Origin of the sequence: Thalassovita mediterranea, from assembly GCF_001458435.1 — a bacterium.
Taxonomy (GTDB): Bacteria; Pseudomonadota; Alphaproteobacteria; order Rhodobacterales; family Rhodobacteraceae; genus Thalassobius; species Thalassobius mediterraneus.
On sequence record NZ_CYSF01000006.1, the window covers coordinates 688,507 to 730,297 of the forward strand.

Consider the following 41,791-nt stretch of genomic DNA (forward strand, 5'->3'; position numbering starts at 1 on the left):
ATACGACGCGCAACAGGCCGCCAAGAGGAAGCAGGCGTAACCAATTCACCCACACCGCGCGCCCAACGCCACCCACAGCCCCAGCGGCACCAATAGCGTAACAATCATCAACGTGGTCGACACCTTGTCGTGGGGTACCCTGTCGACGCCGACCATTGCCTTGAACACTTTCACAAGGCTGAGGCGGTGTTTGCGTTTTAGGTAGATCAGCACGCTCAACGCCCCCAGCACGAACAACAGCGACGGCAGCGGGAAGGCCGCGTCGACGCAGGCGGCCAGTTCTTGCGCCGCAAGTTCCTTAGCAGAGGCTGCCATTGTGGAGGCCTCAGTGACAACAGCCTCAGGCGTCGTTGCCTCAACCGCAATTGCTTGAGACATGATTTTCTCGGTGGTCATACGCGCACTCCTGAACGATGGGGCCAGATACGAGAAGACCGGCCACGATGGGCCGGCCTATGGTCTGTCGACGAAAGGAGCGATCAGCTCTCGGACAGCGCCACTTTCATGTCTTTCACCTGATAGATCACTTCGCCGTCCGCTTCGACGATACCGTCTGCAACGCCCATGGTCAGGCGGCGGGTTTGGATCGCTTTGGTGAAGTCAATTTTGTAGGTCAGCATCTTGCGGTCAGGGCGGACCATGCCGGTCAATTTGACTTCGCCCACGCCCAGCGCATAGCCGCGACCCTGCCAACCACGCCAGCCGAGGTTGAAGCCAGTCAGCTGCCACAAACCGTCCAGACCCAGACAGCCGGGCATGATCGGGTTGCCGGGGAAGTGGCAGTCAAAGAACCACAGGTCCGGGGTGATGTCGAATTCTGCCAGAACGTGACCTTTGCCGTGCGCGCCACCATCGCCCGAGATTTCGGTGATCCGGTCCATCATCAGCATCGGCGGGGCCGGCAGCTGGGCGTTGCCGGGGCCAAACAGCTCGCCACGGGCGCATTTCAGGAGGTCGTCTTTGTCAAAGCTGCTCGGGTATTGTGCCATGGGCGTGCCCTTCTGGGATATCTGTCAGTTAGCGTTCTGCCCCGTCTAGCACCCCCGCACTATAGCGTGCAAGCCTTGCCCTGTTGACGCCGACATGCTGCGATGCCGCATAGAAAAACACCCCCGATCACGTGGACAGTGCGTCGATCCGCCCGCCCGTCAGCTGCAGTTGAGAACTGTTTTCATTTGAACTTACCCCGTCCAAACCGCTATAAAGCAGCAGTTAGTGACAGGATAACGACTCGATGACAGTTTCGCCCGAGGCAACCCAGCGGGGTTCGCAATGGCTGGCAGGTGCCGGTCTGCGTCCCACACGGCAGCGTCTTTCCCTCGCCAGTTTGCTGGTCGGGGACGGTCAGGATCGCCATGTTACCGCCGAAAGCCTGTTTGCCGCCGTGCGTGAAAACGGCGAAAGCGTGTCCCTTGCCACCGTCTACAACACCCTGCGGGCCTTCTGCGATGCGGGTTTGATGCAAGAGGTGACTGTTGATGGCTCCAAAAGCTATTTCGACACCAACACCCACGATCACCCGCATTTCTTCTGGGAAGAGGACGGAATGCTGACAGATGCACCCGCCGATCAGCTTAAGATCGTGCAACTGCCCGACGCTCCTGAAGGGGCAGAAATCAGTGCAGTGGATGTGGTAATCAAGCTGCGCCGCAAGGCCTGATCGCACCGCATAATTCAATCATCGCAACCGACCGGACGCCTACGTATGGTCGCAGCTGCGCCGTAATGGTGCCGTTAGATGCGTTTCAAACGGCGCAACGCCCCCCGCCGCGTTAGCACGCCCCCGACATAAACCCGCCGACCGGAAGGCCGCGTCGCCAACGCGCGAAGCGCGCCCAGAATGCGATCACGGCTGATCCGCAACGCAACAGCACGATCCGGGTTCGGATGGTCGACACTGCGCCCCAATGTGGGGTTGGTGTTCACCTCATAGGCCTGCGGCCGGCCATCGACCACACCAAAATCCAGACGCCCATAGTCAACGTTGAGACAGGCAAAAACCTCTTTCACCCATGTCTCATAGGGATACTCATCCATTTGGCGCCGTTCCTGCGCGTATTGTTCCGGCGTCGCCAAGTTTGCCTCTCCAAACTTGGCCACCCAATTGCGTTCGTTGACGATATTTGATGGCACCACAGCGCCATCCACGAAAAACGCCGACTGTTTCTGGAAAAAGCCCGTTTCAGGATGAGGTTGCGCCGCATACTCGATAAACACCAGATCATGCAGCGGGTAGCCCTGTGACAAGGCATCCTGCAAAGCAGCGTCGCACGCATCCTGCGACTGCAACAGGTCGCTTAGGACACCACGGTGTCCGGTCACCGTGCGCAGGAATACGGGAAACCGCTGCGGCTTCTCACCCGCACGCGGGCTGTAGCAGGTAAAATCGCTGAGCCCCGCCTGATACAGCCGCCGGATCGTATCATCACGGCACAGCGCCAGCGCCGGATCGTTCATCACCTTGGCGCCAGCGGCAGCCAATTTGCGATAGACCGACGCGGCGGCTGTCAGTTCGGTAGAAGACAGCCGATCGAAGTCAGAGAAGATGTAGCTGGCAGGGGCAAGATATGATGCGCGAAACAACGCCTCATAGGAAAGCCGTTTGAACGTCACATTCTGGCGGCGCAACTGCTGCAATGGCAGCTTTACGGTGTAGCGGTGATCATAGGTGCATACAAAATACAACTTAGCGCGCGATGGGTTGATTGGCATCCTGACCTGACCTACGATCCCTTAAAAACAATACTATCACATCAATAACAGGGAACGATCCAATGCAAGACACTACCACCAAAATCAATCTCGATCTGGGCAAGATGCTGGGCTACCGCGTGGTTGCCAAACAGGCCGAATTTGAAGGCAACGCCGACCTGTCCAGCGCCGATCTGGGTGTATTGGGCGCAAAGGTGGGTGACAAAATCGGCCTGAAACCCGGCCGTAAACCGACAGCAGCGTCCTAATCCTGCGGGTCTGGACATCCTAAAAGACGACTGAATGTTTTCTTACGCATTTGCACCGAATGCTCAGCGGGCGCGTGATCTTGATCGCGTCCGCCACAGCGATTTGACGCATAGCCTCAAACATATTACCGATAGCTGTCACAGCGCCCTGCCGGCGGTCACGGCTGCACTGGCACCAGTTTTGGAACGCCTCGGCAACAATGGCCGTCTGGCGACAGAGGCTTTCGGCGAATACTACACCCTGACCGAAGCACTGCTGGCAGGTGACCACGCTGCCGCCATCCAATCCGCCCAGCGCCTGTCACGGGCAGAGGCCCGTAGTGACGATCTGATCATTCGCTATCGTGGTGCCGCAGACAATGTGACGTTGGACCACGCGCTGGACCGCCGCCTTGGCGAAGATTCGGAATTCGCGCCCTTGCCGCAGGAGGAGGCGCCTGATTTCCCAGAATTGCTGCACGCGGGATTTGATCTGCTGCGCGACGGCTTCGAGGAGCTGTATCACGAAACGCGCACCATTGTGCATCAGGTGGTTTTGGCGCAGGCGCCCGAGGGATCGAAACTGGAATTTGACGGCGCGTCCCATTTTCAGTTCTGGGGACTGCTGTTCCTGAACCCTAGGCATCACAAAACCCGACTGGCGGTCGCAGAAGTACTGGCGCATGAGGCAGGGCACAGCCTGTTGTTTGGCCTGATGCGCGATGAGCCTTTGGTGAAAAACCCCGAAAGCGAGCGCTACTCGTCCCCCCTGCGCATCGATCCCCGCCCAATGGAAGGCATCTACCACGCCACCTTTGTCTCGGCGCGAATGGCACTGGCGATGGAAACCCTCGCCAACAGTGGTGCATTGACCGCTGCGGAACGCGCGGAGGCACAACAGGCGGCGGAAAAAGACCGTGAAAACTTTGCCAAGGGGATCAGCACCGTCCATGAACATGGCGACATGACCGACAGCGGCAAGCAGATCATGGACAACGCAGAGGCCTGGATTAACCAAGGCTGACCCAAAAAACGCAAAAGGCGGGCCGAAGAGCCCGCCTGTGGTGTGTCGCATGAAACGCGCTTAGCCGATCGACACCAGTTCGATCGCAAAGGTCAGATCCTTGCCCGCCAGCGGATGGTTGGCGTCCAGCGTGATCTCTTCGTCAGTCACCTCAACGATGGTCACTGGCAGCACCTGGCCTTCGGGTGTCTGCATCTGCAGCTGCAGGCCAACCTCTGCCGGAATGTCGGCGGGGAAGTCTGCGCGTGGCAGTGCCTGACGGGCACCGGGCTGAATCGGGCCGTAGGCCTCTGCGGCGGGCACTTCGACGGTTTTCTTGTCGCCAATGCTCATCCCCGGCAGTGCTTTATCAAGGCCCGGAATGATCTGGCCGCTGCCCACCTCAAAGGACAGCGGATCGCGCCCCTCAGAACTGTCGAAAACCGAACCGTCTGTCAGCGTGCCGGTGTAGTGAATGCCAACGGTGTCGCCCGTTTTTACCTGGGTCATGTGTGATCCTGTCATGTCTGGAAATTGAAACTCCTTGGGCGTCCGACTGTTTTCTCCGCTCTGGCGCCCAAGCCTTGCGTGCAGCCTAACAGGCGACATCCTCCGGCGCAAACCCCGACACTTGGCATTACTGCACAGCCTCACTAGCGAAAATACCGTATTTTCTTACCCTGATAGAAGTGCCACGCTGTACCAAGCCGAGGGGAGGATGAAATGACAGACACACCTGCACCCAACACGGGACAGATCACCACCTGCGTCTTTGACGCCTATGGTACGCTCTTTGACGTCGCCGCGGCCGCCCGCATCGCGGCCGCAGAACCAGGCCGCGATGCGCTGGCCGCGGCATGGCCGCAACTGGCTGAACATTGGCGGCTGAAACAGCTGCAATACAGCTGGCTGCGTGGCCTCAGCGGGCATTACTGCGATTTCTGGCAGGTAACGCAGGACGGTTTGGATTGGGCGCTGGAGGCAACAGGCCTCGCGGGCGATGCAGAATTGCGCGAACGGCTGCTGGCGCTGTACTGGGAATTGCAAGCCTACGATGAGGTGCCGCAAATGCTGGCCACGCTGAAGGCGGCGGGGTTGAACACCGCGGTTCTGTCGAACGGGTCGCCCCGTATGCTGGACGGTGCGGTGCAATCCGCAGGCATCAGCGCGCTTCTGGATGATGTGCTGTCTGTGGAAAGCGTCGGCATCTTCAAACCCGCACCGCAGGTCTATGATCTGGTGGAACAACGCTTTGACTGCAGGCGGGGCGAGGTTCTGTTCGTCTCCTCCAACGGATGGGACGCGGGATCGGCGGCAGCCTATGGGTTAACCACCGCATGGGTCAACCGCGCCGGTGATCCGGTGGACCGGTTGGCGGGCACGCCTGATCACATCCTGACGGACCTGACAAACATTCCAGCCCTCGCTGGCCTTTAACGAAGAAGAGAAATCAATGCCCCATTTCACCAGTTCCGACGGATTGTCCCTGTATTATGAGGATGAGGGCGCAGGCCTGCCGATCCTCTGCCTGTCTGGCCTGACACGCAATGTACGGGATTTTGACCATGTGGCGCCGCAGATCCTACAAGGTCACCGGATGATCCGCATGGATTATCGTGGTCGCGGACAGTCGGACTATGCAGAGGATTTCGCCACCTACTCCCTGCCCCGCGAAGCGCAGGACGCGCTGGAGCTGTTAGATCATCTCGGGATCAAACAGGTCGGCCTGTTGGGCACCTCCCGTGGTGGGTTGATCGCGATGGGACTGGCCGCAACGGCGAAGGATCGCCTGCTGGGGGTGGCGATGAACGATATTGGTCCGGTGCTGGAACCCGCGGGCCTTGATATGATCATGACCTACCTTGGCCGCCGCCCTGCCGCGCCGGACATAGACAGCCTGATCCAACTGCGCGCCGCCCTCACCGCAGAGCAGTTTCCAAATGTCCCGCTGGAGAAGTGGCGCCATGAGATCAGCCACAACTACACCCAAGGTGACGGCCGCGTAGAGCTGAACTATGACGCCAAACTGCGCGACGCGGTTCTGGCGGGCGGGGCTGATGGTGCGGTGGACCTCTGGCCGTTTTTTGAGGCGATCGCGCCCCTGCCCTGCGCGCTGTTTCATGGGGTGAACTCTGACCTCCTCACCGCCGAAACCGTGACGGAAATGGCCCGCCGGATGCCCGCGCTGCGCGTCGCCTCGGTGGCGGATCGCGGGCACATTCCCTTCCTTGATGAGCCGGAATCTCAGGCCGTTCTGGCCGACTGGCTGGCCGATCTGGACGAGGCTGCGGCATGAGCATGGACACCGCATTTGAGCCCGTCACCATCGACACCATCCGCGCCGCAGCTGCCCGTCTGGACGGGCACGCACGGCGCACGCCGCTGTTGTCGTCGCCCTTTCTGGATGAGGTTGCGGGCCGTCGCCTGTTGGTAAAACCTGAATGCCTGCAGCACACTGGCAGCTTCAAGTTTCGCGGCGCGTGGTCTGCCCTATCGGCGCTTGATGAGGCGACGCGCAGCAAGGGCGTTCTGGCCTATTCCAGCGGCAACCATGCCCAAGGCGTGGCCTATGCGGCCTCCCTGCATGGCACCTCTGCCGTGATCATCATGCCCGCCGACGCACCAGCGCTGAAAATCGCCAACACCCGCGCCCTCGGCGCGGAGGTGGTGCTGTATGACCGTGACAGCGAAAGCCGCGAAGAAATCGGCGCGCGGTTGCAGGCGGACCGTGGCCTGCATCTGGTGAAACCCTATGACGATCCGCAGGTGATCGCCGGTCAGGCCAGTTGCGGGTTGGAGATCGCGGCGGACGCGCGGGCGATGGGGATTGAAGAGGCCGAGGTTCTGGTCTGCTGCGGTGGTGGCGGGTTGACCGGCGGTATTGCACTGGCGTTGGAGGCAGAGGCGCCGGGTTTCACCGCCCGTCCGGTGGAACCAGAAGGGTTCGACGATGTGACGCGGTCCTTGCGGTCCGGCACCCGCGAGGTGAACGCAGCGACCAGCGGCAATATCTGTGATGCGATCCTGACGCCCTCGCCGGGCGAGCTGACATTTCCGATCATGCAGCGCCTATGTGGTGCAGGTATCGCGGTCACCGAAGAGGAATGCCTGCGCGCGATGGCGCTGGCGTTTACCCGATTGAAACTGGTGGTGGAACCGGGCGGCGCGGCGGCGCTGGCGGCGGCGCTGTTTCATGGCGACGCGCTGCAATCGGACACTGTGATTGCCACACTTTCTGGCGGCAATGTCGATGCACCGATGTTCCAACGCGCGCTGGCCTATGCTTAAAGCTGCCTTTAACGGATAAGACAGGACCGCACCATGCCGCAGGCTCAGCTCAAGGACATCACGCTTAATTATCGCGAGGATGGCGATCCGAACGGGGCGCCTTTGGTGTTTATCAATTCGCTCGGCACCGACCTAAGCCTGTGGGACCAACTGCTGCCGCTGTTGCCTGCGGGCCTGCGAATTATCCGGTTTGACAAACGCGGTCATGGCGCCAGCGAGGTGACCGCGCCGCCCTATGGCATGGGCACCTTGGTGCGGGACTGCGAACAGCTGCTGGATCTGCTGAACGTGCGCGATGCCATGATCCTCGGCCTGTCCATCGGTGGCATGATCGCGCAGGGGCTGGCAGTGAAACGGCTGGATCAGGTGCGCGCGCTGGTGCTGTCAAACACTGCCGCCAAGATCGGCCAGCCGAGCATGTGGCACGACCGGATGGAGCTGGCGCGTCATCAGGGCATGGCACCTTTGGTAGAGCCGACGATGGAGCGCTGGTTCACCAAGAGCTTTCGCAACACACCCACAGTGGATCACTGGCGTCAAAAACTGCTCCATACGCCGGTGGATGGCTTTATCGGCTGCTGCGCGGCGATTGCGGGCACGGATTTCTACACCCCCACCAGCGGACTGCGCCTGCCGACGCTGGGGATCGCCGGATCGGATGACGGATCCACCCCCGCCGATCTGGTGCGGGAAACCACCGATCTGATCCCCGGCAGTCAGTTCAAGCTGATCCGCCGTGCTGGTCATATTCCCTGCGTCGAACAGCCCGAAGCTTATGCTGAAGTTTTAAATACCTTTATCACTGACACTGGTCATATCTGAACGAGGCGTAGAATGGCGCAGACCCTATTGATCCACGGCGCAGGCCACGGGGCGTGGTGCTGGCGCGATCTGATCCCTGAACTAAAGGCTGCCGGCCATCAGGGGCACACGATGGACCTGCCAGGGCACGGCGATGACCGGACCCCATTGGAAGAGGTAACGCTTGCCGCATATGGTGATGCGATTGCTGCAAAGCTGCGTCAAATCGGTGAACCCACCTTACTGATAGGCCATTCGATGGGCGGCTATCCAATCACCCTCGCCGCCGAAATTTGTCCTGAACTGGTTGCAGGGCTTGTGTATCTTTGCGCTTATGTGCCTGCCCCAGACCAGTCACTCAATGACCGCCGTAGAGAAGCGTCAGAGCAGCCATTGCTAGAGGCACTGTGCCTCTCACAGGATGGTCTGGGATGGACAGTCGCGGATAGCGCGCTGGACCATCTATTTTATCACGATTGCCCACCGGGAACGGTCGCATATGCCCGCCAGCACCTCTGTGTGCAGGCGCGCGAGCCATCCAGCCGCGCAATCAACCTAACCGCTGCCAGCCAGAGTTTGCCACGCTACTACATCCGTTGTCTGCGCGACCGCACCATCCCGCCCGATCATCAGCTGACCATGTCAGGCGGCATCCCCCAAAGGCCCTCACTCCAGCAAGTCGATACACCCGTGCATCGTGGCAGTGACTGGCCAAGCGGCAACATCTTTACTATGGACTGCGGACATTCGCCCTTCTTCGCCGACCCGCGGGGACTGGCCCGTCATATTCACACCATCGCGCATGACCTGCGCCTGACATAAGGGACCACACATGGCCGCCTCTGTTTTTGGATCCGAGCTGTATAATCGCCTGTTTCCCGTGGGTGAGGTGGGCAAGCTGTTCACCGATACCGCAGAGGTACGCGCGATGCTGCTGGTTGAGGGCGCCCTGGCCAAGGTGCAGGGTGATCTGGGTCTAATCCCCGCTGAGAGCGCCGCATTCATTCACCGATCCGCAATGGAATTGCAGGTTGATCCCGGTGGATTGGCGGCCAGCACAGCCGAGGTCGGCAATGCCGTGCCCGCAATGGTCGCGGCCTTTGCCAAACTGATGGAGGCACCAGAGCACGCAGAATATCTGCATTTCACTGCCGCCGCACAGGACATTTCCGACACTGCACAGATGCTGCGCCTGCGTCAGTTTTTGACCCATGCAGGCAAAGCGTTGGAGGCATTTGGCGCGGATCACACGGCACTAGCGACCCTGCGCGACGAACTGCCAGCGCTGCGGGCGCAAGTGCTGCGTGTTTCCTTCAGCGGAACGGATACCACAAAATCTGCGGAGGTGCGCGCGGCACTGGGCAAGGCGCTCAATCTGCCCGATCCGCAATGTGACTGGCAGGCAGATCGCAGCGGGCTGCATGCCCTAGGGGATTGGGTCGCACGGGTCGCACAAGCCTTGGCAAATTGGGCTTTGACGCAACCCGCTGGCGTTCATGCTGCGGCGATCACAGCGCTGACCGGGCAGATCAACGGGTTCAACGACACCCTGCGCCGCCCCGTCCCCACTTCGCAGATCGCCCTTTTTGTTGAGGCCTTGGTTTTGCCGCAGCTGTGCCTGTGCCTTGGCTCTGCGTTTGAACATGCGGCCGCGCTGCAGGCGGACTGACCCTTACGTCACCCTAAGGTAAACCCCCGTTGCTTTTCCACAAAAGCCGCCTAAGGTCTGGCTGAAACCAAACCTGTCAGGAACTCAAATGGCCGCCACCGACACGACCAGCCGCGCGCAGCGACTGCCGATCCTGTTTATCATGATCACCATGGTGATTGATGCGATGGGTATCGGTTTGATCATGCCGGTAATGCCAGAATTGATCCAAGAAGTATCCGCCGGCGCATTAGGTCAGGCGGCGATCTGGGGCGGTATTCTGGCATCATCGTTTGCGGTGATGCAGTTCCTGTTCGCACCTATGTTGGGGCGTTTGTCGGATGCCTACGGGCGGCGACCAATCTTGTTGGTCTCCCTGATTGTCATGGCGGCGGACTATGTGGTGATGGGGCTGGCTGGATCCGTCTGGATCCTACTGCTGGCACGCATCATCGGCGGCATAACTGCGGCGACACATTCGACCGCGCTGGCCTATATGGCAGACATCTCCGACGGATCGGAAAAAGCCAAACGGTTCGGACTGATTGGCGCGGCCTTCGGGTTGGGCTTTGTTCTGGGGCCCGGGCTAGGCGGATTGCTGGCCGAATTTGGCACCCGCGCGCCGTTTTACATGGCAGCTGCACTGGCCTTTGCCAACGCGATTTTTGGATGGGTGGTGTTGCCGGAAACCGTCACTGAAAAGACCCGCCGCGCCTTTCGCCTGCGGGGGGGAAACCCCTTGTCGGCCTTTGTCAGCCTGTCCCAGATGCCAATGATCCGCCCCCTGACAATGGTGTACTTCCTCTACCAATTGGCGACGATGGTCTACCCCGCAGTCTGGGCCTATTTCGCCACTGAACGTTTCGGCTGGTCGCCAGGAATGATCGGGGTTTCGCTGATGCTTTACGGGATTGGTGCAGCGGTTGTGCAGGGCGTTTTGGTGGGGCCTGTTATTGCCCGCCTTGGCCAAAGGGGCGCGGTGATGTTCGGGCTGACGATTGAGGTGGTGATTTTTGGTGTGCTTGGCTTCATCTCCTCTGGCACGATCACCCTAATCCTGACGCCGCTCATGGCACTGGGCAATGTCGGCCTGCCTGCGCTGCAGGGGATCATCGCCCAGAAAACACCAGATGACAGCCAAGGCGAAATGCAGGGCGTTCTATCGTCGATCAGTTCCATCGCAATGATCATGGGGCCATTGGTTCTGACACAGATTTTTGCCTGGGCGACCCGCGACGACGGCCCTATCTATCTGCCCGGCGCACCGTTCCTGTTGTCTGGTATTCTGATGACAGTCGCCGTTCTGCTATTTGTCAACCAAGCGCCTAAACGCAGTGCCGCCGTGTAAACGCCGAAAAAAGCGGCAATCCAGCCTCCTCTTCTGCACCTTGTATCCCAGCGCAGAAGCCCCACATTGAGTGATGCGAATATCTATTCGCCTTACTTCTCCAAACCGCTTATTGTCGGGCCCATCCCAACCGGACCAAGACACATGACCGATCAGATCGACCTTGCCGAACCGCAAACGCCCCCAGCCAGCGAAATGGCCCGCAGCGCGCAAGCTGCCGCCGCTTATCTAAAGACGCTCGCTCATGAGGGACGATTGATGATCCTGTGCCACCTTGGTTCAGGCGAGAAATCAGTGGGCGAGCTAGAGAGTCTGTTGGACATGCGGCAGGCCGCCGTCAGTCAGATGCTTGCCCGCCTGCGCGAAGAGGGTTTGGTCACGCCGCGCCGCGATGGCAAGACGATCTACTATTCTCTGGCCGACGCCAACACGAGTGAGGTGATTGCGCTGCTCTACCGTCTGTTCTGCGGACCGGACGCGGCCGAGGGGTAAGCGGGGCGTTGGGCGCATCTGTGCTGAAGGGAATCCGCAACGCCATCGTTGGTTTGCTGGCCTTGACCAGTGGCGGCGCCTTTGCCGAACAATCTCAAACCGTCACCGTTTTCGCCGCTGCCAGTCTGCGTGATGCGCTAAGTGAGGTGGGCGATGCGTGGCAACGCGATACCGGCCATTCCGTTCGCTATTCCTTCGCTGGATCCTCTGCCCTAGCCCGTCAGGTGGAGGCAGGCGCGCCTGCGGATCTGGTGATCCTCGCCAATGCGGCGTGGATGGATCATCTCGACACACGCGGGGTGGTTAAGCAGGAAAGCCGCCTGCCGCTGCTAAGCAACACGCTCGTTCTGATCGCCCCTGCGGGGGATGCGTCGCGCGACGCTGCGGTAGGACTTGGCGAAACTATACGTCAGCGTATGGCGGATGGGCGGCTGGCGATGGCGTTGGTCGATGCGGTACCTGCGGGGATCTATGGCAAGGCGGCGCTGCAATCATTGGGGATTTGGGCAGACGTTGCCCCGTCGGTGGCGCAGACCGATAACGTGCGCGCGGCACTGGCGCTGGTTGCGCTGGGTGAGGCGCCGTTGGGGATTGTCTATGCCTCTGACCTGCAGGCAGAGCCGCGGGTGCAGGCGCTGCATACATTTGAACCAGAGAGCCATCCGGCGATCCTCTATCCCGCCGCCCTCGTCACAGGCCATGACAGCCCAGCGGCGGTGGCGCTGTTGGACTATCTTAACAGCCCCATTGCCAAAGAGATTTTTCTGCGCCACGGTTTTGCCAACCCGCCGCAATAGATCAGGCCGCAGACGCGCAGTTTATGACCGCTTTCCTTGACCTTCCCCTTTCGCCCGCAGAATGGATGGCGATCAGCCTGTCGCTGAAGGTGGCGTTGTGGGCGACCGTGCTGTCGCTACCGTTGGCGGTTTTGTTGGCCTGGCTGCTGGCACGCCGGGAGTTTTGGGGCAAGCAACTGCTGAACGGTTTGGTGCATCTACCGCTGATCCTGCCGCCGGTGGTGACGGGGTATCTGCTCTTGCTGACCTTTGGCCGCCGTGCGCCTGTGGGGGCGTGGTTGGAGCAGACCTTTGGTTTGGTGCTGGCCTTTCGCTGGACCGGCGCGGCGCTGGCGGCGGGGATCATGGGTTTTCCGCTGATGGTGCGGGCAATCCGACTGGCGATAGAGGCGGTGGACCCTAAACTGGAACAGGCGGCCAGCACGCTGGGGGCCTCGCGCCTCTGGGTTTTTGCCACCGTTACCCTGCCGTTGATCTTGCCCGGTGTGATCGCCGGTGCGCTGTTGGGATTTGCCAAGGCAATGGGCGAATTTGGCGCGACGATCACCTTTGTGTCGAACATCCCCGGTGAAACGCAAACCCTGCCCTCGGCCATCTATGCCTTCCTACAGGTGCCCGGCGGTGAAGCGGCGGCGTGGCGGTTGGTGATCCTATCGGTGATCATCGCGATGACCGCGTTGTTGCTGTCGGAGGCACTGGCGCGGCGCGCGGCCAAACGGGTGTCTGGGCAATGAGCATTCAGGTTCAGCTAAAGCACCGGTTTGACGATCTGCACCTTGATGTGGGGTTTGACGCGCCCGCTGGGGTGACCGCGTTGTTTGGGGCGTCCGGTGCGGGCAAGACCACGGTTGTGAACGCGGTTGCGGGTCTGTTGCAGCCGGATCAGGGTCTGATCCGTGTGGGCGACACCACGCTCTTGGCCACCGCGCGCGGCCTGTCCCTGCCCGCGCACAAGCGCCAGATCGGCTATGTGTTTCAGGAGGGGCGGCTGTTCCCCCACCTGAGTGTGCAGCAAAACCTGCGCTATGGGCGCTGGTTTGCGCGGCGACGTGTGGCACGCGGTCAGGCGCATGAAGCGCGGCTGGTGGAGATGCTGGGCCTTGGCCCGTTGCTAGCCCGTCGACCGGGGGATCTGTCGGGCGGTGAAAAACAGCGTGTCGCCATTGGGCGGGCGCTGCTAAGCGCGCCACGGCTGTTGCTGATGGATGAGCCGCTAGCGGCGCTAGATGCCCCGCGCAAGGACGAGATCCTGCCCTATCTGGAACGCCTGCGCGATGAGGCGGAGGTGCCGATCCTGTATGTCAGCCATGCGATCAGTGAAATTGCCCGTCTGGCCACCACAGTGGCCGTGTTGGATCGTGGCCAGCTGCGCCGCGCGGGACCGGTTCAGGATCTGTTGTCAGATCCTGAACTGGCGCCGATCATCGGGCTGCGCGATACAGGGGCGTTGATTGCGGGGCGTGTGGTGGCCCATCACGACGATGGGCTCAGCGAGGTTGCCGCCGCCGGTGGCCGTCTGTTCCTGCCCAAGGTGCCGACGCCCGTGGGCGACAGCCTGCGCGTTCGGGTGAACGCCAAGGACGTGATGCTGTCGCTAGAACGACCCGAAGGAATTTCCGCCCTCAACCTGTTGGACTGCGTGGTGACATCGGTTCGGATGGGGCGTGGACCGGGCGCCTTTTTGCAGTTGCAGGCGGGGGATGCGCAGATCCTGGCCCGTGTGACCAAACGGTCGGTGGAGGCCCTGGGCCTGCGTGCAGGTCTACGCTGTCATGCGGTGATCAAGACTGTGTCTGTTGCCCGCGCAGATGTGGGCGGGCGGGGCTGACCCCCGCCGTGCCAGAATTCTGCCGCCGCGTTTATTCAGCATTCGCCGCCCGCACATGGCGTTGCAGCGAGGCCATGCCGCCCAGCCAGCGCTCATAATCCTGCGCCTTGTTCTGCATGTAGCCCAGCACCTGTTCGTGCGGCAGGATCATAAACTGATCCTTGGCCAGCCCGTCGCAGGTCACCTTGGCCACATAGTCTGGGCTCAGCACCCCGTCCTTGGACAGCGGGCCCATGTTCATCCCCGCAATCATATCGGTATCCACCCCCTGCGGACACAGGACAGAGACGCGAATGCCATCATCGCGGTGGGTGATCGCCAAATTCTCGGCAAAGCCCACGGCGGCGTGTTTGGTGGTGGAATAGGTCGCGCTGCCCAATTGGGTCAGCAGGCCCGCCGCCGACGCGGTGTTGAGGAAAGTGCCACCACCCCGTGCCTTCATCAGCGGCACTAGGGCGCGGGCGGCATGCACATGCGACATGACGTTGACCTGCCACGCCTTGTCCCAGACCGCATCCGACGCGCCGCCTGCATTGTCGAAGCTGAGGTCAAATCCGGTGGCGATACCCGCGTTGGAACAAAACAGCGCGATGGGGCCGATATCTGCCTCCACCTCTTCAATCAGGGCTTTGATTGCCGCGCCGTCGGCCACGTCCAGCGTGCGGCCGTGACCGCCAATCTCTGCCGCGACCGCGCGGGCGGTATCGTCGTTTAGATCGGTCACCACCACCTCTGCGCCGCGCGCGGCCAATTCGCGTGCCAGTGCCGCGCCAATGCCAGCGCCCGCACCGGTCACGACGGCAATCTGTCCTTTGAAATCCATAAACTGTTCTCCTCTTCCCACAGGTCCCTCCCGACCTGTCTGCCAGCACCTTGCAATGCAGGCGTGGCTTTGTCACAACATCCCCAACGTAACGGAGCACCGCAATGGCGAAACAGATCCTGATCCTCAACGGTCCGAACCTTAACCTGCTTGGCACCCGCCAGCCGGAGGTTTACGGCAGCACCACGCTGGCAGATGTGGAGCGCGACTGTGCCGCACTGGCAGAGGCGCTGGGGGTTGAGGTGCGCTTTGCCCAGTCAAACCACGAGGGTGAGCTGGTCGATCTGATTCAGGACGCGCGTCAGACCGCCAATGGCATCATCATCAACCCTGCCGCCTATTCGCACACATCGGTCGCTATTCTGGATGCGCTGAACATGTTCGATGGGCCGGTGCTGGAGGTGCATATTTCCAACATTCACAAGCGCGAGGAGTTCCGGCATCATTCGTTTGTCTCTGCCCGTGCGGATGGGGTGATCGCGGGCTGCGGGGTGGCGGGCTATCAGCTGGCGCTGCGCCATATGGCGAACCTGATCCCCTGAGTTTTTGAGCCGAGGTTGCCAATGGCCCGTATTGTGTTTGATCTGGACGGCACACTGATCCACAGCGCGCCGGAGATCCAGTTTGTCGCCAACAGCCTGCTGGCGGATCGCAGGCTGGAACCGCTCACGCTGGCTGAAACGATTAGCTTTATCGGCAATGGTGCGGCTGTGTTGATCGAGAAGATGAGCATCGCGCGGGGCATTCCCGCGGATCAGCATGCGGAACTGCTGGCGACGCTGGAAGAGCGGTACATGCATTCGTCGGACAAGTCCGAGGTGTTTGCAGGTGTGCTGCCCGCGTTAGAGGCATTGCAGGGGGCTGGCCATCGGTTGGGGGTGTGTACGAACAAACCCCTGGCGCCTGCGAAGGCGGTGCTGGATCATCTGGGATTGGCCAGGTTTTTCGACGTGGTTCTGGGCGGTGACAGTCTGGATGTGCGCAAGCCTGATCCGGCGCCGTTGCAGGCGACATTTGCCGCGCTGGGGGATGGGCCGCAGATCTATGTGGGTGACAGTGATGTGGATGCAGAAACTGCTGATCGCGCGGGGGTGCAGTTTTTGCTGTTCACCGAAGGCTATTGCAAAGTGCCCCATGCAGAGCTGCCGCATCATGCGTTGTTTGATGATTTTGCGCGACTGCCGGAATTGGTTGAGGGGCTGGTTTAAGCTTAAGGGAAACGCAAAGATCGCGCCCGACACCGAGGGCGGCCATCCGCGAACGCGACCGAAATATCCCTCACACCATCACCCCCAGCGTCAACGTCAGATAATCGCGCCCGCCCTGGGGGGCGGGGTCGGGCGCGATCGGGGCTGCGCCCCGAGGTGACACAAAAAAGGCGGACCAAATGGCCCGCCTTCCCTAACTCACAATCTCAAACCTCAGAAGCTGAGGCTGGCCAGTGCATCCGCGTAGATGTCAAACATTTCGACCATCTGCTCTTCGGTGATGATCAGCGGCGGGCACAGGGCAACGGTGTCGCCGAGGTTACGCACGATCAGACCACGCTCCATACACGCCGCAGCCATCGCGCCACCGGCCACGCCCACGGCGTCGCCCTGCTGTTTCAGCTCCAGCGCGCCGATGAGGCCGATGCCGCGCATTTCTTTGACCAACGGGTTGGCGGTCAGATCCTTCAGGCGCGACAGGAACAGCGGCGACAGGCGGGCGGCGTTGCCGACCAGATCACGCTCTTCGATGATCTTGATGTTTTCCAGCGCCACGGCGGCGGCAACGGGGTGGCCGGAGCCAGTGTAGCCATGCCCCAGCGTGCCGATGCGATCGCTTTCATCGGCAACCGGCTGATACACGCGATCATTCACCAACACGGCCGAGATGGGCATGTAGGACGAGGACAGCTGTTTCGACAGCACCATAACATCAGGCTCCATACCCATGGTCTGACTGCCGAACATCTGGCCGGTGCGACCGAAGCCACAGATTACCTCATCCGCGATCAACAGGATATCGTATTTCTTCAGCACCGCCTGAATGGCCGCCCAGTAGCCTTCGGGCGGTACGATCACGCCACCGGCGCCCATCACCGGTTCACCGATGAAGGCTGCGATAGTGTCGGGACCCTCGGCCAGGATCATATCCTCCAGCTCTTGGGCCAGACGGGCGACGAACTGTTCCTCGCTCTCACCTTCCTGCGCGAAACCACCATAGTGGGGGCAGCCGGCGTGCATGATGCCGGGCAGCGGCAGGTCAAAGGACATGTGGTTATAGGGCAGACCGGTCAGGCTGGCCGAGGCCACGGTCACACCGTGATAGCCTTTGATGCGGCTGATGATCTTCTTCTTCTGCGGCTGGCCCATGGCGTTGGCGCGATACCAGAGCAGTTTGACCACGGTATCGTTGCCCTCGGACCCTGAATTGGTGAAGAACACCTTGGACATCGGCACCGGCGCCATTTGCACCAGCTTTTCGGCCAGTTCCACTGCAGGGGTGTGCGATTTCTGCGCGAAGGCGTGATAGTAGGGCAGTTTCTGCATCTGCGCGTTGGCGGCATCAATCAGGCGCTGTTCGCCAAAGCCCACAGCGACCGACCACAGGCCCGACAGACCCTCAATGTAGCGTTTGCCGGTGTTGTCGGTCACATAGATGCCTTCACCTTCCTCGAGGATCAGCGAGCCTTCGGCTTCGGCCTTGCGGGCATTGCTGTAGGGGTGCAGGTGATAGGCCGCATCACGCGCCTCGATTGAGTTCGGCTGAACTGTCATGGACGATCCTCCAAAGGGGCGGGCGACAGCCCGACATTGCTCTACTGCGTCTTGATGCGCGGAATCGATATGCTACCGCAAGACTTTCTGCAGAATATGATCAAATTTTCCGACAAGCCAAGCGCAATCCGTCTTCTGGTCGTTCCGTTGCGACACAAGCTCTGACGCCCCTAGACAAGGCGCAGACCAGTCCAAGACACTGTGCGGAACAAAACCCAGGGGAGGGGGAAAAATGGAATTTGATTATGTGATCGTGGGCGGTGGGTCCGGTGGGGCGACTTTGGCGGCCCGCCTCAGCGAAGATCCAGACGTATCTGTTTGCCTGCTAGAGGCTGGCGGCGAAGGCAAAAGCATTTTTGTCCGCATGCCCATGGCGGTTGTGGCCGTCTTGCCTGGCTACATTGAACTCAACAACTGGCGTTTTGACAGCGTTCCACAGCCTGGCCTGAACGGGCGCGTGGCCTATCAACCACGCGGCAAGGCACTCGGCGGATCGTCGGCCATCAACGCAATGCTCTATGTGCGCGGCCACGCAGGCGACTACGATGAATGGGCCGACCTCGGCTGCGAGGGCTGGGCCTGGAAGGATGTGCTGCCTTACTTCCAAAAGTCTGAAAACAACGAACGCGGTGCCGATGAGGTCCACGGCAACAACGGCCCCCTGCAGGTGAGTGACCAAAAGGCCCCCCGCCCCATCACCCGCGCCTTTGTCGAGGCAGGAACCCGCCTGCAGCACCGCGAAACGCAGGACTTCAACCGCGGCGACAACGAAGGCATCGGCCTTTATCAGGTGACCCAGTTCCATGATCCCGCCAAAAACGGCGAGCGCTGTTCGGCCGCGGCGGCCTATCTGCATCCGGTCATGGATCGGCCGAACCTGACGGTTATCACCCGCGCACATGCCAGCCGCATTCTGTTTGATGGAAAACGCGCTACCGGCGTCGCCTACCGCCAGAAACGACAGAGTAAAGAGGTACGCGCGCGCCGAGAGGTGATCCTGTGCGGTGGCGCCTTCAACTCGCCTCAGCTGTTGCAACTGTCCGGCGTTGGCCGGCCAGAGGATATCACCCCTCATGGCATCGAGATGGTGCATGAATTGCCCGGTGTCGGTCAGAACCTGCAGGACCATTTGGACTTTACCCTTGGCTACAAAACCAAAGACACCGACAACGTCGGTATCGGCATTCGCGGCAGCCTCAAGGTGCTGAAAGAGGCGCTGCGCTGGCGCAAGGACGGCAACTCAATGGGCGCCACCTGTTTTGCCGAAGGTGCGGCTTTCCTCAAAACGTCACCGACAGAAGAACGTCCCGACATTCAAATGCATTTTACCATCGCGGTGGTTGATGATCATGCCCGTAAACTGCATCTGGGACATGGCTATTCCTGCCACGTCTGCGCCCTACGCCCCTATTCACGCGGAACCGTGACACTAAACAGCGCGGATGCGACGGCACCGCCAAGGATTGATCCCGGATACCTCAACGACAAGCGCGACCTAGAGGTACTGATCAAGGGTGCCAAAATGACCCGCGACATCATGAAAACCGAACCAATGAAAAGCTATGAACACAAAGAACTGTTCGGTGTGCATGACGACATGACGGATGCCGACTGGGAACAGCTGATCCGCGACCGTGCCGAAACGATTTATCACCCCGTCGGCACCTGCAAGATGGGTGTGGATGACATGGCAGTGGTGGACCCTGAATTGCGGGTCCATGGGATGGAGGGGCTGCGCGTTGTCGATGCATCGGTCATGCCGCGCCTGATTGGTGGCAACACCAATGCGCCCACCATCATGATCGCGGAAAAAGCCGCTGATCTGATCAAAGCTGCGCGTGGGTAAGGCGACGCTGAGTTGCTCATGAAAAAAGGCCGCTCCACAAAGGGGGCGGCCTTAAGTGTTGCAAACCGGGAGATTTGGTTGCAACGCAGTTTCTTATGACGTGCGGCGGATCAGGCGATCGCTTTCTGCGCCTGCCCGGCCACATAGGTTTGTGCAATCGCACGGTCATCGCCCAGCATTTGCAGGATAAACAACTCTTCAGACAGGCTCTCCGCACGGCCCATACGCAGGCGCATGGCGTCGGTGGCGCGGGCATCCAGCACCACAACGTCTGCTTCGGTTCCTGCGTCCAGCGTGCCGATCTGATCCTGCAGTCCCAGCGTCACCGCGTTGCCACGGGTGATCCAGTGGAAGGCCCGCAGCGGGTGCAGTTTCTGGCCCTGCAGTTGCAGCACCTTGTAGCCCTCATTCAGGGTTTGCAGCATCGAATAGCTGGTCCCCGCCCCAATATCGGTGGCGATGCCGTTCACAATCCCCCGCCCGCGCAGGCCTGCGTCATCAAACAGGCCGGAACCGAGGAACAGGTTTGAGGTGGGGCAAAACACCGGATGCGATCCGGTTTGGGCGAGCACGTCAATTTCGCGCGGTTCCAGATGGATCGCGTGGCCCAGCAGCGCACGGGGGCCGAGGAGGCCGTAGGTTTCATAGACACCAAGGTAATCGGGCGCGTCGGGATAGAGCGACTTGGTAAACGCGATCTCATCTCGGTTTTCGCTGAGGTGGGTCTGCATGTAGCAGTCAGGGTGTTCTGCCATCAACGCGCCCGCCGCCTCTAGCTGAGCGGGGGTGGAGGTGATGGCAAAGCGTGGCGACACCGCATAAAGGGCGCGGCCCTGCCCGTGCCAGCGGTCAATCAACGCTTTGGTCTGGTCATAGCCCGATTGCGCGGTGTCGCGCAGACCATCGGGCGCGTTGCGGTCCATCATCACCTTGCCACCGATCATCCGCATGTCGCGGCGCGCAGCCTCGGCAAAATAGGCATTGGCCGAGGTGTCATGCACCGAACAGAAGGCCACCGCCGTGGTGGTGCCATGGGCGGTGATCAGGTCATAAAACCGCGTCGCCATGTCTGCGCTATGGGCGGCATCAACGAAACGGGTTTCCTCGGGGAAGGTGTAATTGTTCAACCAATCCAGCAGCTGATCGCCCCAGGAGGCCACCACCTGCACCTGCGGGAAATGCAGGTGGGTGTCGATGAAGCCCGCCATCAACAGGTTGGGCCGGTGGTCAATTACCTGCGCCTGCCCTGCCTGTGGCGCGATCTGGGTGTAGTCACCGGATGCAATGATGCGACCGTCCTCAATCAGCAGCGCGCCATCCTCGATATAACGATAGGCGCTGGTGTCTGCCTCATCCTGTGGCTCGGCGGTGAAGGTGAGGATGCGGCCGCGTAAGAGTGTTTGTGTCTGACCTGTCATCGCCACACCGCCCAACGGGCGCACGCCGCCGCATAACGGCCCGCGGGCCGCGTCTGTTGTTTCAAATCCCGCATTGGGACCTCCATATTTTAACCATCAGTTAGGCGGCCATACGCAACGGTATGGTGCCCACGGATCACTGGGCCGCTAAGGACGGCTCAGTTGCCCCCAAGGGGGCGGTTGCGGCAGGTTCAGAGGTCAGCGCCGTGATCACTTCGGCCACCACAAGGGCGGCGATCACGGCTGGCCGCTTGTCGCGGCTACCGCCTGCCCCGATGGGGCAGTTCAATTGAGCGATGGGCAAAGTGCCGTCGCAATTCTGTTTACCCCAGCTGAGGAAGCTGGCGCGTTTTGTGGCGGACCCGATCATGCCCACATAGGCGGCATCGCCGCGTCCCAGCGCGGCGGAGGTCAGCAGGAAATCAAGGCCGTGGTCATGGGTCAGCACGATAAAGGCACTGCCCGGCGGGGCGGTGTGGATGTCATGTTCCGGCAGTACAGACAGACGACAGTCCACATCGGCGCGGACCTGCGCCAGTTCATCGGCGCGGGGATCAATGACGATGGTTTGCACCGGCATATGCTGAAACTGATCCGCCAAGGCGCGGCCCACATGACCGGCGCCAAGGATATAGACATGGGGCAGCAGCCGCTGTTCGGCGTTGGCGCGATCCAGTGCCGCCTGACGTCCGGCAGCAGCCAAGAGGGTCAGCGTGACCTCCACCCGACCGCCGCAACACTGGCCAATCTCTGGCCCCAAAGGCAGATCCAGCGTGACCGTTGTATCGCCCGCCGCCAGCAATTCACGGGCAGCGGCGATGGCGCGGTGTTCCAGCTGGCCGCCGCCAATGGTGCCGTGCAGCGCGTCGGCGCTGACGAACATCTCCGTCCCTTCGCCACGGGGCGAGGATCCGCGCACACGGGTCAGCTGCAGGGCCACCACGGGGGCGCCTGCGCTGAGGAAATCGTGCAATCTGCGCGGGGTGGTCATGGATCAGCCCCCAGCCCGTAAATCTTTGGCCCGCAGGCGTTCGCAGGCCATCAGCACCCGTTCCGGCGTTGCAGGCGCATCCAGACGCGGACATTCGCGGTAATCCGCGACCGAGGCGACGGCCATCGACAGCGCCTCAAACACCGAAATACCCAGCATGAAGGGCGGTTCGCCCACGGCCTTGGACCGTTTGATCGTGCGTTCCTTGTTCACCGACCATTCGGCCAGTTCCACGTTAAATTCACGCGGGCGATCGCTGGCCAGCGGGATCTTGTAAGTCGATGGCGCATGGGTGCGCAGGCGGCCCGCGTCGTCCCACCAAAGCTCTTCGGTGGTGAGCCAACCCATGCCTTGGATAAACGCACCCTCGACCTGTCCCTTATCAAGGATCGGGTTCAGCGAGCGACCGACGTCGTGCAGAATATCCGTGCGATCCACGGTGTATTCACCCGTTAGCGTGTCGATCGACACCTCTGAGCAGGACGCACCATAGGCGTAGTAGAAGAACGGCCGCCCCTTGCCTGCGTCGCGATCCCAGTGGATTTTGGGGGTTTTGTAGAACCCTGCGGCGGACAGGTGGACGCGGGCCATGTAGGCCTCTTTCACCAGTGTGTTGAACGGCACCAGTTCATCACCGATGCGGATGGTGTTGGGCAGGAACTGCACCTGGTCCTCTGCCACGCCGCGCGACTCGGCTGCGAATTTGACCAGCCGTGCCTTGATCTGTTCCGCCCCATCAAGGGCCGCCATCCCATTCAGGTCAGAGCCGGAAGAGGCCGCCGTGGCGGAGGTGTTGGGCACCTTTTCAGTGGTGGTTTTGGTGATCTTCACCCGGTCGAAATCAACCTGAAAGGCATCCGCCACAATCTGCGCGATCTTGGTGTTCAGGCCCTGCCCCATTTCTGTTCCGCCGTGGTTCAGGTGGATGGAGCCGTCGTTATAAACATGGATCAGCGATCCGGCCTGATTGTACCACGTCGCGGTGAAGGAGATGCCGAATTTCACCGGCGTCAGCGCGATGCCTTTGCGGATCACGCCGCCCTTTGCGTTATGGTCCAGAACCGCCTGACGGCGCGCTTGGTAATCAGCGTTTTCCTCCAGCTCAGCGACCACGCGGTCGATGATGTTATCCTCCACCTCTTGATGGTAAGGGGTGAGGGTGCGGCCATCGCTGCCGTCGTCGCCAAACTGACCGTAGAAGTTCGCTTTGCGCACCTCCAACGGGTCTTTGCCCAGTTTATAGGCGATCTCTTCGATCATCCGTTCGGCGGCGACCACGCCCTGCGGGCCACCGAAGCCACGAAAGGCGGTGTTGGACACGGTGTTGGTTTTCAGCGGCTCACTGCGCAGGCGGACATTGGGATAGAAATAGGCATTATCCGCGTGAAACAGCGCGCGGTCGGTGACAGGACCAGAGAGGTCCGCCGCATAACCGCAACGCGCGGCAAAGACGCTATCGACCGCCTGAATACGGCCCTGATCGTCAAAGGCAACGTCGTAGTCGACAACAAAATCGTGCCGCTTGCCGGTGGCGGTCATATCCTGATCGCGGTCGGGGCGGATTTTGCAGGGGCGGTTCCACTTCTTCGCGGCCATGGCGGCGACGACGCAGAACAGGTTCATCTGGCTTTCCTTGCCGCCAAAGCCGCCGCCCATCCGGCGCACGTTGATGGTCACCGCATTTGACGGCACGCCAAGGACGTGGGCGACCATATGCTGCGCCTCGCTGGGGTGCTGGGTGGAGCTGGTGACGGTCACATCGTCATCTTCCCCCGGCACGGCAAAAGCGATATGGCCCTCAAGGTACATGTGATCCTGACCGCCAATTTCCATACGGCCCTGAATGCGGTGCGGTGCGGCGTCAAACGCGGGCGCAATCTCACCGCGTTCCAGTTTCAGCGGGTCGGTGACCAATGTGCCGCCAGCCTCACGGGCGGCCAGCGGGTCAAGGGCGTGGGGCAGGACTTCATAGTCCACCTCGGCCAGTTCCGCCGCTCGCCGCGCCGCATCACGGCTGTCAGCGATCACTGCAAACAGCGGGTGGCCGTGAAATTCAACGCGGTCGGTGGGGAACACAGGTTCGTCATTCTTGCCGGTTGGGCTGACATCGTTATGGCCTGGAATATCCTCGGCGGTCAGCACGCCGATAACGCCCGGCGCGGCCCGCACGGCATCAAGGTCCATCGACAGGATGCGCCCGTGCGCCACGGTCGCGGTACCAAGGTAGGCGTGCATCGTGCCCACAGGTTCGGCGATATCATCGCAGTATTCGGCGCGGCCAGTGACGTGTTTTACCGCACTGTCGTGCTGGCGGTCGTCGTTCACCAGACCCTTCAACGGGGGGAGTGTGTCGTGTGTGTTCATCTTATCCCCTCCTCAAACTGCCAGCCGCACGGGCTGGGTTGTGTCTGACTGTTCCATATAGAACCGGCGCAATAGGTTTCCTGCCGACAGCAGGCGATAATCGGCAGAAGCGCGCCAGTCGCTGAGCGGTTGGAAATCTGTCGCCACCGCCTGCGCCGCCGCATCAAACGCCGCCTGAGCAAAGGGCTGACCGATCAGCGCCGCCTCTGCCGCACTCGCGCGTTTTGGGGTGGCCGCCATGCCGCCGTAGGCGATGCGGGCATCGGTGATCTGGCCCGCATCGACGGTGACAGAAATGCCAACTGCCACGGCAGAGATATCTTCATCCCGACGTTTGGAAATTTTGTAGGCGGCATTTAGCTGCATCGCCTGTGGTAGGGGGATGGTGACTGTTTCCAAGAACTCGCCCAGTTGCAAATCCTGTTTGCCGTAGTCGATGAAGTACTCTTCCAGCGGCAGTTCACGACGCTCCATCCCCTTGCGTAGGGTCACACGGGCACCCAGCGCGATCAGCACGGGCGGGGTGTCCCCGATGGGGGATCCGTTGGCGATATTGCCGCCCACCGTGCCCATGTTGCGCACCTGCCAACCGGCGATGCGGTTCCAGTAGTCGAGGAGGAAGGGGAAGTGTTCCTGCACCAGCGGCAGGAAATCCGAATAGCTGACCCCAGCGCCAAGGGTGATGGCACCACCTGCAACCTCAATTCGTTTCAGCGCGTCGATCTGATTGATATGGATCGCAGGGCTGATCGGGCGCAGGAATTTGGTCACCCAGAGCCCCACATCGGTGGCACCGGCCACAATCGTTGCCTGCGGGTTTTCGGCCAAAACAGCGGCGAAGTCATCCAGATCGGCGGGCACAATCGCCTGATTATCCGCTGGTCCCGTCACCACGCGGGCGCCATCACGCAGGGCCTGCAACTGCGCAGTGATCCCATCACGGGTCGCCGCCAGATAGTCCGCCGTTGGCGTGCCGTATGCGCTGACCGCCAGCGCGGCCTTGATGATCGGCTCATACCCAGTGCAGCGGCACAGGTTGCCCTGCAGCGCCACCTCAACCTGACGGGCGGTGGGCTGCGGTGTTTCCATCCACAGAGCATAGAGCGACATGACGATGCCCGGCGTACAGAACCCGCATTGCGATCCGTGGTGATCGACCATCGCCTGCTGCACAGGGTGCAACCCACCGTCCGCGCCACGAATATGTTCGATCGTCACCACATGGCAGCCATCCAGCGAAGCCACAAAGCGGATACAGGCATTCACCGCCTCATAGCGCAGGCCATCCTTGGTCAGTCGCCCCACTAGCACGGTGCAGGCGCCACAATCACCTTCGGCACAGCCTTCCTTGCTGCCGGTCAGGCGCTGGTCGATGCGCAGGAAATCCAACAGGGTGTCCGTCGCCGCAACCGAGGGCAGTGACACCGCCCGTCCGTTCAGCAGAAACCGAATATCGCTACGCTGGCTCATCTCACCCTCCGACTGCGTGGCTGCCCCGCGTGCGGGGTGTTTGATTATAAAATACCACCGCCGACTATCAATGAATATGACGCTATACGCTAAATACTTTCTACAATCTGTTGATAATGATATCCTGCCGCGCAATTAAGCAGATCAGCGTGAGGACGCCGCCCAAAATGCCCTATATCGAATGCCTGCGCGTCTTTACCCGTGTGGTGGAACTGGGCTCCATCACCTCTGGCGGGCGCGATTTGCGGCTGACACCGGCGGTGGCCTCCAAGCGGATCAAGGAGCTGGAGGCGCGGCTGGGCGTGCGGCTGTTCAATCGTACCACGCGGTCGATCATCCCAACCGAGGTCGGGCAGCTATTTTATCAGGAGGCCAAGAATGTGCTAGCCTCGCTGGACACGGCAGAGGCGGTGGTGGCGAATTATTCCGACCGCCCGCGCGGGGTCATTCGGGTGACGGCGCCCTTGGGTGTGGGGCGGCGGATCATTGCGCCCCTCGTGCCAGAATTTGTGGCGGAATACCCAGAAACAGAGGTGCAAATGCGCCTGTCAGATCGCGCGGTGGATCTGATGAGCGAACGGATGGATGTGGCGTTTTTTGTCGGCGTTCCGAAAGAGTCCAACCTGAAACTGCGCCAGATCGCGGAGGTGGCGCGTGTGCTGGTCGCCGCGCCTGACTATATCGCGAAACATGGCGCGCCGACGGGACCGCAGGATCTGTTGAAGAACCACAATTGCCTGTTGCTGCGCTATCCACGCTCGCCCGAATATTTCTGGCAATTGCAGACGGACACCGGCCTGCGCAAGCTGGATGTAACGGGCAAGTTTGACGCTGACGACAGTGATGTGCTGACCGATTGGGCGCTGGCGGGACATGGGATTGCCAACAAGCCGCGCTTTGATGTGGCGACGCATCTGGCACGCGGTGATCTGGTGGAGGTGATGGCAGACACACCCCCTGCCCCGTCGCTGTTTGGGTGCCTCTACCCGCACCGCAAATTGCAGGATCCGAAAACGCGGGCCTTCGTGGATTTCATGACGGAACGTAGTCAGACGCGGCTGGGGCTCTAGGCTGGCGCCGGGGCGGATTTGCAGGTAAATTCGAATAAATTCGCCGACCTTTAGCAAAAACCGGAAAATCCCATGGCTTACCTCGACAATATCCGCACCTTTGTTCGGGTCTATGAGCTGGGCAATATGTCTGCGGCTGCGCGGGATTTGCGGGTGTCTGCCGCCGTCGCCTCCAGCCGAATTTCACAGCTAGAGGATCATCTGGGCGTGCGGCTGTTTCATCGCACCACGCGCACCCTGACGCCGACAGAACAGGGGCAGATGTTCTACAGCGGGGCAGGCAAGATCCTGGAGGCGGTGGAGGAGGCAGAGGCCGATATTTCCGACATCACCGACAGCCCACGCGGCACTCTTTATGTGGCCGCGCCCTTGGGCGTTGGGCAGCGGTTCATTGCGCCAGCGGTGCCCGCGTTCAAGGAACAGTATCCGCAAATCTCCATCCGGTTGCGCCTGTCGGATCGCAAACTGGATCTGGCGGCTGAGGGGCTGGACGCGGCCTTCTTCCTCGGGGTGCCGGAGGACAGCAATCTGCGCATTCGCAAAATCACCGATTGCCCGCGGGTTCTGTGCGCCGCGCCCGACTACCTTGACCGTCGCGGCGCTCCGCAGAACAGTGATGAATTGCGCACCGATACCCATGATTGCCTGAACCTGCGCTACCCCGGTGCGCCCGAATTTCAGTGGCCGCTGCAAGGCCCGAACGGTGTGCAGCGGGTGCCGGTGACCGGCCCGTTTGAAACGGACCATGGTGAGGTTTTGACCCAATGGGCGCTGGCGGGGCATGGCATCGTGATGAAGCCGGTGTTCGAGATTGCCGAACACCTTGCCGCCGGTCGGTTGGAGGTTGTCCTGCCAGAAGAGCCGCCGGTGCCGATCCAGCTGGCCTGCCTGTACCTGCATCGACGTCGGCAGGATCCGAAGGCGCGGCTGTTCATGGATTTCATGGTCGAGCATATTCAGGCTGAAATGGCGCGGCTGCCCTTGTGATCCGGCGCCATACGGCAGCGTATGGTTAAAACCGTGTGGCCCAGCGCGGGTGATCCTCATCAATGATCAGCGCGTGGCTGTGCCGATGCCCGCCGCCCTGTAAATGCGGATGATCAGGCGGCAGGTTGTGGTGGGTGTGCGCCACCTCCACCGGATCGCCAACGGGCCAGAGGCGCATGGCGGCGACCATGCCCAGCGTCGCAATCAGCGCCAGGACCAACAGTGCGGCCTGCACGCCGAACCATGTAATCAACACACCCGCCAGCGGATAAGCGAACAGCCAGCAGAAATGCGAAAGTGCAAACTGCGCCGCGAACAGCGCCGGTCGATCCACCGCATGGGCAGATCGGCGCAGCAAGCGGCCCGCAGGGGTGGACAGTGTGGAAAACCCCAGACCGAGGATCAGCCAACACAGCAACAGTGCGGGCCAGCGCAATCCGTAAACCGCTGTCAGCAGCGACAGTAGGATCAGCCCGCCGATCATCAAAACCGCCCCAAACAACATCACCGGACGATCCGCCACCTGTGTCAGCACGCGTGGCAGAGACAATGCGGCTAGCATCGAGCCGAGGCCAAAGGCAAACATCGTCCATGCCAGCGCCCCCTCTGACAGGCCCAGATCTGCGCGCACCAGAACCACGGTATTCACCAGCACCATCGCCCCCGCCGCCGCCACTGTGACGTTTAGCGCCATCAGCCCGCGCAGACGCGGCGTTGCCAGAAACACCCGAGTGCCCAGCGTGGTGCGATCATAGATCCCGCGTTTGGCCGCTGGTTTCGGGGCGGGCAGCATCACCGTCAGGATCAACACCGCCGACCCGAGGAAGCCCAGCGCGGTGCCCAGAAACAGGGTGTCATAGCTAACCGCGAGCAACAAAAGCGCCGCCAGTGTCGGGCTGATAATGCTTTCCAGATCATAGGTCATGCGCGACAGGGCCAGACCTTGGGTATAACGGTCCTCTTCTGGCAGGACGTCGGGGATGGTGGCCTGAAACACCGGCGTAAATCCGGCAGAAGCCGCCTGTAGCGCAAAGATCAGCGCAAAGACCTGCCAGACCTCGGTAACAAAAGGCAAGGCAACCGCCACCAATAACCGCACGATGTCCAAGCCAGCCAGATAGGCCCGACGCGGCAAACGGTCTGCAAACGCCCCTGCAATTGGCGCGATCAGCACATAGGCCACCATCTTGATTGTGAACACTGCCCCTAGAACCATTCCCGCCTGATCAGCCGCCAGATCAAAAGCCAGAAGCCCCAGCGCAACAGAGGCAAGCCCAGTGCCAATCAACGCAACCAGCTGCGCAGCGAAAAGGTGGCGAAACGAACGATCTGATAAAACGGCGAACATGGCTTTCCCTTCGGGATGCGTGTCACAGGTAGCGCGAAATTGCTTTCAGTTCGGCGCGCTGCTGAGACAGCGAGCCCTCTTCGAGGCAGTGATCCATGTGATCGTGGATCAATGCCTGTTTGGCATTGCGCACCGCGCTTTCCACCGCTTGCAACTGCTGAGCAACCTCCAGACAAGGTTTCCCCTCTTCGATCATGCGTGCCACAGCCGCCAAATGACCGTTCGCGCGCTTCAGTCGCGAGATGATCTTGGGATGACTTTCATGGCGATGCGGGTGGAAAAGATCTTGTGTCATAGGCGCATTATCCCCCTAGGGAGGTTGTTCGTCAATATCCCCCTAGGGAGGATAAGGCGACCACACCAAACACATCACCCCCGTCAACAACCGCATTTTGCCAAACCCTACATCCACCACAGATCGGGTGGGCGCCGGCGATCGACACAAACTCATCTTGATGAAGAATTCACCATCAACGCAGCACGTCATGCCCAACTGCTATATCAGTGTAGAAAAATGGCGATCCCTGAAGGACTCGAACCCTCAACCTGCTGATTAGAAGTCAGCTGCTCTATCCAGTTGAGCTAAGGGACCGCTCTGCTGCCTATTCCCACCTGTTTCGCGGCGGTTGAGGCTGTATTGACCCTATAGTGCAACAATTCGCAAAGCAAAAGGGCGCCCTGTCGGGAGGTGTGAAAAAACCCGCGGGGTCGGTGGCCACAGGGCCTTTCTATGGCAGACGCCGAACCCATTCAGCCGCAGCTTCGCAGCAGTTTGGCAGCGCGGTCGTGTGATCCACACCAGTTTGCCGCTTTCGTGGTTTCAGGTCGTGATCGCCATCCTCTAACCAGAAGAGCTCCACAGGGTCCGGCAACCCGTAGCCTGTCACCTCGTCGAGATTGCCCAGCGGATCACGGCTGCCCTGACAGATCAGACTAGGCACCTGGAGATCGTAAAGGTGTTCGGTACGTAGGCTGTCAGGTTTTCCACGCGGATGGAACGGATAGCCAAAGCACATCAATCCTTGAACCAGTCCTTGTTGCCAGAGATCTTGTACAATCAAGCTGGCAACACGTCCCCCCATGGACTTTCCGCCGATGATCAACCGGCCATCGGGACGGACATCGCGCAGCGCTGCAATAGCGGCGCGAAATTCGTCGCACAATGGCGGCATTTTCGGCGGCGGGCGCTTGGCCCCACCGCGACGGCGGGCCGCCATATAGTCAAACTCGAACCGCGCAACACCAAGACCACGCGCGGCAAATCCTGCGGCAATTTGCGTCATTACAGGCGAATCCATCGCCGCACCTGCGCCATGTGCGAACAACACTGTCGCAGCCGCATTATCTGGCCCGTCGAACAGCAGATCCACCTTCATCGCAGGTTTATCCGGCATCATTTGCGGCGACGACCGCCTGACGGGCCATTTCGACGACGCCATCACGGCTATCTGCCACAGCAATGAACAGCGCATTATGGCAGAAAACCGCGCCCTTAACCCCCGTTACGGCAGCCAAATCCGATCCGTTCAGCCCAGCCCATGCTGCCGGCAAGTCAGCGCGTGCTTCGAAGGTGTCACCGCCTTTGCGAATTGTGGTCAGCGCCCAATCGGTGCGCCCGTTCCCCTCACGCGGGTGAATGACAAACAACAAATGATCAGCGCCTGCCTTTTCAACAGCTGCGCGGAACGGCATGCCCATTGGCAATTCCAAGACCTGCGCCTCTCCGGCTGCGACAATCGCCTGAGTGACCAGCGCTTCTGCCCGGCGTTTGGCAGCGCGGGTGCGCACAGCAGCTTCGACAAAGGCGCGCGCGATCGGCAAGGCAGCCATAAAGGCCAGATCATCTGCCTGCGCGCTACGGTCATCAAAGGCAGGCTTTAACGTTTCCAATAGCGAGGGCAGCGTCATCGACGCCAACGGTCCGGCCACAGACGGCTCTACCGCACCGTTATCCAGCAGATCCACTGGCAGAACGAATCCGCGATCAAATCCATGATGGACGTAATCCAAATCCGCCTCTGGCACATCCAGCGCGCGCAGGTAGTCGTGGCCAAAGTGTTTCCAGATCAAACCGAATGAGCTGTAGGGCTGACCATCTTCGCGCAAAGGGTTGGGCCTTTGATGGTGATCGAAAATGCCCTGATCAACGTCATAGTCACGACCTACATCATAGATGATTTTACCCGCGCCGGGACTCGTGATTTCAGCATCACGTGTCCGGATCAGCTCGGCCGCAGGAAACAGTTGCGTCAGCACAACCGATGACAAAAGCTCGTCGGCATGGAAACCGCCGGAATGAGTTACCAACTGGGTGATGGACATCTGAGCGCTCCCTCACGCTAATATCTACATGACAAAGAGGCGGCCCTAGGCCGCCCATTCAATTAAATCGCCATTTGATCTGACGAAGACAATTCCAACCGACACCGCATCCGGTGCATCAGTCAAGCCCGGAGTCTTGCTGTAAATCGGGCCAAAGCTGCCTCCAATCTCTCTAAAAACACACATGAATTCAACAGCTTATTTTCTGGACTTTGAAGGTCGGACCAAAGATCCCACGAAATAGGGGCAGATCCCGCGAGACTTTGAAATTAAATAAAAAAGCCCGCCGAGGCGGGCTGTTTCTACAGATATTAGATTTGTATTCAGGCCGCGGTTTTCACACCGACCAGCTGGGCAACATCAACAACGATAGATCCGATCCCCGTCCGCTCAGGATTGCGAAACGCCTCAATCCGGCCCTCAAGAATTTCGGCGAAAAGTAATTCAAAACAGCCAGCGCCACGCTGACTGGCATAGGATATCGAGTGAAAATCCCCACTCCGCGCGTCTTCAATTTCTGGCAGTCGGGCAATTTTTTCCAACATCTCATCCAAGTGACACCGACCGAAAACAACATTGCGGACGGAACCGCGACCCGAGCTGGGCACCAGGGGTTGAACAACGCCTTCGCGATACAGGGTTTCAAACTGGCGCTTCGACGCCCCGAGGTAGTCAGGAACATCCCTCAACGGGATCGCGGTTTTAAACGCCTCCACCATCGGGAGCGTCGTGGCCGCCTCGAACACCCTGTTTCCGCATTCCACCTCAGTCGCATCGGCAGGAATTTCCCCGAGCTTTTTCAGCAGGCGTGCCAGACGGGGGCGATCGATCCCGACCTCGGCCGATAGACTGTACAATGTGTGATAACGCCTCTCGGTGATTTCAACGCCAAGAACTTTGGTGCCGGGTTCAACAGCAGAATGCCTCACAATATGATCTCTCAGGAGATCGCGTATGGGACCGGGATCAATCGCGTTGCATCGGCGCTCCAACCAATCAAACAGTTTGCCATAATGCGCCAGAGGGCCGGCCTGCACAGCAGTGGCAGGTGAGGTCTGACGAGTTGTATCGAGTGCTTCCTCAACGGCCTCAGGACCATCACTGTAAATCGAAAAACCAATATCAGTCGCCTCCTCGGCCTCTACCTGAGACAAACTGCGCAACCTGACCTGATGACCGTGCTGCAGAACGCCACCAATCATTTCTGACGCGGCCAGCACCTGTTCGAGAGTTTGATCTTGCAGCCAAAGACACTCGTCGCTGTCAGCACCGGCCAAACGTTTTGCTAGCCAACCGAGGTATGCTGGTGCCTCCTCAGCCGCGTCGGCAGGCGCCACCTCGGGGGCCTCGTTCAGAGCGACACGCAGGCAATTGGCACTGGGGTTTCCCGTCGCAGCCAGCCACACATCGTGCCGATCGCAGCGCTGCACATGGCGAAAACCCCAGATCAGCCGAAACCTCCAGTCGGTGCTACCACCGTCCTCCTCCAGGCACATGGGACAATAGCCCCTCGCTTGTGGCTGCAAGAAGGCTTTGGTAATGGCCTCTCCCCGGAATTCGCCACCACGCTGGTACACACGGATAGCATTCTGCAGCAGGGCCTCAGCATCATGACCGGTCGCCTCGGCGAACATTGAAACAGCATCCGTGTGACCTGACACAAAATGACCAGTGTTGATCCCATTGTCACGCAACAGCCGCTCCATCCCGCGGCCAGTATGGAACATCGACAGGCGGTCCGCGTAGGAGGCTAGGGTTTCGTGCGGATCAAACGCCAGGCTGGGCCACAACATCGTCACTGCCCCCATCCGATCGCCGACAGTTCACGCCTCACGGCCTGCCAATCACCAGAGTGAAACGGCGTCATATCTGTGGCCCGACTGCATTTACGATACACACACTCCGCCCGATCCAGTGACAGCTCCGTGCGTTGGCGAATAATCGCATCCGTCAGGATCATTTTGCACAGAGCAATACTGCGCCCGATCTGCCCGTGTTGAGCGAACAGAATACGCTCCGCAATCTCGGCATCCTCCGGCACAGTCAGGCCCAGTATTTTGGCCGAGACGGCAAAGTTCTTCGAAAAATTCAGCGCAGCCATACTGTCAGGCTGAATGTCAGCCAACGAAAATTCCTGAAACCGGCGGGCCGTCTCGCCGGACTGTTCCGACAAAATATCGTCACGCAGACTGGGAACACCAGCGATGATCAATGCGACACCTCCCGCTGACTGCATGATGTGTTTGAGGGACTGGATCGCGCCAGCCACATCCCTGCCCGCGCCCCTACGGAAAATGTGATGGCACTCGTCGATGATCATTGCGCGAACACCGAATTTAGCCAACCGATGCATGACCATTTCCCAGGCATCAGCAGACCGCAGCCGCGCATCGACGCGCTGATAACCCGTCGTAGCGAGGATCAACTCGGCGATTTTCTTGATCGTCGCCTCCGGCGGAACGGTGATGTAGAGTGTGTTTCCCGCCTGAGACTCCGTCATCTCTGTCAAAACAGGGTTCACGCGTAACATCCGCCTCAGCAGCGCAGTTTTCCCGTCACCGGAGCGACCCAGTACCATGAGGCCGCGGCTCTCTCCCGTCAGCGCGCCGATCCGAGGCTGAGCCGTCATCTCACCCTCGTCATTAACCTCGAACAGATCGGTCAAACGATCGTCAAGGTCGTCCTCCAGACCATGGCGCCAATAGCGCTCCGCCAACCAGGCAGTCTTCTCGGTGATGGTGGTAGGGGTTTGTGTTGCGGGCTGAAATGTCATGGTCACCCCATCGTATGGTCGTTGCTGTCCTGTGTGCCGAGCACGGCTCCCGGTGTGGTATCGAATTGGTCAGTGGTGGATTCTGAGATCGGGAGGTCACCAAGATCCCCCATCAGGTCGCGGTAGCCTCCGGCCCTCCGGCGGCGCTCTGCGGTATCTGCATGGCGCATAAAACGCCCCACCTCATAGTCGAGATCGTCTGTGGTTTGTGGCAGCGAGATCAGGCCCGCCAAGCGTTTCAGGCGATAAGATTCATCGTTGGCGCTGTTAATGAAATCGCGGCGAGCGCGTTCTCCTGTGTCATCCTCATCTGTCACAGAGGCCAACTCGGCCCTCAGATCGAGGTCCGTTCGACCGATCCACCGTTCATCACTTGCTGGCACAGTCATCCAAGCGCCGCGGTCTGCGCGCACGGATATCGCTCCGATATCCCCGTCCCAACACAAGATGTCGACCTCAACGCCCGGCTCGCGCAGAAACATCTGCATCAACGCGTCCGACTGGTAATTGATGTTGCACACCTGCAAACCCGTACGCGACAGCTTGCGGCGCAACTTGCCCCCAAACACCTCACGCATTTCTGTGCTGGTCAGCGACCGCGGGGGGCATGCTTTACATGCCCTGTCCCATGCTGCAGCAGGCGACATATCGATGAGCGGAGTGAAAAGCGCAGATTGCGCGGTCGAGGAATTCAGTTAGGCGGTATTGAAGAAGATTGTTCATCGCATCACAGAGACACCGTCCCGACCGAGAGCATGCTCCTCGGCAGGCGGATCGTTTAGAGTTTCAGGATGAACGCGCGTGTTTGAAACTTCGGTAACGCCCTATTTTGTCAGGGCGCAAGCAATTATCGGTGCGACAAACGCGACAGTCAGAGCCTTCGCAAAGGGGGGTATTTTTACCTGATAAAGCGCTGACCGGCCCCAAAATGACTTTTTCGCACGCAAAAAGTTGAATTCGGGTGTTAGTGGCGCCGAAAGCCAAACATCTATGGGGCGACACGACCTTCTCTCGAAGATCTTAAAAGCGAAATTTGCCGAAGGTGTGCGAATCAAGGCCATTGCCAAAAATGACCGACTTGGAACTTCGGCTCCTCACTGATTATGAGTGCCGTAGGTTAGCTGAAGGAAAAATCGGTCAACTGTCGCCCCAAAACTATATCTGAGAGGCTTCTTAAGCTGAAAATAACGTTTCTAATTCATCTTCACGCTTTTTCCGGGAGGGTCGAATGAGTCTGATTTTGCTAATGCTTGGAATTGGCCTCCTGGCAGCATTCGCATTCGATGCGTCGAGCGACGCACCCGATACTGAGGATGATGCTGTAATCGAAGATACCCCCCGCCAAATTATGGGTTCTGAGGAAGCCGATCTGATTTCCAGCTTGGTGAGCACACCAACTGATTGGGCTACAGCGAGTCCAGATGAAGTGAACGACCGCCATCCAGATCCGTTTGAGATACATGCCGGTGCCGGTGACGATACCTTAGTCGGCGGGAATGGGGACTCACTTTGGGGCGGAGAGGGCAACGATACCTTCGTCTACTCCTACGATCCGACCAGTACATTGCCTCCAAGCACCATTTGTGATTTCGAGAAGGGGAGTGACACTGTGCTACTCAGGATGGGCGGCGCCCCTTTGAATGCCTTTTCAGACGATCCGAGCTTTGATCTTTCGAACCTCGTTTCTGTAGAGCAAAGCGCTGAAAGGACCGCGATCAAAGTTGATTCTCAAACCGCACTGGTTTTTGCTTCGGCTTTGGAGCTGAATGTAAAATGGTCGTGGGGAGAGCCTGACTTACGAGGACAGTACGAGAACCAGAACGACATACGAAATCTAGATGGGTCCGTTTATACGGGGAATATCAACGAAATCGATATCATCGTGACCCGACAAGCGCGCTTCTCTTCATAACTGATTGGCAATTTACGTTCTTGCCCCCTTGATGACACAGTTGGGAAAGACGTCATAAAGACCTCTCAAGGACACTTCTCTGCACATAGCGCGGAGAGGTTCCTTGGTTGTAATTAGTGCAAGTTCAGTTTCATCCACGCTCATTGAGGCCGAGCTCTTTGGAGGGAATATTCTTTCCTCTCGCGACAATTTGGATGAAGGGAATACCTTTGAAACAGTCGTAGAAAAGCTGGGAGTGACAGCATTTCGTTATCCTGGCGGCTCGCTCACTGAGAATTATTTTGACATCACAGAGCCAGATAAAAGCTCTGCTCCCAACGTAAGCGGTCAAGGGGATGTAGATCTGATTCCCTTCACCCAATACATGAACTTCATAGAAGAAAATGACTATTCGACGACGATAGTCATCCCGACGCGGCACTTTCTAGGAGAAGCGACAGATGAATATGGAAACCGGCATCCAGATTTTGATGAGACCGCGCTGCGCAGGTTCATTTCCGATACTTTGAGTGGAAGGTATGGAAATGCGAAGATTGATGCTTTTGAAATAGGAAATGAATATTGGGCCAGCGGTCAAATGACCTCCATTGAGTATGGCAGGCTTGCCGCAAAGATGACGCAAATAATAGACGAGGAGCTGGCAAATCACCCCGTATTTGTTGAAGACTATTCCGACACAAAGATCCTGGTGCAAATGGGTGCGGATAATGCATTCGCAGATTTCTCCTCACGATACTCTCAGTTTGGAAACGGCGAAGAACAGCTTGCACGTTTCAACGCCGATAATGGAATGTCGTTTGGCGATGAATATTTGTATAGCTCAGGGGCGGTCAAATGGGGCCATATTGCCAACGAACTGATAATTTCTGAATTTGATATCGAGGGATCATTATCCTCGGTTGATGGCCTGATCGCACACGTTTACAGTCGTGGCGCTGACATTCCGCAAAGTCGTTATTTTTCTCTCAGAACCATTGAACAGACTTGGGGAAACTATCTCGATGACGTTGAGGTCAGTGTGACTGAATGGAACCAGTCCGCCGCCACAAACGCGCTTGAGCACCATAGTGATTTCGGTCTGGCCCAAGCACACGAGATGCTGAATATAATTGAGGGCTTTACGCAGTTCAACGTGTCTGCCGCGCATGTTTGGCCGCTTCAGCAGAATACAGCAAATGATCTCAGCGGGGACGTTGACCAAAGCGAACTTACCGTTCCTGGTCAGATGTTTTCTTTGATGGCTGATACACTAGTTGGGACCGCGCCCGTCGGTCTGAATCCTGGGCGACGGGAGATAGAGCATGAATACCAAACTGATGATTTTGATGTTCATGCTTTTTATGCAGAAGACCGGATGGTCTTCTTTGTTGCTTCAAACACCCTAGAAGGTTGCGAGACAAATCTTGATTTGTCTGAAATATTTACCGATCAACAAGATATAGAGGTTAGCCTGTTAACTGTAGAGGAAGGCCAAAACCCGGGAAGCACTTCGTCGACAGCAGAGTTGCTCGAATTGGAACCTGAATTTGTATTTGAAGGCTCTACACTTGATCTAAACCTAGAAGGTTTAGAGATCATTATGCTTGAAGTGTTCGACCCAGTTTATACTCCCCAGTTTTCCAGCATAGCGGCCACTTCGCATGAACCCGAAGTCAAAGTCGACCCGATAATATTGCCCGATCCTCTGGATGATGACTACGTACTTGTAGATGATGAAGAGGAGGAAGAAGAAGAGGAGGAAGAGGATGATGGTTCGGATTTTTGGTTTGGTTTTGATTGGGACTTCCTCTTCGGTTTGGATTTGGAGCTAATTGGTATCCTTTTGTTGGGTGGCGCTGCATTAAGCCAACTTCGCTGAATCGCCGCTTCAGCAAAGCCATTAACAACCTATTGATTGTGATAAGAATTTCTCAAATTGCTACAACAGCGTCAAAAAGAGAAGTATCTTCTCTACATGGCTTGAAAACACCTATAAACGTTGACCGCACTGCATTGCGTACTTCTGAGCAGGCGGGATACTCCACTAGATGAAATTCGCCTTCTATAACGCTGTCGGCATCCGCCTTGCTGCAGAAACCAAGATAATGTGCAAGATCATCAGTCAAAGAATCCGCTAGTTTCATCGACGATGCTTTCGAGAGACCAGAGAGAAGATACTCAGCCATTATGATATTTCCTATAACATCATAGTAATTCGGAAAGCGAAGCTCTGGCTGATCGAAGTTTCCCAGAGATATTGATTTTCTGATATTAGAGAACACCTCCCCAGCAGCATTTGCGCCCAGCGCAATCTGATGAGAATCCCAAGCTTGGCACTGACTGATTGGCGTACGAATTGTGTCTAATGGCTGCATTTGGATGCTCCTATCGATTCCAATTCTTTGGAGAAGCCATCATTCGTATTCACGGTTAATTTTTTACTAAACCACAGTTCGCTATCTCGAACAGCGGGGTTGGGCCGATCATTTGAGGCTGAAATCGACACGGCTGCTATCGGCCGAAAGCCGCCATTGATGAGGGGGCTTGCACACTGCGGTGCACTCACCGAAGTAGTCGTTTATTGAACGCAAAGCATCTTGGCTTCCCAAATGCTCCAAAACAGAGGCCGGCGGTCAGCTTTCCCGGGTGCGGCACTGATTTGCGCCCTAAGATAATAAACGTAGGATTCTCTACATAAGGCTGCATTCGATCACGACCAACTGTTCACTAGGATGAATTCAATATGATGCTCGATGAGGACGCAAATTTCTTTGTCTCAATGAAGCTCTCTGATCTCGAGATAGCTGCACTAGAAAGGGCACGTGAGCTACTTAGGCGTTCTCGGTCATTGTTTTGCGATTCAGTGTTCACTCTTCGACCAGGTCAAGATCCTGTGGTTGACCGCTGCCTTGACCCAGCGAGAGCGTGCGGAGATCACTTTATAAATCAGGCGAGCATAACCGTTTCCTTTGACACAAATTACCTCGCGCGCGTGGAAGCCGTACTCAAAAGAAAAAAGGGGGAACTGCTCAACGAAGACGAACACCGTGTAATAGCGACAATTTCTCTGGCGATTTTCTGCGACGCATTGATGACCCCAGGATTCGCGCTTGCCGAAATGTTGGCAGAAACATCAGAATCTCGCGCGCACGTGTCATCTTCCTATCGGGCCTTTCAATATCTTTGCATCGACTGTCCGAAAGAAGACGTCTTCGAAACTGTTTTGACAGGCCGGGTGTGAACGGCGGAGCAATACTCGGCCACGGTAGCGACGGCATAGTGTTGTCGCGGGCGGCGTAAAAGTCGTCCACTTTTGCCCTTTCGGATTTCGGGAGGGCTTGGGGATATACACCGTGGACTTGTATTTGAAGGTGCGTCACGCTCATTTCCAGGATGGATTGAGCGGGCGTCAGATTGCCCGGGATTTTGGGATCAGCCGGGACAGTGTTGCGAAGATGTTGGCCTATTCGGAACCGCCGGGATATCGGCGGACAGCGCCGATCAGGCGCCCGAAGCTGGATGCGTTCACCAGCCAGATGGACCAATGGCTTGCTGAAGACAGGAGCCGCCCTCGCAAGCAGCGTCACACCGCCAAGCGTATTTTCGAGCGGTTGCGGGACGAGTGCGGTTTTGATGGCAGCTACACCATCGTCAAGGATTACGTTCGAGACCGGAAGCGGACCGGCAAGGAGATGTTCGTGCCGCTGAGCCATCCGCCCGGTCATGCACAGGCCGATTTTGGTGAAGCGCTTGTCGTGATCGGCGGCGTCGAGCAGAAGGCACACTTCTTTGCCCTCGATCTGCCGCACAGCGACGCATGCTACATCCGGGCCTATCCTGCGGCCAATACCGAGGCGTGGCTTGACGGCCATGTCCATGCCTTTGCGTTCTTCGGCGCGGTTCCCCAGTCGGTTCTTTATGACAATGACCGCTGTCTGGTGGCCCGGATTCTGCCGGATGGCTCCCGGCAAAGAACCCAGCGGTTCAGCGCGATGTTGTCGCATTACGTGATCCGGGACCGCTATGGCCGTCCCGGCAAGGGCAATGACAAAGGGGCCGTGGAGGGGCTGGTCGGCTACGGACGTCGCAACTTCATGGTGCCGATCCCGTCCTTTCCGGACTGGCACGCGTTCAACGCTCACCTGGAAGAGCAGTGCCGCAAGCGCCAGGGTGATGTTCTGCGTGGCCACAAGGTCAGCATCGGGGAACGGCTGAAGGCCGATCTCGCGGCGATGCGGGATTTGCCCGGCACCCCCTTTGAGGCCTGTGAGTTGCAAAGTGGCCAGGTCACATCGACATCGGTGGTGCGTTATCGCGGCAATGATTACTCGGTGCCGGTTGCCTACGGCCACCGTGCGGTCTGGATCAAGGGCTTCGTGACCCGGGTTGTCATCGGCTGCGGCGCCGAGGTGATCGCTGAGCATTCGCGCTCCTATGACACCGGCGACATGGTGTTTGATCCACTGCATTACCTGGCGCTGATCGAACGCAAGATCATGTCCTTCGATCAGGCCGCGCCTCTGCAGGGCTGGGAGTTGCCCGAAGCGTTCAAAACCCTGCGCCGACTGCTGGAAGCCCGGCAGGGAAAGGCCGGCAAGCGCGAGTATGTGCAGGTCCTGCGCCTTCTGGAGCGCTTCGAGATTGACGTGCTGCATCTTGCCGTCAAAGATGCCCTGCGAATGGGAGCGGTCAGCTTCGATGCAATCAAGCACCTGATCTTGTGCAGGGTCGAGCAAAGGCCTCCGAGGCTGGATCTGGATGTCTATCCCTTCCTGCCCAGAACCAACATCACCACCACCTCCGCCGCATCCTACATGAGCCTGCTGGCAGGAGGTGGGGCATGACGGATGCACCCGAACTGCTGCTGGCCCACCATCTCAAAACGCTTCGGCTGCCCACGTTCCTGCGTGAACATGACAAGCAGGCCCGTATCTGCGCCGCTGAAGGCGTAGATCACGTGCGTTACCTGGCCCGGCTGACCGAGCTGGAACTGATCGACCGGGAACGGCGCATGGTGGAACGCCGGATCAAGGCCGCAAAGTTCCCGACCATCAAAAGCCTGGACAGCTTCGACTTCAAGGCGATCCCGTCGCTCAACAAGATGATGGTGCTGGAGCTGGCGCGCTGCGAATGGATCGAACGCAAGGAGAATGTGATCGCGCTCGGTCCCTCCGGCACCGGCAAGACCCATGTCGCCCTCGGGCTGGGACTGGCTGCCTGCCAGAAAGGATTGCCTGTCGCCTTCGTGACCGCCGCAGCCCTCGTGCACGAGATGATGGAGGCCCGCGACGAAAAACGCCTCCTGCAACTCCAGCGCAAACTCGCCAAGGTCAAACTGCTGATCATCGACGAGCTGGGATTCGTCCCCTTGAGCAAAACCGGCGCCGAGCTTCTGTTCGAGCTGATCTCACAGCGCTACGAGCGAGGGTCGACCCTGATCACAAGCAACCTGCCCTTCGAGGAGTGGACCGAAACCTTCGGCACCGAACGCCTGACCGGCGCGCTGCTGGACCGGCTGACACACCACGTCAACATCCTCGAGATGAACGGCGAAAGCTACCGCCTCAATCAAAGCCGCGCCC

Annotated in this window: 43 protein-coding genes and 1 tRNA gene (1 of these 44 cut by a window edge); 25 read left to right on the forward strand and 19 right to left on the reverse strand. The window is 59.1% G+C overall.

Features of this window, described 5'->3' with window-relative positions; genetic code table 11:
• Window positions 1–40: the 3' end of a thermonuclease family protein gene (locus TM5383_RS16540; protein WP_231725063.1), read on the forward strand. Its footprint begins 374 nt before the window's first position; only the last 40 of its 414 coding nucleotides appear in the window; the start codon falls outside the window, past its left edge; its stop codon occupies window positions 38–40.
• A 5-nt stretch (window positions 41–45) separates the two neighbouring features.
• Here TM5383_RS16540 and TM5383_RS07250 read toward each other — a convergent pair whose 3' ends face one another.
• Together TM5383_RS07250 and fabA are read right to left on the reverse strand one after the other, a co-directional pair.
• Window positions 46–396 carry a hypothetical protein gene (locus tag TM5383_RS07250; protein ID WP_058318333.1) on the reverse strand — a complete coding sequence of 117 codons (351 nt, stop codon included), beginning with the start codon at window positions 394–396 and terminating at the stop codon, window positions 46–48.
• Between the two features lie 83 nt (window positions 397–479).
• Window positions 480–989 (reverse strand): bifunctional 3-hydroxydecanoyl-ACP dehydratase/trans-2-decenoyl-ACP isomerase, encoded by a 510-nt coding sequence (fabA, locus tag TM5383_RS07255; protein WP_058318334.1) that lies wholly within the window; start codon window positions 987–989, stop codon window positions 480–482.
• Between the two features lie 245 nt (window positions 990–1,234).
• On the opposite strand from fabA, the gene irrA reads away from it, so the two are divergent.
• On the forward strand, window positions 1,235–1,660 hold the full coding sequence (gene irrA, locus TM5383_RS07260) for an iron response transcriptional regulator IrrA (protein WP_058318335.1): 426 nt from the start codon (window positions 1,235–1,237) through the stop codon (window positions 1,658–1,660).
• Between the two features lie 74 nt (window positions 1,661–1,734).
• On the opposite strand, the gene TM5383_RS07265 is transcribed toward irrA, so the two are convergent.
• Window positions 1,735–2,685, reverse strand: a complete 951-nt coding sequence (locus TM5383_RS07265) for a hypothetical protein (protein ID WP_143570187.1) — start codon at window positions 2,683–2,685, stop codon at window positions 1,735–1,737.
• An 89-nt stretch (window positions 2,686–2,774) separates the two neighbouring features.
• On the opposite strand from TM5383_RS07265, the gene TM5383_RS07270 reads away from it, so the two are divergent.
• Window positions 2,775–2,960: a hypothetical protein gene (locus TM5383_RS07270; protein ID WP_058318337.1), complete on the forward strand. Its 186-nt coding sequence runs from the start codon at window positions 2,775–2,777 to the stop codon at window positions 2,958–2,960.
• A gap of 34 nt (window positions 2,961–2,994) precedes the next feature.
• Entirely contained in the window at window positions 2,995–3,963 is a 969-nt protein-coding gene (locus TM5383_RS07275) for an aKG-HExxH-type peptide beta-hydroxylase (protein WP_058318338.1), read from the forward strand.
• Window positions 3,964–4,023: 60 nt separating this feature from the next.
• On the opposite strand, the gene TM5383_RS07280 is transcribed toward TM5383_RS07275, so the two are convergent.
• On the reverse strand, window positions 4,024–4,452 hold the full coding sequence (locus tag TM5383_RS07280) for an FKBP-type peptidyl-prolyl cis-trans isomerase (RefSeq protein WP_058318339.1): 429 nt from the start codon (window positions 4,450–4,452) through the stop codon (window positions 4,024–4,026).
• 213 nt (window positions 4,453–4,665) lie between these two features.
• Between TM5383_RS07280 and TM5383_RS07285 the strand changes: the two genes are divergently transcribed.
• The 11 genes from TM5383_RS07285 to modC all read left to right on the forward strand — a co-directional run bounded on the left by TM5383_RS07285 (window position 4,666) and on the right by modC (window position 14,144).
• Window positions 4,666–5,379, forward strand: a complete 714-nt coding sequence (locus tag TM5383_RS07285; RefSeq protein WP_058318340.1) for a haloacid dehalogenase type II — start codon at window positions 4,666–4,668, stop codon at window positions 5,377–5,379.
• A 16-nt stretch (window positions 5,380–5,395) separates the two neighbouring features.
• A complete protein-coding gene (locus tag TM5383_RS07290) occupies window positions 5,396–6,238 on the forward strand; it encodes an alpha/beta fold hydrolase (protein ID WP_058318341.1) in 843 nt (280 codons plus the stop codon).
• The gene (locus TM5383_RS07295) at window positions 6,235–7,230 is read left to right on the forward strand and encodes a threonine ammonia-lyase (protein ID WP_231725065.1); all 996 of its coding nucleotides are present in this window, start codon (window positions 6,235–6,237) and stop codon (window positions 7,228–7,230) included. The genes TM5383_RS07290 and TM5383_RS07295 overlap by 4 nt, the downstream gene beginning before the upstream one ends.
• Window positions 7,231–7,263: 33 nt before the next feature.
• Window positions 7,264–8,052, forward strand: coding sequence for a 3-oxoadipate enol-lactonase (gene pcaD, locus TM5383_RS07300; protein ID WP_058318343.1), 789 nt, complete (start codon window positions 7,264–7,266; stop codon window positions 8,050–8,052).
• Between the two features lie 12 nt (window positions 8,053–8,064).
• Entirely contained in the window at window positions 8,065–8,853 is a 789-nt protein-coding gene (locus TM5383_RS07305) for an alpha/beta hydrolase (protein ID WP_058318344.1), read from the forward strand.
• 10 nt (window positions 8,854–8,863) lie between these two features.
• Window positions 8,864–9,700: a lyase family protein gene (locus TM5383_RS07310; RefSeq protein WP_058318345.1), complete on the forward strand. Its 837-nt coding sequence runs from the start codon at window positions 8,864–8,866 to the stop codon at window positions 9,698–9,700.
• A gap of 88 nt (window positions 9,701–9,788) precedes the next feature.
• A complete protein-coding gene (locus tag TM5383_RS07315; protein ID WP_058318346.1) occupies window positions 9,789–11,027 on the forward strand; it encodes a TCR/Tet family MFS transporter in 1,239 nt (412 codons plus the stop codon).
• 144 nt (window positions 11,028–11,171) lie between these two features.
• Window positions 11,172–11,519, forward strand: a complete 348-nt coding sequence (locus TM5383_RS07320; RefSeq protein WP_058318347.1) for an ArsR/SmtB family transcription factor — start codon at window positions 11,172–11,174, stop codon at window positions 11,517–11,519.
• 20 nt (window positions 11,520–11,539) lie between these two features.
• Window positions 11,540–12,316, forward strand: a complete 777-nt coding sequence (gene modA / locus TM5383_RS07325; RefSeq protein ID WP_143570186.1) for a molybdate ABC transporter substrate-binding protein — start codon at window positions 11,540–11,542, stop codon at window positions 12,314–12,316.
• A 23-nt stretch (window positions 12,317–12,339) separates the two neighbouring features.
• Complete coding sequence (gene modB / locus TM5383_RS07330) at window positions 12,340–13,050, forward strand: molybdate ABC transporter permease subunit (RefSeq protein WP_058318348.1); 711 nt, start codon at window positions 12,340–12,342, stop codon at window positions 13,048–13,050.
• On the forward strand, window positions 13,047–14,144 hold the full coding sequence (modC, locus tag TM5383_RS07335; protein ID WP_058318349.1) for a molybdenum ABC transporter ATP-binding protein: 1,098 nt from the start codon (window positions 13,047–13,049) through the stop codon (window positions 14,142–14,144). Before modB ends, modC begins: the two co-directional genes overlap by 4 nt.
• A gap of 31 nt (window positions 14,145–14,175) precedes the next feature.
• Here modC and TM5383_RS07340 read toward each other — a convergent pair whose 3' ends face one another.
• Window positions 14,176–14,967 (reverse strand): SDR family NAD(P)-dependent oxidoreductase, encoded by a 792-nt coding sequence (locus TM5383_RS07340; RefSeq protein ID WP_058318350.1) that lies wholly within the window; start codon window positions 14,965–14,967, stop codon window positions 14,176–14,178.
• 104 nt (window positions 14,968–15,071) lie between these two features.
• Here TM5383_RS07340 and aroQ point away from each other — a divergent pair, with 104 nt between their 5' ends.
• Both aroQ and gph read left to right on the forward strand, forming a co-directional pair.
• Window positions 15,072–15,509, forward strand: a complete 438-nt coding sequence (gene aroQ / locus TM5383_RS07345; RefSeq protein WP_058318351.1) for a type II 3-dehydroquinate dehydratase — start codon at window positions 15,072–15,074, stop codon at window positions 15,507–15,509.
• A 21-nt stretch (window positions 15,510–15,530) separates the two neighbouring features.
• Window positions 15,531–16,175, forward strand: coding sequence for a phosphoglycolate phosphatase (gene gph, locus TM5383_RS07350; protein ID WP_058318352.1), 645 nt, complete (start codon window positions 15,531–15,533; stop codon window positions 16,173–16,175).
• A gap of 213 nt (window positions 16,176–16,388) precedes the next feature.
• Here the strand turns inward: gph and TM5383_RS07355 are convergent, their stop codons facing one another.
• Window positions 16,389–17,729 carry an aspartate aminotransferase family protein gene (locus TM5383_RS07355; RefSeq protein WP_058318353.1) on the reverse strand — a complete coding sequence of 447 codons (1,341 nt, stop codon included), beginning with the start codon at window positions 17,727–17,729 and terminating at the stop codon, window positions 16,389–16,391.
• Between the two features lie 232 nt (window positions 17,730–17,961).
• Between TM5383_RS07355 and TM5383_RS07360 the strand changes: the two genes are divergently transcribed.
• A complete protein-coding gene (locus tag TM5383_RS07360) occupies window positions 17,962–19,575 on the forward strand; it encodes a GMC family oxidoreductase (RefSeq protein WP_058318354.1) in 1,614 nt (537 codons plus the stop codon).
• Window positions 19,576–19,685: 110 nt separating this feature from the next.
• Here the strand turns inward: TM5383_RS07360 and guaD are convergent, their stop codons facing one another.
• The 4 genes from guaD to xdhA form a co-directional block, all read right to left on the reverse strand.
• Complete coding sequence (gene guaD, locus TM5383_RS07365) at window positions 19,686–20,993, reverse strand: guanine deaminase (RefSeq protein WP_058318355.1); 1,308 nt, start codon at window positions 20,991–20,993, stop codon at window positions 19,686–19,688.
• A gap of 136 nt (window positions 20,994–21,129) precedes the next feature.
• Complete coding sequence (gene xdhC / locus TM5383_RS07370; RefSeq protein ID WP_058318356.1) at window positions 21,130–21,984, reverse strand: xanthine dehydrogenase accessory protein XdhC; 855 nt, start codon at window positions 21,982–21,984, stop codon at window positions 21,130–21,132.
• Between the two features lie 3 nt (window positions 21,985–21,987).
• Complete coding sequence (gene xdhB / locus TM5383_RS07375) at window positions 21,988–24,348, reverse strand: xanthine dehydrogenase molybdopterin binding subunit (RefSeq protein WP_058318357.1); 2,361 nt, start codon at window positions 24,346–24,348, stop codon at window positions 21,988–21,990.
• A gap of 12 nt (window positions 24,349–24,360) precedes the next feature.
• The gene (gene xdhA, locus TM5383_RS07380) at window positions 24,361–25,818 is read right to left on the reverse strand and encodes a xanthine dehydrogenase small subunit (protein WP_058318358.1); all 1,458 of its coding nucleotides are present in this window, start codon (window positions 25,816–25,818) and stop codon (window positions 24,361–24,363) included.
• Window positions 25,819–25,985: 167 nt separating this feature from the next.
• On the opposite strand from xdhA, the gene TM5383_RS07385 reads away from it, so the two are divergent.
• Window positions 25,986–26,888, forward strand: a complete 903-nt coding sequence (locus tag TM5383_RS07385; protein WP_058318359.1) for a LysR family transcriptional regulator — start codon at window positions 25,986–25,988, stop codon at window positions 26,886–26,888.
• A 72-nt stretch (window positions 26,889–26,960) separates the two neighbouring features.
• Window positions 26,961–27,875, forward strand: coding sequence for a LysR family transcriptional regulator (locus TM5383_RS07390; protein WP_058318360.1), 915 nt, complete (start codon window positions 26,961–26,963; stop codon window positions 27,873–27,875).
• A gap of 25 nt (window positions 27,876–27,900) precedes the next feature.
• On the opposite strand, the gene TM5383_RS07395 is transcribed toward TM5383_RS07390, so the two are convergent.
• From TM5383_RS07395 to TM5383_RS07430, 8 genes are all read right to left on the reverse strand, one after another.
• Complete coding sequence (locus TM5383_RS07395; protein WP_058318361.1) at window positions 27,901–29,223, reverse strand: MFS transporter; 1,323 nt, start codon at window positions 29,221–29,223, stop codon at window positions 27,901–27,903.
• Window positions 29,224–29,245: 22 nt separating this feature from the next.
• Window positions 29,246–29,518 (reverse strand): metal-sensing transcriptional repressor, encoded by a 273-nt coding sequence (locus TM5383_RS07400; RefSeq protein WP_058318362.1) that lies wholly within the window; start codon window positions 29,516–29,518, stop codon window positions 29,246–29,248.
• Window positions 29,519–29,738: 220 nt separating this feature from the next.
• A tRNA-Arg gene (locus TM5383_RS07405) sits at window positions 29,739–29,815 on the reverse strand.
• A 136-nt stretch (window positions 29,816–29,951) separates the two neighbouring features.
• Window positions 29,952–30,617 carry an alpha/beta family hydrolase gene (locus TM5383_RS07410; protein WP_197407374.1) on the reverse strand — a complete coding sequence of 222 codons (666 nt, stop codon included), beginning with the start codon at window positions 30,615–30,617 and terminating at the stop codon, window positions 29,952–29,954.
• Window positions 30,607–31,545: an MYG1 family protein gene (locus tag TM5383_RS07415; RefSeq protein ID WP_058318364.1), complete on the reverse strand. Its 939-nt coding sequence runs from the start codon at window positions 31,543–31,545 to the stop codon at window positions 30,607–30,609. The genes TM5383_RS07410 and TM5383_RS07415 overlap by 11 nt, the downstream gene beginning before the upstream one ends.
• 323 nt (window positions 31,546–31,868) lie before the next feature.
• Window positions 31,869–33,338, reverse strand: coding sequence for a TniQ family protein (locus TM5383_RS16545; RefSeq protein WP_159438549.1), 1,470 nt, complete (start codon window positions 33,336–33,338; stop codon window positions 31,869–31,871).
• A gap of 2 nt (window positions 33,339–33,340) precedes the next feature.
• Complete coding sequence (locus TM5383_RS07425; RefSeq protein WP_058318365.1) at window positions 33,341–34,318, reverse strand: TniB family NTP-binding protein; 978 nt, start codon at window positions 34,316–34,318, stop codon at window positions 33,341–33,343.
• A 2-nt stretch (window positions 34,319–34,320) separates the two neighbouring features.
• Window positions 34,321–34,896 (reverse strand): hypothetical protein, encoded by a 576-nt coding sequence (locus TM5383_RS07430; RefSeq protein ID WP_058318366.1) that lies wholly within the window; start codon window positions 34,894–34,896, stop codon window positions 34,321–34,323.
• Window positions 34,897–35,546: 650 nt separating this feature from the next.
• On the opposite strand from TM5383_RS07430, the gene TM5383_RS07435 reads away from it, so the two are divergent.
• Both TM5383_RS07435 and TM5383_RS07440 read left to right on the forward strand, forming a co-directional pair.
• Window positions 35,547–36,230 (forward strand): M10 family metallopeptidase C-terminal domain-containing protein, encoded by a 684-nt coding sequence (locus TM5383_RS07435; RefSeq protein ID WP_058318367.1) that lies wholly within the window; start codon window positions 35,547–35,549, stop codon window positions 36,228–36,230.
• A 103-nt stretch (window positions 36,231–36,333) separates the two neighbouring features.
• Entirely contained in the window at window positions 36,334–38,088 is a 1,755-nt protein-coding gene (locus TM5383_RS07440; protein ID WP_058318368.1) for a hypothetical protein, read from the forward strand.
• Window positions 38,089–38,140: 52 nt separating this feature from the next.
• Here the strand turns inward: TM5383_RS07440 and TM5383_RS07445 are convergent, their stop codons facing one another.
• A complete protein-coding gene (locus TM5383_RS07445; RefSeq protein ID WP_058318369.1) occupies window positions 38,141–38,584 on the reverse strand; it encodes a hypothetical protein in 444 nt (147 codons plus the stop codon).
• Between the two features lie 617 nt (window positions 38,585–39,201).
• Here TM5383_RS07445 and TM5383_RS16865 point away from each other — a divergent pair.
• The 3 genes from TM5383_RS16865 to istB form a co-directional block, all read left to right on the forward strand.
• Window positions 39,202–39,450, forward strand: coding sequence for a hypothetical protein (locus tag TM5383_RS16865; RefSeq protein WP_197407375.1), 249 nt, complete (start codon window positions 39,202–39,204; stop codon window positions 39,448–39,450).
• A gap of 103 nt (window positions 39,451–39,553) precedes the next feature.
• On the forward strand, window positions 39,554–41,053 hold the full coding sequence (gene istA, locus TM5383_RS07455) for an IS21 family transposase (RefSeq protein WP_139246466.1): 1,500 nt from the start codon (window positions 39,554–39,556) through the stop codon (window positions 41,051–41,053).
• Window positions 41,050–41,791: IS21-like element helper ATPase IstB (istB, locus tag TM5383_RS07460; protein ID WP_058318371.1), on the forward strand; the 742-nt coding region annotated here is incomplete at its 3' end. The genes istA and istB, both read left to right, overlap by 4 nt.

What these genes read in the sequence shown, in the direction of transcription:
- TM5383_RS07430 (WP_058318366.1), bottom strand. Translation starts at nt 34,896, where the DNA reads ATGCGTGAGGTGTTTGGGGGCAAGTTGCGCCGCAAGCTGTCGCGTACG.
- modB (WP_058318348.1), top strand. Translation starts at nt 12,340, where the DNA reads ATGACCGCTTTCCTTGACCTTCCCCTTTCGCCCGCAGAATGGATGGCG.
- TM5383_RS07295 (WP_231725065.1), top strand. Translation starts at nt 6,235, where the DNA reads ATGAGCATGGACACCGCATTTGAGCCCGTCACCATCGACACCATCCGC.
- TM5383_RS07435 (WP_058318367.1), top strand. Translation starts at nt 35,547, where the DNA reads ATGAGTCTGATTTTGCTAATGCTTGGAATTGGCCTCCTGGCAGCATTC.
- TM5383_RS07355 (WP_058318353.1), bottom strand. Translation starts at nt 17,729, where the DNA reads ATGACAGTTCAGCCGAACTCAATCGAGGCGCGTGATGCGGCCTATCAC.
- TM5383_RS07425 (WP_058318365.1), bottom strand. Translation starts at nt 34,318, where the DNA reads ATGACATTTCAGCCCGCAACACAAACCCCTACCACCATCACCGAGAAG.
- TM5383_RS16545 (WP_159438549.1), bottom strand. Translation starts at nt 33,338, where the DNA reads ATGTTGTGGCCCAGCCTGGCGTTTGATCCGCACGAAACCCTAGCCTCC.
- TM5383_RS07285 (WP_058318340.1), top strand. Translation starts at nt 4,666, where the DNA reads ATGACAGACACACCTGCACCCAACACGGGACAGATCACCACCTGCGTC.
- TM5383_RS07320 (WP_058318347.1), top strand. Translation starts at nt 11,172, where the DNA reads ATGACCGATCAGATCGACCTTGCCGAACCGCAAACGCCCCCAGCCAGC.
- TM5383_RS07400 (WP_058318362.1), bottom strand. Translation starts at nt 29,518, where the DNA reads ATGACACAAGATCTTTTCCACCCGCATCGCCATGAAAGTCATCCCAAG.
- irrA (WP_058318335.1), top strand. Translation starts at nt 1,235, where the DNA reads ATGACAGTTTCGCCCGAGGCAACCCAGCGGGGTTCGCAATGGCTGGCA.
- pcaD (WP_058318343.1), top strand. Translation starts at nt 7,264, where the DNA reads ATGCCGCAGGCTCAGCTCAAGGACATCACGCTTAATTATCGCGAGGAT.
- TM5383_RS07410 (WP_197407374.1), bottom strand. Translation starts at nt 30,617, where the DNA reads ATGCCGGATAAACCTGCGATGAAGGTGGATCTGCTGTTCGACGGGCCA.
- aroQ (WP_058318351.1), top strand. Translation starts at nt 15,072, where the DNA reads ATGGCGAAACAGATCCTGATCCTCAACGGTCCGAACCTTAACCTGCTT.
- TM5383_RS07290 (WP_058318341.1), top strand. Translation starts at nt 5,396, where the DNA reads ATGCCCCATTTCACCAGTTCCGACGGATTGTCCCTGTATTATGAGGAT.
- TM5383_RS07275 (WP_058318338.1), top strand. Translation starts at nt 2,995, where the DNA reads ATGTTTTCTTACGCATTTGCACCGAATGCTCAGCGGGCGCGTGATCTT.
- xdhB (WP_058318357.1), bottom strand. Translation starts at nt 24,348, where the DNA reads ATGAACACACACGACACACTCCCCCCGTTGAAGGGTCTGGTGAACGAC.
- TM5383_RS07315 (WP_058318346.1), top strand. Translation starts at nt 9,789, where the DNA reads ATGGCCGCCACCGACACGACCAGCCGCGCGCAGCGACTGCCGATCCTG.
- TM5383_RS07415 (WP_058318364.1), bottom strand. Translation starts at nt 31,545, where the DNA reads ATGTCCATCACCCAGTTGGTAACTCATTCCGGCGGTTTCCATGCCGAC.
- guaD (WP_058318355.1), bottom strand. Translation starts at nt 20,993, where the DNA reads ATGACAGGTCAGACACAAACACTCTTACGCGGCCGCATCCTCACCTTC.
- xdhC (WP_058318356.1), bottom strand. Translation starts at nt 21,984, where the DNA reads ATGACCACCCCGCGCAGATTGCACGATTTCCTCAGCGCAGGCGCCCCC.
- TM5383_RS07340 (WP_058318350.1), bottom strand. Translation starts at nt 14,967, where the DNA reads ATGGATTTCAAAGGACAGATTGCCGTCGTGACCGGTGCGGGCGCTGGC.
- TM5383_RS07280 (WP_058318339.1), bottom strand. Translation starts at nt 4,452, where the DNA reads ATGACCCAGGTAAAAACGGGCGACACCGTTGGCATTCACTACACCGGC.
- modC (WP_058318349.1), top strand. Translation starts at nt 13,047, where the DNA reads ATGAGCATTCAGGTTCAGCTAAAGCACCGGTTTGACGATCTGCACCTT.
- fabA (WP_058318334.1), bottom strand. Translation starts at nt 989, where the DNA reads ATGGCACAATACCCGAGCAGCTTTGACAAAGACGACCTCCTGAAATGC.
- TM5383_RS07360 (WP_058318354.1), top strand. Translation starts at nt 17,962, where the DNA reads ATGGAATTTGATTATGTGATCGTGGGCGGTGGGTCCGGTGGGGCGACT.
- TM5383_RS07250 (WP_058318333.1), bottom strand. Translation starts at nt 396, where the DNA reads ATGACCACCGAGAAAATCATGTCTCAAGCAATTGCGGTTGAGGCAACG.
- TM5383_RS07310 (WP_058318345.1), top strand. Translation starts at nt 8,864, where the DNA reads ATGGCCGCCTCTGTTTTTGGATCCGAGCTGTATAATCGCCTGTTTCCC.
- TM5383_RS07445 (WP_058318369.1), bottom strand. Translation starts at nt 38,584, where the DNA reads ATGCAGCCATTAGACACAATTCGTACGCCAATCAGTCAGTGCCAAGCT.
- TM5383_RS07305 (WP_058318344.1), top strand. Translation starts at nt 8,065, where the DNA reads ATGGCGCAGACCCTATTGATCCACGGCGCAGGCCACGGGGCGTGGTGC.
- gph (WP_058318352.1), top strand. Translation starts at nt 15,531, where the DNA reads ATGGCCCGTATTGTGTTTGATCTGGACGGCACACTGATCCACAGCGCG.
- TM5383_RS07270 (WP_058318337.1), top strand. Translation starts at nt 2,775, where the DNA reads ATGCAAGACACTACCACCAAAATCAATCTCGATCTGGGCAAGATGCTG.
- TM5383_RS07390 (WP_058318360.1), top strand. Translation starts at nt 26,961, where the DNA reads ATGGCTTACCTCGACAATATCCGCACCTTTGTTCGGGTCTATGAGCTG.
- TM5383_RS07395 (WP_058318361.1), bottom strand. Translation starts at nt 29,223, where the DNA reads ATGTTCGCCGTTTTATCAGATCGTTCGTTTCGCCACCTTTTCGCTGCG.
- xdhA (WP_058318358.1), bottom strand. Translation starts at nt 25,818, where the DNA reads ATGAGCCAGCGTAGCGATATTCGGTTTCTGCTGAACGGACGGGCGGTG.
- TM5383_RS07385 (WP_058318359.1), top strand. Translation starts at nt 25,986, where the DNA reads ATGCCCTATATCGAATGCCTGCGCGTCTTTACCCGTGTGGTGGAACTG.